The organism is Pseudomonas sp. zfem003, assembly GCF_032621675.1.
In the GTDB taxonomy this organism is placed as follows: domain Bacteria; phylum Pseudomonadota; class Gammaproteobacteria; order Pseudomonadales; family Pseudomonadaceae; genus Metapseudomonas; species Metapseudomonas otitidis.
The window spans coordinates 1-56,182 of record NZ_JAVYJG010000016.1 but is presented as its reverse complement, the minus strand read 5'-3'; the positions used below and the strand labels follow the sequence as shown (position 1 = coordinate 56,182).

Genomic DNA, 56,182 nt, shown 5'->3' with positions numbered 1-56,182 from the left:
GGCACCGACTGATCCGTTCGGCGCCCCTTCACGGGGCGCCATCGCTCCAGCCGGGCTTCTGCTCAGTGGAAGTCCCGGCTGCGCACATCCAGCCCGGTCAACAGTTCTGACAGGTCCCGCAGGCGTCCGGCGATCACGTGGCGCACCCCGTCCGCACACTCGAAGTGACCGTCCACCCGCATCAGCTGCGAACCCAGCAAGGCCTGGCGCTGGCGTTCAGCCAGGTCGCGCCAGACCACCACGTTGATCATGCCGAACTCGTCCTCCAGGGTGACGAAGGTCACTCCGCTGGCGGTTTGCGGGCGCTGCCGGCCGACCACCAGGCCCGCGACGCTGATGGGGCGCCCCGATTCCACCTCGGCCAGCTCCCGCGAACTGCGGCAGCGCTGGGCATGCAGGGCGCCGCGCAGCAGCGTCAGCGGGTGGGGGCCCAGGGTGGTGCCGAGGGTGGCGTAGTCGGCCATCAGGTTCTCGCCGACGCTGGGCAGCGGCAGGGCCACCGGCGCTTCGATCAGAGCGGGCAGGGCGGCGAACAGCGGCAGCTGCGGCTCCACGGCGGCAATGGCCCAGCGCGCGCGGTGACGGTGCCCGGCCAGGGCTCGCAGGGCGCCGGCATCGGCCAGCCGCTCACGGGCGCGGGCATCCAGGCGGGCGCGCAGGCACAGGTCGGTCACGTCCTGGAAGGGGGCTTGCCGGCGTGCCTGTCCGATGGCCTCGGCGTCGTCCTGGCGAAAGCCTTTCACCAGGCGCAGGCCGAGGCGGATGGCCGGCTGCGGCTCGCCTTCGTCCTCCAGGCTGCAGTCCCAGTCGCTGTAGCGCACGTCCACCGGGCGCACGCGGATGCCGTGGCGGCGCGCGTCCTGCAGCACCTGGTCGGGGCTGTAGAAGCCCATCGGCCAGCTGTTCACCAGGGCGCAGGCGTAGGCTGCCGGCTCGTGGCACTTGAGCCAGCAACTGGCGTAGGTGAGCAGGGCGAAGCTGGCCGCGTGGGACTCGGGAAAGCCATAGCTGCCGAAGCCCTTGATCTGCTCGAAGATGCGCGCGGTGAACTCGGGGGTGTAGCCCTTCTTCAGCATCCGCTCGGTCAGCCGGATGCGGTGCGGCTCCAGCCCGCCATGACGTTTCCAGGCAGCCATGGCCCGGCGCAGCTGGTCCGCTTCCCCGGGGGTGTATTCCGCCGCCACCACCGCCAGCTCCATGACCTGCTCCTGGAACAGCGGCACCCCCAGGGTTCGCTCGAAGACCGGGATCAGCTCCTTGGAGGGGTACTCCACCTTTTCCTCGCCGTTACGCCGCCGCAGGTAAGGGTGGACCATGTCGCCCTGGATCGGGCCGGGGCGGACGATGGCCACCTGGATCACCAGGTCGTAGAAGGTCTGCGGCCGCAGGCGCGGCAACATGGCCATCTGCGCGCGTGACTCGATCTGGAAGACCCCGATGGTGTCGGCCTTGCTGATCATCGCGTAGGTGGCCGCGTCTTCCCGAGGCAGGCTGGCCAGGGTCCAGCGCTGGCCCCGGTAGGCGGCCAGCAGGTCGAAGCAGCGGCGCAGGGCGCTGAGCATGCCCAGGGCCAGTACGTCCACCTTGAGCAGGCCGACGGCATCGAGGTCGTCCTTGTCCCACTGGATCACCGTGCGCTCGGCCATGCTGGCGTTCTCCACCGGCACCAGCGTCGGCAGCGGGTGCTCGGAGATGACGAAGCCTCCCGGGTGCTGGGACAGGTGGCGGGGGAAGCCGATCAGCTCGCCGCACAGCACCAGGATGCGGTGCAGCAGCGGGCTGCCCGGGTCGAAGCCCGCCTCGCGCAGGCGCGCCTCGGTGGGCAGGTGGTCGCTCCAGCGGCCACAGCAGGTGGCCAGGGCGTTGATGGCATCGGCCGGCAGCCCGAGGGCCTTGGCCACGTCACGCACCGCACCGGCGGCGTGGTAGGTGTTGACCACGGCGGTCAGCGCTGCCCGGTCGCGGCCGTAGCGGCGGAACACGTACTGGATGACCTCTTCCCGGCGCTCGTGCTCGAAGTCGACGTCGATGTCCGGCGGCTCCTTGCGCTCGCGGGAGAGAAAGCGCTCGAACAGCAGCCGGCTGTGGGCCGGGTCCAGTTCGGTGATGCCGAGCACGAAGCACACCACCGAGTTGGCCGCCGAGCCCCGGCCCTGGCAGAGGATGGCCTGCTCCCGGGCGAAGCGGACGATGTCGTGGACGGTGAGGAAGTAGCTTTCGTAGCCCAGCTCGGTGATCAGGGCCAGCTCATGCTCGACCTGGGTGCGGACCTTCTCGCTGGAACCGCCAGGCCAGCGCCAGCGCGCGCCGTCTTCCACCAGCTGGCGCAGCCAGGTAGCGGGCGTATGACCCTCCGGCACCAGCTCGCGGGGGTAGTGGTACTTCAATTGGCCCAGGTCGAAGCGACAGCGTTCGGCGATGCGCAGGGTCTCGGCCAGCAGCTCGGGCGGGTAGAGCGCGGCCAGCTCCTCGCGGCGGCGCAGGTGCCGCTCCCCGTTGGGAAACAGCCGTGCCCCGGCCTCGGCGACAGGCAGGTGATGGCGGATGGCGGTCATGCAGTCCTGCAGGGCGCGCCGGCCCCGGGCATGCATGTGCACGTCGCCACAGGCTACCGCCGGTATCGCCAGCTGGCGGGCCAGGTGAAGGTGACGTTGCAGCCGGACGTCGTCGTCTGCCCCCCGGTGCAGCTCGACGCCCAGCCACAGCCGGCCGGGGAAGCGCGCCAGCCAGCGCTGGCCGGCCTCGGGGCAACTGGTCGGCGTGGGCAACCAGATCGCCAGCAATCCCTCCAGGGGCACTTCGAAGTCCGCGTCCAGCAGGCGGTAGTCGCCTTTCTGCGCCCGTCGGCGGGCGCGGGTGATCAACTGACACAGCGCCTGGTAGCCGGCGATGTCCTCCACCAGCAGCACCAGGCGCTCGCCGTCGGGCCCTTGCAGCTCGCTGCCGAGGATCAGCGCCACGTCCGTGGCCTTGGCGGCCTGCCAGGCCCGCACGGCACCGGCCAGGGTGCATTCGTCGGTGATCGCCAGGGCGCGGTAGCCCAGTTGCCGGGCGCGCTCGAAGAGTTCCGCTGCGCTGGAGGCACCGCGCTGGAAGCTGAAGTTGGACAGGCAGTGCAGCTCGGCGTAGTCCGGCGCGCTCATGCGAACCAGCCCTGCAACTGCAGCGGGCCTGTTTCACCCAGCGGACGAAAGGCCCAGCCCTGCTGGCCCCGGTGGGTCAGCACGCGGTAGTAGTCGCGGCGGATGTCTTCACCGTCCCACCAGCCGGACTCGATGCGCTCGGGCCCGCCCAGCAGGCGCACCGAGCCCTCCGGCAGGGGCTGGGGCGCGGCCAGCAGCCAGGCCGGGCGTGGCCCCGTGGCCGGCAGCGGGGTCGCCAGGGGCACGAAGCCCGGGCGCCAGGCCCGTTCGGGGCGGTGGTCGGCCTGGGTCATCAGTCCCTGCACGGCGTCGTCGCCCAGGCGCGCGCGCAGGCGCTCGCGCAGTTGCTCCCAACCGAGGTTCTGCTGGGGGCGGTCGTCGAACAGGCTGTAACGGTCCGGCACGAAGGCCGGCAGGTCCTCCGCGTCCAGGCGCAGGGCGATGACCGGGCCGGGCAGCTGCAGGGCCTCCAGGCGGCCGCGGGCGAATTCCAGCAGCAGGGCCGCCTCGCGTTCGGCATTCAGCAGGCCCACCTCGACGAGGGTCGGCGCGCCCGTGCGGTGTTCCAGGTACAGGCTGAAGCGCTGCACCCCCTGATCGCGGCTGGCCAGGTAGGCCGCCAGGTCGGCGGTCATGCGGCGCAGGGGGAAGAGCAGGGCCTGGGTGGACTCCACTTCGAAGTTCAGCTCGATGCGGGTGCTGAAGCGGTCCGCCGGGCGGTAGAAAGCCAGCGCCTGGGGCTGTCGGCCGAGCAGGGTGTCGAGGTGCTGCAGCACCCCGTCCGGGAAGCGTCGTGCCAGTTCGTTGCGCGGCAGGGCCAGCACCTGCGCCACCTGGCGCAGGCCCATGCGGGCCAGGGCGGTGGCCTGCGACGGCTCCAGGCCGATGCGGGCGAGCGGCAGCGCGCCGATGGCCGAGGGCAGGGCCGGGTCGTCCACGGCCAGGCCGTCGTGCACGTTGGCCAGGGCGCGTGCAGCCGCCGGGTTGGGCGCCAGGGTGATGCGGTGGCGAAAGCCCAGGGCTTGCAGCTCGGCCCGCAAGCGGGCCTCGAAGCGTGGCCAGGGGCCGAACAGGCCCAGGCTGCTGTGCACCTCCAGCAGCAGGCAGCGTGGGTAGTGCAGGCTGACCTGGGAGCTGAAGCCGTAGGCCCAGGCGGCGAGGAACAGGCGCCAGCGCTCGATGGACTCGGTGTCGTACTCGGCCTGCTCGAAGCCGGAGGCCAGGGCCTGGGCGGCGCTCAGGGCCATCCCTGGGCGCAGCCCCAGGGCCCGCGCCGGCTCGTTGACCGCCTGCAAGATGCGCCGCTGGGCGGGACCGGTGAGCAGCGCCAGCGGCGTCTGGCGGTCATCCCGGCCGCGCAGCACGCCGTCCAGCGCCAACTGGGGCAAGAGGATGCAGGCCCAGCGCACGGTCAGGGTCCCACCCGCGCATCCAGCGGGATCGGTCGGGCACTGGGCTGGCCGCCCCGGCACTTGATCACCCGCAGGCGCGCCGGGTTGGCTTCGATGGCCAGGCGCAGGGCGGCGGGCGAGGGGTTCTGGGCTTCCCCCAGGGAGCGGTAGGCGAAGGCCAGGGTCTGGCCGCTTTCGGCTGCCACCTGCAGGCGACGCAGGGCGCGGTCGTCGGCCCGGTCCGGCCAGGCCAGCACGGCGCCGCAGCTGCCGGAGCGCAGGCACTGCTCGGCGGCCCACAGGGCATCCCGACCCTGGGCCTGGACCAGGCTGAGCTGACCCAGGTCCACCCCGGCGGCCTGCCAGGCGGGCGGGTAGGGCAGGTGGGGTGGCCCCACCAGCACGATGCGCTCACCGGCTTGGCTGAGGCGGGCAAGGGTGGGCAGCAGCAGACTCAGTTCGCCGACACCGGGCAGGCCCACCAGCAGCTCGCTCAGGGCCGCTTCCGGCCAGCCGCCGCCAGGCAGTACGGCGTCCAGCGCGGCGTGCCCACTGGGGTAGCGGCTGGCAGGTGCAGCGGGCGTGGCCTGGCCGCGCCAGAGGCGGCGCTCGTTGAACAGGCGGTCGAGGGCGACGACGGTGGGCATGGGAGGGTGTGTCGGAAATTACTGTATATAAATACAGTAATTTCACTCCCCGAAGGCGGTCAAGCTGCCGTGCGGCGTCCGGACGGATGGTGCGTCAGTGCACCTCGATGCGGTTGCGGCCTTCCGCCTTGGCCCGGTACAGGGCCATGTCGCTGCGGGACAGGGCGCCGGCGGCGGTGATGTCGTCGGCGCCCAGGGTGGTGATGCCGATGCTCACCGTCAGGGGGATGCGTTCGCCCTGGTACAGCAGCGGCACGTCTTCCAGGCGCTGCTGCAGGCGCTGGGCGAAGACCATGGCGCTGCGGTGGTCGGCATCGTTGAGCACCACGGCGAACTCTTCGCCGCCCATGCGCCCGGCGAAGTCGACCCGGCGCATCTGCTCGCTGAGCAGGGTGGCGAAGTGGCGCAGGGCCTCGTCGCCGGCGCTGTGCCCCCAGCGGTCGTTGATGCCCTTGAAGTGGTCCAGGTCGAACATCAGCAGTGCTGCGCCGCTGTTGCCGGGCCGTTGCAGGCGGGCCAGCTGCTCTTCCAGGCGGGTCATGAAGTGCCGGCGGTTGGGCAGTTGGGTGAGGAAGTCGGTGATGGCCAGGGCCTGCAGCTCGGCCTCGATGCGCTTCTGTTCGCTGATGTCGGTGATGAAGCCGTGCCAGAGCACGCTGCCATCGCCCAGGCGCTTGGGGTGGGCATTGCCCAGGCGCCAGCCCACTTCGCCGCTGGCCAGGCACACGCGGTATTCCCGGTGCCAGGGGGTGAGGGCCATGGCGGAGGTTTCCAGGGCGTTGAGGTAGCCCGGCAGGTCGTCGGGGTGGATCAGCGCGAGGATGCGTTCGCGCCCGACCTTCACCTGCTCGGGGGAGAGGCCGTAGATGTCCAGGCTGCCGGCGCTGACGTAGCGGTATTCGCCGCTGCCGTCGGGGTGGCGCAGGTACTGGAAGACCATGCCGGGGATCTCGTTGGTGAGGTCCGTCAGCAGTTCGATGTTCTGTTCCAGCCGGCGGGCCATGCGCTTCATCTCGGTGATGTCGGTGGTGGTGCCGATCATCCGCAGGGCACGGCCCTGTTCGTCGCGCTCGACCACCTTGCCGCGGCTGCTGACCCAGATGTAGCTGCCGTCCTTGCGTTGCAGGCGGTGTTCCACCTGGTAGTCGGGGGTGCGCTGCTCGAAGTGGTCGAGCATGGTGCGGCGCACATAGTCCAGGTCATCAGGATGGATGCGGCCGTAGCTGTCCTCGATGCGGTCGCTGATTTCCCCGACGGCGTAGCCGAGCATGGACTTCCAGCCCGGCGAGTAGTGGATGCGTCCGTTGACCACGTCGCGGTCCCAGATGCCGGTGCCGCTGCCGGCCACGGCCAGGGCCAGGCGTTGCTCGTTTTCCTTCAGCACCCGCAGGCATTCACTCATATCCGACACTTCGCGGTGCCGGTTGAGCAATTCGCTCGCCAGGTTGGCGAATTCGGCCAGTGCGTCCGGGTTCACCTCGCGGGGTTGGTCGTCGAACAGCAGCAGTTCGCCGCCATCGGCGATGGGGCAGCGGCCTACCAGTTGCGGGGTACCGGAAACCAGCGCGCGCGTGGCCTTTTGCTGGTCGATACCGTCGCAGGCGAGCGGACCGTCGGGCTCGATGAGCACAACGGCGCCAACGCCGAAGTGCAGGCGCACCAGATGCAGCAGGGAAGAGAATCGGTCAGCCGTGGTGCTCACATCGGTACCTCTAGAACGGCTATCTGAACTGGATGAAGTGGAGGCTCAGCGTTCCGTCCATGGCCCATTGACGACAGTGCGATCCCTGTCGCGCAGCGGCCTGCCATCGGCCTTGCAACAAATGTATCAGGATGTGACTTCAATCAAGGGACTCCCTTGAAGCTGGATGCTAGCCTAGTGCTACTGACTTTCCATGGAAGGATGGGTCCGTGCTGCAGCGCGTGCGTGCTGCTTGCTCCGGTGCCGTGCATCTTTCCATGGTTACCTCGGGTGGATAAGTCCATTGGTCACTCCATCCGTTGCATGCCAGGACACTGCAACCAACCGGAAGGAACACCATGATCAGCTTCAAGATTTCGCCCGAAACCCACCGTGGCCTCAGCAAGGTCTCGATGGTCCTGCTGAGCCTCGCCGCCTTGATTGGCGCCGGCTACCTCATCGTTACCGCGATCCTCAACTACTTCGATGCCAACGCCATTCTCAAGGACCATTCCGAGGTGATGGCGCCGGTGAATCTGGAGACCGTGACCGAGGAGCATCATCGTCGCGGTCGTACCAGCGAGACCTACCACTTCCACTATGTCTTCGAGGTGGCCGGCAAGGCCTATGACGGCATCTTCGAGACCTCAGCCTCCAATGCCACGCCTTACCTCAAGGAGGGGGCCTCGGTGAAGGTTGCCTACGCCAATGCCGAACCGTCCCGTTTCGGTCGCCTTGAGGTGTTACAGAAACAGGCCGATTTGGGCTCCAGTATCACCCGCGCGCTGATGGCGATCCCGCTGGCCGCGTTGATTGCCTTCATCCTCCACCTGATGCTGACTCGTCGCCTGTTCGTGCCGCGGGAAACCTCGGCCTGATGTGCAGAACACCGCGCAAGCGGGGTTCTTTCCTTGCGGGGCTGGGCATCTCAGGCGCCGCAGTCGCTCTGCAGGCTGGCCTGGGTGATGTTGCTGTCGGCCGGCACGCTGCGGGTCAGCCAGACGTTGCCGCCGATGACTGAACCCTTGCCGATGGTGATGCGCCCGAGGATGGTGGCGCCGGCGTAGATCACCACGTCGTCCTCGACGATGGGGTGGCGGGGCTGGCCCTTCTGCAGGTTGCCCGACTCGTCCGCGGGGAAGCGCTTGGCGCCCAGGGTCACCGCCTGGTAGATGCGCACGCGCTCGCCGATGATCGCCGTTTCGCCGATCACCACGCCGGTGCCGTGGTCGATGAAGAAGCTCTTGCCGATGGTGGCGCCGGGGTGGATGTCGATGCCGGTGGCCGAGTGGGCGATCTCGGCGATGATGCGTGCCACCAGCGGCAGGCCGTTTTTGTAGAAGTAGTGCGCCAGGCGGTGGTGGATGACCGCGTGGATGCCGGGGTAGCACAGCAGCACTTCGTCGACGCTGCGGGCGGCCGGGTCGCCCTGGAAGGCGGCCAGCACGTCGCTGTCCAGCAGGCGGCGCAGTTGCGGCAGGGCGGCGGCGAAACCCTGGACGATGGTGATGGCCTCGCACTCGATGTCGGCGGCGCTGGTGCTGTTCTGCCGGGCGGTGTAGCCCAGCTCGCGGCGTACCTCGCCGGCCAGGGCGTTTAGCGCCACGTCCAGGGTGTGGCCGACGTAGAAGTCTTCGCTTTCCTCGCGCAGGTCCGCCGGGCCGAGGCGCATGGGGAAGAGCGCGCCGCTGATGGCTTCGATGATCTGGCCGATGGTGGTGCGCGAGGGCAGCTCGCGTCCGCCGCGATCCTGGCCGCGACCGTTGCGGCTGCGCCACTCTTCGCGGGCGCTGCGCAACTCGCTGACGATCTGGTCCAGCTGCCAGTTGACCGGGCGGCAGCCGGTGGAAACGTAGGGGAACTTGTTCATGGACGATCCTGTGGGGGCGCAAGGCAGGGCGATAGCCTTGCGCAGGAGGGCTTCGCTCGGCAAGGGGTTTGCGCTCAGTCGGCGGGAATCAGTCCCTGCACTTCTTCCTTGCGCTTCATGCTCGCGGTGGTGCCCACCGAGGCGAGAATGATGGCGCCGATGGCGGCCCACTGCAGCAGCGTCAGCTTTTCACCGAGGAACAGCAGCCCGGAGAGCGCCCCCAGGGCCGGCTCGATGCTCATCAGGGTGCCGAATGTCCGCGCCGGCATGCGTTGCAGGGCGTACATCTCCAGGGTGTAGGGGATGGCCGTGGAGAGCAGCGCCACCCCCAGCGCGGTGGGGATCAGGGCCAGGTTGAGCAGGTCGGTGCCGGCATGGACCACGCCGAAGGGGGCGGCGGCGAAGGCGGCAACGATCACCCCCAGGCAGGCGCTCTGCATGCCGTGGTCCGCCCCGGCGCGCTGGCCGAAGATGATGTACAGCCCCCAGCACACGCCGGCGCCGAGCGCGTAGGCAGCGCCCAGCGGGTCGATGCCGCTGGCGTTGGCGCCCACCGGCAGGAGCAGCAACAGGCCGGCCACCGCCAGGGCGATCCAGACGAAGTCCAGCAGGCGCCGCGAGGAGAAGATCGCCACCGCCAGCGGTCCGGTGAACTCCAGTGCCACTGCCACGCCCAGGGGCACCGTGCGCAGGGACATGTAGAACAGCAGGTTCATGAAGCCCAGGGCCACGCCATAGGCCACCACGCTGCCCAGGGCGCTGGTGTTGATGCGGGCGCGCCACGGGCGCAGCACCAGGATCAGGAAGATCGCGGCGAACACCAGGCGCAGGGTGGTGGTGCCTTCGGCGCCGATGAGGGGGAACAGGCTCTTGGCCAGGGACGCGCCGCTCTGCACGGAGGTCATGGCGATGATCAGCACGCCGACGGGCAGGAGCGTCGCGGCCAGGTTGCGGGACTGGGTCATGGTTTTCCGGATCAGGCAGGGAGGGGCGCGTGCTTGTGGTGCGCCGGGATGTGCAACATAATGCGCAAATTCATCCCAGTGAGCAATATATTGCCCAAGCCCATGGACCGACCCAACGTACTGGAACACGTCTCCGAGAACGTTCGCCGTCTGCGCAAGGCGCTGGGCATGAGCCAGGATGCGCTCGCTTCGGAATCCGGGGTGAGCCGGCGAATGATCGTCGGCATCGAGGCCGGGGACGTGAACGTCAGCCTGGCGACCCTGGACCGCATTGCCGAGGCCCTGGGGGTGCTGTTCCCCGACCTGGTGCAGGCGCCGAGCCGCCCGGATCGCTCGCGCATCGAAGCAGTGGCCTGGGTCGGCCAGGACCCGCGCAGCCGCGCCGTGCTGCTGGCCAGCGCCCCGGCGCGGCGCGAGGTGGAGCTGTGGTCCTGGGCCCTGGAGCCGGGCGAGCGCTACGCCTCGGAGGCGGATGCCGAGGGCTGGCGGGAGATGGTCTACGTCATCGAGGGGGAGCTGACGCTGGAACTGCCGGAGGGGCCGGTGACGGTCCGCGCCGGGGACTTCCATGTGTTCGCCAGCAGCCAGCCCTATGCCTACTCGAACCTGGGCACGGTGCCCCTGCGCTACCTGCGCAACGTGGTGAGCTGAGCCTGTTCAGGCCTGTTCAGGCCTGTTCAGGCCTGCTCGGGCGCTTCGTCCTCGTCCTCGTCCTCGTCTTCTTCATCGTCGTCATTGCTGCCGCTGAAGGCCTCCATGCACACCAGGTGGTGCTCGCCCTGGTCGCTGTCTATCCGCCAGCTGCCATCGGCTTCGGCGCGGGCCTGCTGCACCTGCTCGGCACTGAATTGCCAGACGCGACGGTCGCGGCCGTCGATGCATTCGATGCGCAGGGCTCCGTCGACCAGGTCGAATTGCCAGGCATGCAGGCCGTCGATCTCCAGCATGTCGCTGTTGCCGAGGGTGTCGAGGAGGGTGGTCGGTTCGCTCATGGTGCGGCTCGGGTGCTGTGAAAAGGCCGCGATGATAGAGCACGCCCGTCGCCAGGGCGACCCTGGGCTCAGGGCGTGCCGCTGCCCACCAGGCGATCGGCTTCGCTGATGTAGGCGTTGCCGGTCTTGCGGGCGTACAGGCACAGCTCGTTGCCGCTGCGCCCTTTCATGTGCGGCTGGGGGTAGCGCCCGGTGATCATCAGCGCGGTGAGGCCGAGGCGATCGTCGAACACCACGGTCTGGCCGGCGGGCTTTGCATCCTTGAGTTTGCTGACGGCGGTGCAGGCCGCCAGCACGCGGCGGTCGTGCTGTTTCCAGGCATCGTCGCTGGACGCCAGGGCGTTGCCGGCGCAGCACAGCAGGGTGATCAGAAGGCAGGGGGTGCGGCTCACGGAGGTTCTCCAGGGTGAAGGCCAGGCACCGCCCATTCCGTGACAGGCCGCTTGTCGGCCTGCCGCGTCGGGAATGGAGGGTGCGTACAGCTCCTAGACCACGGCCGTCTGGATTGGTTTGGGCCGGATCACGCCGTTCAGCGGCCCCCGAGCATGCTGCCGAGCACGCCGTCGCGACGGACCAGGCCGTGGAACAGCGCGGCGCCCAGGTGCGCCAGGACGCAGGCCAGCAACAGGTAGGCGAGCCAGCGGTGGGCGCTGCGCAGCACCGCGTAGAGCTGGGCGTCGTGCGGGGCGATGGCCGGCAACTGCAGGGCGCTGCCCAGCTGCACCGGGTAGCCGCCGGCGGAGAGCATGCCCCAGCCCACCAGGGGCATGGCCAGCATCAGGCCGTAGAGCAGCACATGGGAGGCATGGGCCAGGCGTTGCTGCCAGGCCGGCATGTCGGTCGGCAGTGGCGGCGCCGGCCGGCGCAGGCGTACGCCCAGCCTCAGCACGGCGAGCACCAGCAGGGCGACACCCAGCGGTTTGTGCACGGCCACCAGGGTGGTGTGCCAGGGGCTGAGCTCCACCACCATGCCGGCACCGATGAACAGCATGGCCAGGATCAGGATCGCCATCAGCCAGTGCAGCAGGCGGGCGAGCGGGGTGAAGACGGGGCGGGTGGAATTCATGGCTGGGCTCCGGGGCGAGGGGCGGGGGCGCCTTCGTGGGTGCGGCGGTTGAAGGACACGGCGTAGGCGGCCGAGCGGGCGGCGAGGATCGGGTCGGCCGAGGGCTCGATGCCGTCGGGCAGCACCAGCGGGTCGAAGTTGATGTCGCGGCAGTCTCCTCGGTCCTCGGGCTGGGCGCGGTCGATCACCAGGGTGCCGGCCTCCACCTGCTGGCGCTCGGCGGGCCAGGCGCGGGACGGGTCGTCCACCGGGTCGCCGTCCTCGGCCAGGGTCAGCACCAGATGCCAGCGCAGCGGGCCCTGGGCCAGGCGGCGGTGGAGGTCGTGGGCGAGGAAGTCCGGGTCGTCCACCTGGGCGTCCAGGGGGTCGTAGGGCGCTTCCGGCACCATCGCCCAGCGCACGTAGCGGGCCTGGCCGTCGGCGTTCACCAGGCGGAAGGCATTGAGACCGTGGTAGCGGGCGTTGGCGAAGCTGTTGGACGGCTTGTTGGCCTGGGCCCACTGGCGGAAGGCCGCGCTCTCCGGGTGGGCGTCGAAGAAGGCCTGCACCTTCGCCGGGTTGGGCTTGCCGGTGGCCGGATCGGGGGCCGAGGCGAGTACCTGCTCGAAGAAGGCCTCCACCGTGCCCACCGCCAGCACCGCCGGTGTGTTCATGCCGGTGCGCCACTCCTGGCCGTCGGCGCTGCGCAGGCGCAGGGCCAGGCTGCGCACCGGCACGCTGGCATCGGCGGCGAAGGGGTTGCTGCCGCCGATGGCCAGGCGCCCGGTCACCGGGATGTCGCCCGGGGCGAAGACCTGGGCACGGGAATAGGCGGCGGCCGCGCCGCTGGACTGGAACTGGCCGCTGATGCACAGGCCCTTCGCGTGGTTCTTGCGGTAGCCGGGGTAGTGGCCGGCGTTGGCTTCGAAAGTGTCGATGATGCGTTGCGGCGTGAGGCGCTGCGGGCCGATCCAGCCGGCGGTCCAGGCGAAGGCACCGGCCAGCCCGGCGACCGCCAGGCCGATCAGCGAGAGCCGGCCGGCGAGCTGGGCGCGGCTGAGGGGGGAAGGGGTCATGGATGGCTCCTCTGGCCAGGTCATTGAGCCGGTGGGACGTACGAACGGAGGATTTATTCCCGCTGGCTGGAATAAAGTTGCGGCTGGGGCGTCTTCCTCCACAGCATCCTTGCCCCGAGTCCCGTTCCCCATGCATGACATCGATGACGACGAACTTCGCGAACTGCTGCAGCGCCTGCGCCGTTTCGCCCTCTGGCTGACCCGCGAGCCCGCCAGTGCCGATGACCTGGTGCAGGCCACGGTGGAGCGCGCCCTGGGCGATCGCCAGGGGCCGCGCCAGGCCGAGAGCCTGCGTGCCTGGCTGTTCGCCATCCTCTACCGCAAGTTCCTCGACGGGCAGCGGCGCGCTCGGCGCTACGCCAAGGTGCTGGGCTTCTTCGGCCTGGCCGGTGCCGACGAGACCCCGTCGCTGGAGGCGCAGGTGGAGGCACGCTCGACCCTCGACGCCTTCGCCCGCCTGCCGGCCGAGCAGCGCGCGCTGCTGGTGCTGGTGGGGGTGGAGGGGCTCAGCTACAAGGAGGCCGCCGAGGCCCTGGACCTGCCCATCGGCACCGTCATGTCCCGTCTCTCCCGTGCGCGCAAGGCCCTGCGCGCGCTGGCCGAGGGCGAAATCGCATCCCCTTCGTTGCGGATACTCAAATGACTTCCTTCGAACCCAGCGAACACGATCTTCACGCCTACCTGGACGGCCAGCTCGACCCCGCGCAGGCCCGCCTGGTGGAGGCCTGGCTGGCCCGCCACCCCGAGGCTGCCGCTCAGGTGGAGGGCTGGCGCCAGGATATGCAGCACCTGCGTGCCGGCCTTGCCGACCTGCAGGGGCTGCCGCCCAACCCGGCGCTGGACCCGCGTGCCATCCGCCGTGCGCGGCTGGCCCGCCAACGGCGCCAATGGGCGACGGCGGCCGCCTTGCTGCTGGCCCTGGGGCTGGGGGGTGTGGGCGGCTGGCAGGCCCGTGAGCAGACCCTGCTGGCGGACATCCCGCCCATGCAGGACGCCCTGGAGGCGCACCGCCTGTTCGCCCTGGGCAGCGTCGCGGTGGATGTGCAGGGTGATGCCGGCAACCTCCAGGCCTGGCTGGACCGGCGTTTCACCCACGCGTCGCGTATTCCCGACCTGTCGCCCTACGGCTTGCGTCCGGTGGGTGGGCGGCTGCTGACCAACGAGCAGGGGGCGGCGGCGATCCTGCTGTTCGAGGACGCCAACGGTCAGCGCGTCAGCCTGTACCTGCGCTCGCCCGGCGCGCTCTATGCCGAGATGCCCAGCGGCAGCCGCCAGGACGGTGACCTGGAGGCGCGCTACTGGTCGCGCAATGGCTACAACTACGCGCTGGTGGGCCCCAGCGGTGATCCGCGCGGTGCGGTGGTGCAGCGGGCGCTTTCGCTGTAAGGGGCGGGCGCTGTGAGGGACGGCCCCGCGCAGTGTGGCGGGGCCGGCGCGCTTACATGCCGTTGGTGAAGGCGGGGTTGCTGAAGTCGATGCTGGCGCGCACCGGCTGCAGGGCGGTGGCGTACTTGGCGAGGATGTCCAGGTCGTAGTCCAGGCGGTCGCGGATGCGCTGGTCGTCTTCGCTGGCCACCTCGGCGCCGTTGAGCACCTTCTCCACGCCGCGGACGATCAGGTGTTCGGGCAGGTAGCAGAGGCGGCAGTTCTTGTAGCTGGAGGCGCGCAGCTCGCTGATCGGGTAGCCGCCGCCGATGCCGGAGGAGACGCCCACCAGCAGCCCCGGCTTGTGGGCCAGTTCGGCCTTGCTGGCATAGATGAAGAAGTTCTTGATGGCCGGGCAGGCCATGCCGTTCCACTCGGGGGCGATGATCACCACCGCGTCGGCGGCCTTCAGCTGTTGCTGGAAGCCGGCCCAGGGGCCGGTGTCTTCGGCGGGCCACAGTGGCAGCGGCTGCTGGCCGAGGTCGATGACCGAGGTGCCGGCCTCATCGGCCAGCTTCAGGTCGACCAGGCGTTGGCGGATGAAGCGGGCGACCTTGCCGGACTGGCTGTTGGCGCGGCTGGAGCCGGCCACGATGGCGTAGTTGAGCATTGTGTTGTCCTTGCAGGAACGAGGAAGGGGGAGGGGCAGGCTAGCGAGCGGCACGCCGGCGAACAAGCGCCGGCGTGCCAGGGCGTGGAGCCGATGGCGTCAGACCTTGAACTGGTCCATCAGGCCCTGCTGGTGGTTGGCCAGGCGGTTGAGGTTCTGGCTGACCTCGGCCGACTCCCGCGCCCGCACCGAGAGGGATTCGGTGACATCGCGGATGGCGGCGACGTTGCGGTTGATCTCCTCGGCCACGGCGCTCTGCTCCTCGGCGGCGCTGGCGATCTGCAGGTTCATGTCGGTGATCACGGTGACGGCATCGCCGATCTTGCGCAGCGAGGTCACCGTCTGGCCGACCTGCTGGACGCTGTTCTGGGCCTGGCGGTGGCTGCTGTGCATGGAGCCGACCACTTCGCGGGTGCCGTGTTGCAGGCCCTCGATGACCTGGCGGATCTCTTCCACCGAATCCTGGGTGCGCTTGGCCAGGCTGCGCACCTCGTCGGCGACCACGGCGAAGCCGCGGCCGGCTTCCCCCGCGCGGGCGGCTTCGATGGCGGCGTTGAGGGCCAGCAGGTTGGTCTGCTCTGCGATGGCGCGGATCACTTCCAGCACCGAGCCGATCTGCTCGCTGCTGCTGGAGAGGCCTTGCACCTCTTCCATGGCGGCGCTCATCTCGCTGGCCAGCTGCTCGATGGCGCTGGTGGTGCGGTCGATCATCGCCAGGCCTTCCTGGGTGGCCAGGTCGGCGCCCCGTGCGGCTTCGGCGGCCTGGGCGGCGCTGTGGGCCACGTCGTGGGCGGTGGCGCTCATCTCGTTGGAGGCGGTGGCCACCTGGTCGACTTCCTTGTACTGCTGCTGCATGCCGGCGCTGGTCTGCTCGGCGATGGAGGAGGCCTGGTCGGCAGTGCCCCGGGCATCCTGAACCGAGCGCTTCACGTCGGCGATGATCGGCTGCAGCTTGTCGAGGAAGCGGTTGAACCAGCCGGCCAGCTCGCCCAGTTCATCCTGGCGGGCGTACTCCAGGCGGCGGGTGAGGTCGCCTTCGCCGCTGGCGATGTTCTTCAGCATGGCGGCCACGCCGAGGATCGGCCGGGTGACGCCGAGGGCGGTGAGCCACATCAGGCCGAGGCCGAGTACGGCGGCGGCGAGGCCGATGAGGGCCGAAACCAGGCTGCTGGCGTCGCGCTGGGCGTCCAGCTCCTTCTGCAGCTTGATGGCGGGGGCGAGCAGCACCTTGTCCGGCACTTCCAGCAGCACGCTCCAGGGCGAGGCGGTGGGGATCGGCTTGAAGGGCTCCATCACCCGCAGCATGCCGTCCTTGTCGACGTTGCTGGGCTTGCCGCTCTGGAGGGCAGTGGTGAGGGCGGCGGCGTCGGCACCGAAGACGGCGTCGAGCTTCTGGCTGAGCTTGCCGATGTCCTGGCTGTGGCCGGCGAGCAGGCCGGCGGGGCTGAGGATGCTGATGTGGGCCTTGCCGTCGTACAGCTCCTGGCTGCCTTGCTGGCTGAGCTGCTGGAGGCTGTCGAGGCTGATGTCCAGGCCCATGACGCCGACGACCTTGTCGTTCTGAATCAGCGGGAAGGCGATGCTGGTCATGAGGATCTTGCGGTCGCCGACATCGTCGAAGTAGGGCTCCAGCACGCAGGAGTCGCGGGTCTGGATGGGGCAGGTGTACCAGGCGTTGTAGGGCGAGCCGCTGGGGCCGGTGCTGTTGTCCGCGAGCATCTTCTCGTCCATGGTTTCCGACAGCAGCTTGCCGGGCGTGGCCTGGGACCAGTAGAGGGCGAAGCGGCCCTTTTCGTTGCTGCCCAGCTCGCCCTGTTCGGTGAACAGTTCGTCCTTGCCGTCCAGGGCGTTGGGCTCGAACACCACGTAGAGGCCCAGCAGGCTGGGGTTGGCCTCCAGGCTGGTGCGCACCTGGCGGGTCAGGTCCTCGCGCAGGTCGAAGGCGTCGAGGAAGCGCTTCTCGGCCTGTTCCTTGAGGAACAGTATCTGGCGGGAAAAACCCTTGCCGTACTGGTAGGCGTCCATGAAGTAGCGCTGGATGCGGATGGCCTGCAGCTCACCACGGGCCTGCATGCGCTGGCGGGCGCTGTGGTCGAGCATCTGGGCGCTGGAGGCCTTCACCAGTTCGGCGCTGCGCTTGGATTGGTAGAGGGAGGCGCCCACCAGGAGGGTCACGATGGCCAGCAGGCAGAGGCCGGCGAGCAGGGTGATCTTCCACTGGATGGAAAGGCGACTGAACGGCATGGTCTTTTCCTTCTTCTCGTCAGACTACAAGGCGGCTATCGGCCAGTTGGCCACTTACTTGATCAGGCCGGTCCTGGCGATGGGGCTTCCAACTCGAAACGACTGCTGCGGGCGCAGCATGCAAGGATTATGCACGCATCGTTCAGCATTCTGAACATGTATCCGTTTTGACAGTATCGTTCGCTTTCGGCAGAGTACGCCGCTTTTTTTGCCGCTCTCCTTGAACAGGGCGGCCTTCGGGAGAGTGGAATGAATGCGGTGATCGTGGCAGTCGGCGTGATGCTGGTGCTGAGCCTGCTGCGCGTGCACGTGGTGCTGGCGCTGATCCTGGGTGCGCTGGTGGGCGGCCTGCTGGGTGGGCTTGGCGTGGACGGCACGCTGGAGGCCTTCAACAAGGGGCTGGGCGGTGGTGCGACCGTTGCGCTGTCCTACGCGATGCTGGGGGCCTTTGCCGTGGCGATCTCCCGCTCCGGGCTGGCCCATGCGCTGGCCGACCGGGTGCTGGCGCTGGTGGGGCGCCAGGATGGCAACGGCGGCGGTGCCCTGAAATGGGGCCTGGTGGCGCTGTTGCTGGGCGTTGCGATCGCTTCGCAGAACATCCTGCCGATCCACATCGCCTTCATCCCGCTGCTGGTGCCGCCGCTGCTGTACGTACTGACCCGCCTGCAGATCGACCGCCGGCTGGTGGCCTGCGTCATCACCTTCGGCCTGATCACGCCGTACATGTTCCTGCCGGTGGGCTTCGGCAACATCTTCCTCAACGAGATCCTGCTGGCCAACGTGGCCCGCAGCGGGGCGGACATCAGTGGCGTCAGCGTCACCCAGGCGATGGCCATCCCGGCGCTGGGCATGGTCGCGGGCCTGCTGATCGCGGTGCTGTTCAGCTATCGGCGCAAGCGTGTCTACGACCTGGAGCGCATCGCCGCTGCCGAGCAGGTGGAGGTGGCCTACGACCGCCGCAGCCTGCTGGCGGCCGGGGCGGCCATTGTCGCCGCCTTCGTGGTGCAGCTGTGGCTGGACTCGATGATCGTCGGCGCACTGGTGGGCTTCCTGTTGTTCTCCGCCAGCGGCGTGGTGCGCTGGCGCCAGGTGGACGACCTGTTCACCGAGGGCATGAAGATGATGGCGATGATCGGCTTCATCATGATCGCCGCCGCCGGCTTCGCCGAGGTGATGCGCGCCACTGGCCAGGTGGCCACCCTGGTGGAGACCTCCGCCGGGCTGATCGGCAACAGCAAGGCGCTTGGCGCGCTGCTGATGCTACTGGTGGGGCTGCTGGTGACCATGGGCATCGGCTCGTCGTTCTCCACGGTGCCGATCATCGCGGCGATCTTCGTGCCGCTGTGCCTGCAGCTGGGCTTCAGCCCGCTGGCCATCGTCTCCATCGTCGGCACGGCCGGCGCACTGGGCGACGCGGGTTCGCCGGCCTCCGACTCGACGCTGGGCCCTACCTCCGGCCTGAACGTGGACGGCCAGCACAACCACATCTGGGACACCGTGGTGCCCACCTTCCTGCATTACAACCTGCCCCTGCTGGCCTTCGGCTGGCTGGCGGCCATGGTGTTGTGACGGAGCGCTCGTTCCGCCGCGTTTTCCCCACGATTCGCTATAGCTAATGAAGGGACAGCCGATACCTCGGCTGTCCCCCTTTCGTTTTCCCGGTCTGCCGCCCTGAGGAATGGATACATGCGCCTGACACTCAAAACCAAGGTCCTGCTGCTGGCGCTCGCGCCGGTGATACTGTTCGCCGTCGTGCTCAGCGGCGCAGCAGCCAAGGTCCTGCTGAGCCTCGCCGAGGGCGAGGTGAAGGAAACCCGCGAGCGGCTGATCGATGAGAACCGCCGTGAACTGCAGCATTACATGCAGATCGCCCTGGGCTCGGTGCAGATGCTGTATGACGCGTCGGCCGCCAATGACATGGCGAGCCGCGAAAAAGCCATCGAGATCCTGAAGAAGATCAAGTACGGCAAGGACAGCTACTTCTTCGCCTACGACTCCCAGGTGATCCGCCTGTTCCGTGGCGACAGCCCAGTGGACGTGGGCAAGAGCTTCTCCGGCCGCAAGGACGTCAACGGCGTGGCCGTGAACGACGAACTGGTCCGGGTCGCCAAGGATGACAGCCGATACGTCTTCTACAGCTCGCCCTTGCCGGGCAACGAGAGCGTGCAGGTGCCCAAGCTCGCCTACAGCTATTACCTGCCCAAGTGGGACATGGCCCTGGGCACGGCGGTGAACCTGGACGGCGTCGAGGCCCAGGTGGCCGAGGTGCAGGAGGCGATCGACGCGCGCATCAGCACCATCCTCACCAGCATCGTGGTGATTGCGGCGATTTTGCTGGTGGTGTTCGGCATCGTCGGCACGACCCTGGCCAACGCCTTCCTGCGTCCGTTGCAGCAGATCAAGGCCAACCTTGACGACATCGCCGCCGGTGACGGTGACCTGACCCACCGCCTGCCGATCAACAGCCAGGACGAGCTGGGCGAGCTGGCCGGCTCCTTCAACCGCTTCGTCGAGAAGATCCACGGCCTGGTGCGCCAGATCGTCGAGATGACCGTGCAGCTCACCGGGCTGGTGGACCAGGTGTCCGCCCAGGCCCACCGCTCCGAGCAGGCCATGGAGCGCCAGCGCCACGAGACCGACCAGGTGGCCACGGCCATCAACGAGATGAGCGCCGCTGCCCACGAGGTGGCCCAGAGCGCCCAGGGGGCCGCCGAGGCCGCACAGAAGACCGACCAGGAAGGCCAGGCCGCCAAGCGCGTGGTGGACGGCAGCATCACTCGTATCCACTCGCTGGTGGGCGACATCCGCGAGAGCGGTGTGTCCCTGGACAGCCTGCAGCAGGACGTGCAGTCCATCGTCAGCGTGCTGGGGGTGATCCGCTCCATTGCCGAGCAGACCAACCTGCTGGCCCTCAACGCCGCCATCGAGGCCGCCCGTGCGGGCGAGGCCGGTCGCGGCTTCGCCGTGGTGGCCGACGAGGTGCGTGCCCTGGCCAGCCGCACTCAGCAGAGCACCCAGGAAATCCAGGGCATGATCGACCGCCTGCAACAGGGCACCCAGGACGCTGTGACCGCCATGCGCCGCTCCAGCGATGCCGGCGAGGTCACCAGCGAGCAGGCCAACCAGGCCGGCGCCTCGCTGGATGCCATCGCCGGGCTGATCGGCACCATCAACGCCATGAACGCGCAGATCGCCAGCGCCGCCGAGGAGCAGACGGCGGTGGCCGAGGAGATCAACCGCAGCGTGCACCAGATCGCCGTGGCCGTGGACAGCGTCGCCGACGACACCCGCCAGGGTGCCGAGACCGCCCGCTCCCTGGCCGCCCTGGGCGACCGCCTGGGTGCACTGGTGCGTCAGTTCCGCATCTGATCGCCGGCCCGTTCGGCTCGGGGCGCGAGGCCATTCGCGTTCCGGGCTGAAGCCCGGGCCAAGGCGACTCCACCCCTGGCGCTTTCGGGCGTTGCACCTGCAAAGTCTTCGCACTTTGTGCGGGCACTGGCGGACTAAACCGGTAACCCCACTGGATACCGCCCGCCCATGTCCGCCTCTCGCTATCCCCTCGAACTTCGCTCGCTGATCCTGCTGCTGGTACTGGTCTCCCTGGCCTTCATCTGGATCCTGCTGCCGTTCTATGGCGCCGCCTTCTGGGCGGTGGTGCTGGCGGTGGTGTTCGCACCACTGCAACGCCGCCTGGCCCTGCGCCTGGGTGGGCGCGGCAACCTGTCGGCACTGCTGACCCTGGGGGTATGCCTGCTGGTGGCGATCATCCCGGTGTGCCTGATCGGCCTGCTGCTGGTGCAGCAGGGGGCCGATCTGTACAGCCGGCTGGAGTCCGGCGAGCTGGACCTGGGCATGTACCTGGAACGCTTCATCGACCTGCTCCCGCAGGCGCTACAGCATCAGCTGGGGCGCTTCGGCCTGGACAACCTGAACGGCCTGCGTGACCGCCTGGTGGGCGCCGCCACCCAGGGCAGCCAGTTCCTTGCGACCCAGGCGTTCTCCATCGGGCAGGACACCTTCCAGGTGGTGATCGGCTTCTTCCTGATGCTCTACCTGCTGTTCTTCTTCCTCCGCGACGGCCCGGAAATCGTGCGACACATCCGCACGGCGGTGCCCCTGGCGGATCACCACAAGCGTCGCCTGCAGCTGAAGTTCACCCGTGTGGTGCGGGCGACGGTCAAGGGCAACGTGGTGGTGGCGGTGATCCAGGGCGGGTTGGGTGGCGTGGTGTTCTGGCTGCTGGACATCCCCAGTGCATTGCTCTGGGGCGTGCTGATGGCCTTCCTGTCCCTGCTGCCGGCAGTGGGCTCGGGGCTGATCTGGGCGCCGGTGGCGGCCTGGCTGATGCTCAGCGGTGACCTCTGGCAGGGCGTGGTGCTGGTGCTGGTGGGCGTGCTGGTGATCGGCATGGTGGACAACCTGCTGCGGCCGATCCTGGTGGGCAAGGACACGCGCATGCCGGACTACCTGGTGCTGCTCTCCACCCTGGGCGGGATTTCGCTGTTCGGCCTCAATGGCTTCGTCATCGGCCCGCTGGTGGCGGCGCTGTTCATGGCCAGCTGGGGGTTGTTCGTCAGCACCCGTCGGCGGGTCCGCCTGCCTTAAGGCGCTGCCCGCAGGCGGCGGAAGGTGAGGCTGATGCGCGGGCCGGCGGCTTCGGTCCGGGGAATGGCGTGCAGCCAGTGGGCCTGGACGGCCTGGTCCATGTAGAGCAGCGAGCCGGACGGTAGCGTCCAGGCCACTTCGTGCTCGCGGTCGGCCTTGCTGCGAAAGCGGATCTCGCGGGAGTCCCCGAGGGAGAGGATGGCCACCCCGGTGCCGGATTCCAGCACCTCGCACTCATCGGAATGAAAGCCCATGGATGACTTGCCGTCTTCGTAGAGGTTGAGCAGGCAGTTGTTGGCAGAGAAGCCAATGACCGGCTGCAGGCGCTCGCCAAGCCGTTGGGCCCAGGCCGGTAGTGGCGTGGCGGGGTAGTGGATCTGCGAGTAGTTGTAGGCGACCCCGTAGCTGGAGGTGTGCCGCGCGCGCATGCGGGTGTCCCAGGTGACCGTTTCGAGCAGTTGGCGCAAGTGCCTGTCCGGCTCGTTGAGGAAATCGGGGATGAACAGCAGGTCGGGTCTTGGGTGCACGGCTTCGTCCTTGATGGGGTGCGGCGGCGGGGCGCCCGCTGGAGCAGGCTGCCGATGATGCCGGGACTTGCCGGCTGGCGCCATGGTCTTGCTGGTTTCACCTGCCTGGAGGCGGAAGGGGAGGGGACCCCGAAGTGAACGGCCATGAAAAAGCCCGGCATTCGCCGGGCTTTTTCGTTGCTGCCGTGAGGTACTCAGTGGCCGAGTGCGACCAGGCTGGAGTGCTGGACCAGGTCCAGCAGCGGCTGCGGGTAGACGCCGAGCACGAAGGTGAGCAGGGCGACGATCAGCAGCATGATGCCGCCGGCGCGCTGGGCCCAGTGCAGGTCGGCGTCGTGACGACGCAGGTTCGGCTCCACCAGGAACAGCGTGACCATGACCCGCAGGTAATAGAACACGCCGATGGCGCTGCCCAGGATCATCACGCCCAGCAGCAGCCAGAGGTGGGATTCGACACCGGCGGCGATGACGAAGAACTTGCCGATGAAGCCCGCGGTGAGCGGAATGCCGGCGAGCGACAGCATCATCACGGTGAGTACGGCGGTCAGGTACGGACGGCGCCAGAACAGGCCGCGGTATTCGTACAGGGCGTCACAGTCACGGCCGTTGTAGGGCGTGGACATCAGGGTCACCACACCGAACGCACCCAGGCTGGTCAGCACGTAGGTGGCCAGGTAGACGCCGATGGCCTCCACGGCCATGCCCTTGGTGGCGATCAGGGCGATCAGCAGGTAGCCGAAGTGGGCGATGGAGGAGTAGCCCAGCAGGCGCTTGATGTTGCTTTGCAGCAGGGCCAGCAGGTTGCCGAACAGGATCGAGGCGACGGCGATGGCGGCCAGCAGGTCGTTCAGCCAGCCACCGGCAGTGGCCGGGGAGATCTGGTACAGGCGAACCAGCACGGCGAACACGGCGACCTTGCTGGCAGTGGCCAGGAAGGCCGACACCGGTGCCGGGGAGCCTTCGTAGACGTCCGGCGTCCAGAGGTGGAAGGGCACCAGGGACAGCTTGAACGCCAGGCCGACCAGCATCATGCCGATGCCCAGTTGCACCAGGCCACCGGGTACGCCCTGGCCGGAGAACTTGGCGCCGATGCCGGCGAAGCTCAGGGTGCCGGCGTCGGCGTAGAGCAGGGCCATGCCGAACAGCAGGAAGGCGGAACCGGCGGCCGAAAGCACCATGTACTTGATGCCGGCTTCCAGCGAACGCTTGTTGAAGAAGGCGTACGCCACCATGCCGTAGACCGGCACCGACAGCAGCTCCAGGCCGATGAACAGGCCGGCCATGTGCTGCGCGGTGACCAGCACCAGGCCACCGCAGGCGGACAGGAGGATCAGCAGGTACATCTCCTCGCGGTTGCCCGGGTAGCCCTGGCCCGTGTTGCCGCCCAGGTAGGCGTGGATCAGGGTGACGCACGCCAGGGTGGAGGCCAGTACCAGCGCCATGTAGTAGCAGCCGAAGGTGTCGACCTTCAGCAGCGGGGTCACCTCGATGGGGGTGACGCCCAGCGCCGGGATGATGGCCAGCAGGGCGGCGTTGAGGCCGACCACCGACAGGCCGAAGGTGAGGGTGTGGTTACGCTTCCAGGCCACGGCCAGCATCACTGCGACGACAGTGGCGCAGGCAACCAGCAGCGGCAGCAGGGCGATCAGGTGTTGAGTCGTGAATTCCACAGCGTGATGTTCCATGACAGCTACCGGGCCGAGGCGAGTTGGGTGAAGGCTGCATCCAGCCACTGATGCACGCCGTGCATGCTGGCAGCGGAGGTGTCCAGCACCGGTTGCGGGTAGACGCCCAGGAGGATCAGCAGCACGGCGAGGCCGAGCACCATGATCAGTTCGCGCGGCTTGAGGCCCTGCAGCGGAGCGTCGGACTTGGCGGCACCGAAGTGGGCGCGGTGGATCATGATCAGCGAGTAGACCGAGCCGAACACCAGGCCGGTGGCGGCGATGATGGTCACCCACATGGCCTTCTCGAAGGAGCCCAGGAGGATCAGGAACTCACCCACGAAGTTGCCGGTGCCGGGCAGGCCGAGGGCTGCGGCAGCGAAGAACAGGCTGATGGCCGGCAGGTAGGGCATGCGGCTCCAGATGCCACCCATCTGGCGCATGTCGCGGGTGTGCAGGCGCTCGTACAACTGGCCACAGAGAATGAACAGCGCGGCGGCCGACAGGCCGTGGGCCATCATCTGCACCACTGCACCTTGCAGCGCGATCTGGCTGCCGGAGTAGATGGCGATCAGCACGAAGCCCATGTGCGAGACGCTGGAGAAGGCCACCAAGCGCTTGATGTCGGTCTGTGCGAAGGAGAGCAGGGCGCCGTAGACGATGGCGAACACGCCGAGCCAGTGGGCGATGGGTGCGAACTCGGCCGAGGCGTTGGGGAACAGCGGCAGGGCGAAGCGCATCAGGCCGTAGGCAGCGGTCTTCAGCAGGATGCCGGCCAGGTCCACGGAGCCTGCGGTGGGCGCCTGGGCGTGGGCATCCGGCAGCCAGGAGTGGAACGGCACCACCGGGAATTTCACCGCGAAGGCGATGAAGAAGCCCAGCATCAGCAGGTACTCGGCGGTGGGCGTGAGCGGCGTCTTTAGCAGGTCGGCGTAGTTGAAGGTCAGCACGCCGGTGGCGTTGTAGTGCACCAGCACCAGGCCGAGGATCGCCACCAGCATCACCAGGCCGCTGGCCTGGGTGAAGATGAAGAACTTGGTGGCGGCGTAGATGCGGGTCTTGCCCTTGCTGCCGCTATGACCCCAGAGCGCGATGAGGAAGTACATCGGCACCAGCATCATTTCCCAGAAGAAGAAGAACAGGAACAGGTCGACGGCCAGGAACACGCCGACCACGCCGCCGAGGATCCACATCAGGTTGAGGTGGAAGAAGCCGACGCGGTTCTGGATCTCGTTCCAGGAGCACAGCACGGACAGCACGCCGAGCAGGCCGGTGAGGGTCACCATCAGCACCGACAGGCCATCCATCGCGAGGTGGATGGTGATGCCGAAGCGCTCGATCCAGTTGACCTTGAACTCGTGCGCCCAGACCGGATCGGCACCCGGGGCAGGGGCCAGGGTGAAGTTGCCGGTGGCCCACAGCCAGAGGCCGAGGCCGAACAGCAGGGACATGGTCAGCAGCGCAATCCAGCGAGGCAGGGTGGTGCCGAAGCGCTCACCTTGCCAGCACAGCAGGCCGCCGATGAAGGGAATCAGGATTAGCCAGGGCAGAATCATGACGGGCTCAATTCCTTAAGAAGATTCAGGTCAGCAGCACGGCGCCGAGCACCAGCACGGCACCACCCACCAGGGAGACCGCGTACCAGCGCAGCTGGCCGGTCTGGCTGCTGCTCAGCATGCCGTTGCCGCCACGAACGAGGCGCGGGATCAGGCCGATGCTGGAGTCGATCGGGTCGTTGCCCAGCAGGCGGGTGGCCAGCAGGTAGGGCTTGACGAACAGCTTGTCGTAGAGCCAGTCGAAGCCCCAGGCGGCGTACCACCAGGCCCCGAGGAAGCGGCCCGGTGCACTCTGGGCGACGGCGCTGACGAAGCGACGCTTGCCGAGGAAGAGCAGGGCGGCCAGCAGGATGCCCGCCAGGGCGATGGCACCCGAGGCGATTTCCAGGCTGTGCTTGGCTTCGCCACCGGCATGGCCGACGCTCTGCGGCAGCACGCCGGCCAGCGGCGGGGTGATCAGGGCACCGATGAAGGTGGACAGCACGATCAGCACCGACAGCGGCAGCCAGTGGGCCACACCGTGGCCGGCATGGGCCTCGGTCTTCGCTTCGCCGTGGAAGGCGATGAAGATCAGGCGGAAGGTGTAGATCGAGGTCAGGAAGGCACCGGCCAGGCCTGCGTAGAGCAGCCACTGGTGACCACTGGCGAAGGCTTCCCAGAGGATCTCGTCCTTGGAGTAGAAGCCCGCGGTGATCAGGGGCAGGGCCGCCAGGGCCGCACCGCCGACGATGAAGCTGGCGTAGGCGAGGGGAAGCTTCTTCCACAGGCCGCCCATCTTGAAGATGTTCTGCTCGTGGTGGCAGGCGTTGATCACCGCACCGGAGGCGAGGAACAGCAGGGCCTTGAAGAAGGCGTGGGTCATCAGATGGAAGATCGCCGCGTCCCATGCCCCCACGCCCAGGGCGAGGAACATGTAGCCGATCTGGCTCATGGTGGAGTAGGCGAGGATGCGCTTGATGTCGGTCTGCACCAGCGCGGCGAAGCCGGCCAGCACCAGGGTGACGCCACCGACGATGCCCACCAGTTCGAGGATCTCGGGGGTGAGCAGGAACAGGCCGTGGGTCCGGGCGATCAGGTAGACGCCCGCGGTGACCATGGTGGCCGCGTGGATCAGTGCGGAAACCGGGGTCGGGCCGGCCATGGCGTCGGCCAGCCAGGTCTGCAGCGGCAGCTGGGCGGATTTGCCCACGGCGCCGCCGAGCAGCATCAGGGTGGCGAACCACAGCCAGCTGTCACCGGCCACGTACTTCTCGGGTGCCAGCTTCATCAGCTCCTGGATGTTCAGGGTGCCGAGGTGCATGAACAGGATGAACAGGCCGATGGCCATGAACACGTCGCCGATGCGGGTGACGATGAAGGCCTTGAGCGCGGCGTTACCGTTGTTCGGGTTGCTGTAGTAGAAGCCGATCAGCAGGTAGGAGCAGAGGCCCACGCCTTCCCAGCCGAAGTACAGGAACAGCAGGTTATCGCCCAGCACCAGGAACAGCATGCTGGTGATGAACAGGTTGGTGTACGAGAAGAAGCGCGAGTAGCCCTCTTCACCGCGCATGTACCAGGAGGCGAACAGGTGGATCAGGAAGCCGACGCCGGTGACCACGCCGAGCATGGTGACCGAAAGGCCGTCCAGGTAGAGCGTGAAGCTGGGCGCGAAGTTGTTCACGCTCATCCACTGCCAGAGCACCTGGGTGTAGACACCGCCTTCCGGCGGTGACACGTGGAACTGCCAGATGACCCAGGCCGCCGTGAGGGCGGAGAGGCCGACGGAGCCGACGCCGATCACGGCGGAGGCGTTTTCGGAGAGACGCCCGCGGGAGAACGACAGGACGAACCAGCCGAGCAGCGGGAACAGGAAGGTCAGGAATAGAAGGTTCATCCGCGCATCTCGCTGGCAGCGTCGATATCGAGGGTGTGGAAGCGGCGATACAGCTGCAGCAGGATCGCCAGGCCGATGCTGGCCTCGGCGGCTGCGAGGGTGATCACCAGAATGAACATGATCTGGCCGTCGGCCTGGGCCCAGCGGGCACCGGCGACCACGAAGGCCAGGGCGGCCGAGTTCATCATGACTTCCAGGCTCATCAGGACGAAGAGGATGTTACGGCGCACCATCAGGCCGGCGAGCCCGAGGGCGAAGAGGATGCCGGCGACGGCGAGCCCGTGTTCCAGTGGGATTGCACTCATGGCATTACTCCTTCGCTTCGTAGCGGCCGAGGTGGTAGGCCGCGACCAGTGCCGCCAGCAGCAGCATGGAGGCGAGCTCCACGGCCAGCAGATAGGGGCCGAACAGGCTGATGCCGACGGCTTTCGCGTCCACGGTGGTCTGGCCGATGGCTGCGCCGCTCTGCTGGCTGAACAGCACGTACAGCAGCTCGGCCAGCAGGGCGAAGGAGAGGGCGGCAGGGCTGACCCAGATACCGGGCGTGAGCCACTTGCGCTCCTGCTCCACCACGGCCGGGCCGAGGTTGAGCATCATCACCACGAAGACGAACAGCACCATGATGGCGCCCGCGTAGACGATGATCTCCAGGGCGCCGGCGAAGGGCGCACCCAGGGCGAAGAAGCACATCGACACCGACAGCAGCGAGACGATGAGGTAGAGCAGGGCATGCACCGGATTGGTGTTGGTGATCACCCGCAGGGTGGACACCACGGCGACGCCGGCAGCGAAATAGAAAGCGAATTCCACGCAACGTCTCCTTAGGGCAGCAGGCTCTTCACGTTGATCGGCTCGGCCTCGTTCTGCGCGGCACCTTTCGGTTTGCCGGCAATGGCCATGCCTGCCACGCGATAGAAGTTGTAGTCCGGATTCTTGCCGGGGCCGGAGATCAGCAGGTCTTCCTTCTCGTAGACCAGGTCCTGGCGCTTGTACTCGCCCATTTCGAAATCCGGCGTCAGCTGGATCGCGGTGGTGGGGCAGGCTTCTTCGCACAGGCCGCAGAAGATGCAGCGGGAGAAGTTGATGCGGAAGAACTCGGGGTACCAGCGGCCGTCTTCGGTCTCGGCCTTCTGCAGCGAGATGCAGCCGACCGGGCAGGCCACGGCGCACAGGTTGCAGGCCACGCAGCGTTCCTCGCCGTCGGGGTCGCGGGTCAGCACGATGCGGCCACGGTAGCGCGGCGGCAGGTACACGGGCTCTTCGGGGTATTGCAGGGTGTCACGCTTGCGGAAGCCGTGGGAGAACACCATCACCAGGCTGCGAAGCTGGGTGAAGGTGCCGGCTACCACGTCATAGATGTACTTGATCATGGGCTTCTCCTTACTGGGCCGCGAGCACGACGGCGCCGGTCACCAGCAGGTTGATCAGGGTCAGCGGGAGGCAGAACTTCCAGCTGAAGGCCATCACCTGGTCATAGCGCGGACGCGGGATCGACGCGCGGAGCAGGATGAACAGCATGATGAAGAAGGCGGTCTTCAGAGCGAACCAGATGAACGGGATCTGCGGCAGGATGCCGAACGGACCGTGCCAGCCGCCGAAGAACAGGGTCACCAGCAGCGCGGACACCAGCACGATGCCGATGTACTCGCCGACGAAGAACATGCCCCATTTCATGCCGGCGTACTCGATGTGGTAGCCGTCGGCCAGTTCCTGCTCCGCTTCCGGCTGGTCGAAGGGGTGACGGTGGGTCACGGCGACGCCGGCGATGAAGAAGGTACAGAAGCCGAAGAACTGCGGAATGATGAACCACAGGTGTTGGGCCTGGTATTCGACGATGTCGCGCAGGTTGAACGAGCCGGCCTGGGCGACGATGCCCATCAGCGACAGCGCCAGGAACACCTCGTAGGAGACGGTCTGGGCCGAGGCGCGCAGGCTGCCGAGCAGGGCGAACTTGTTGTTGCTCGACCAGCCGGCGAAGAGCACCGCGTAGACGGTGATGCCGGCCATGGCGAAGAAGAACAGGATGCCGATGTTCAGGTCGGCGACGCCCCAGGTGGGGGTGATCGGCACCACGGCGAAGGCGATGAGCAGGGCGCTCATGGCAATCACCGGGGCGAGGGTGAAGATCATCTTGTCGGCGAACGGCGGGGTCCAGTCTTCCTTGAAGAACATCTTCAGCATGTCGGCGGCGATCTGGAACATGCCGAACGGGCCGACGCGGTTTGGACCGTAGCGGTCCTGCCACCAGCCCAGCAGGCGCCGCTCGATGAAGCTGAGCAGGGCGCCGCAGATGACCACGGCAAGCAGGATCACCACGGCCTTGACCACCGCGATGACGATGTCGATCAGCTCGGGAGTGAGCCAGCTCATTGCGCGGCCTCCTGCAGCAGGGTGACGGTGGCGCCAGTCAGCGCGGCCGGCATGCCCGGCAGACCGGCGGGCAGACCCACCAGGCCGACGGCTAGCTCTTCGCGTACTTGCAGCGGCAGGCGCAGGGCCTGGCCGTTGACCCGTACGGTCAGTTGCGCGCCATCGTTCACGCCGAGGCGGTCCGCCTCATCCTTGGCCAGGGCCACGTAGGCCTCGGGAATGCGTGCCTGGATCGGCGCGGCGCGGGAGGAGTTCTCCTCGCTGCCGAACAGGTGATGCAGCGGAACGACCTGCCAGGTGCCTTGCGCCGGGTTGAACGGCGCGGCGACGGCGAACCAGGGCAGGGCATTGCCCTTGGCTTCGATCAGGCGTACGCCCGGATCACCGGCACGCAGGTGGCCGCCCACTTCGTCCTGGAACTTGTTCCAGGCCTGGGGCGAGTTCCAGCCCGGGGACCAGGCGAACGGGATCTGCTGACGGGGCTCGGCGCTGCCGGCGTAGCCTTCCATGGAGAAGGCGAACGGGGAGTCCTGGTCCTGCGGTTGGCGGGGCTCGTGCACGCTGATGTTGGCGCGCATGGCGGTGCGGCCGCTGTAACGGTGAGGTTCGCGTGCGAGCTTGAGGCCCTTGATGCGGAACGAGGCGCTCGGGGCGGCATCGCGGATGCCGGCGAGCAGCGGGGAGGTCTCGGCGCAGGCGCTGGTGACCTGGTCCAGCTGGGTCCAGTCGACCGGCTTGCCTTGCAGGGTGCTGTGCAGGGCGTGCATCCAGCGCCAGCCCTCGCGAACGAGGATGTTGGCGTCGTAGTAGCTCGGCTCGAACACCTGGAAGAAGCGCTGGGCACGACCTTCCTGGCTGACCAGGGTGCCGTCGCCTTCGGCAAAGGAGGCGGCCGGCAGCACGAGGTGGGCGCGCTCGGTGGTGGCGGTCTGCTGGTGATCGGCGACGATCACGGCCTTGGCTGCGGTCAGGGCAGCGTCCACCTTGGCGGTGTCGGCGCGGCGGTAGAGGTCGTTCTCGAGGATGACGACCGCGTCGGCCTGGCCGGAGGTCAGGGCTTCCAGGGCGGCGTCCACGGATTTCCCACCGAGCTCTTCACCCAGGAGCAGGGCCAGGCCCATGCTGTTGGCTTCCGGTACAACCAGGCTGATGGAGCCATTCTTCTCGCGGTTCTTCAGGGCGCTGGCGATGTTCGCGGCGGCTTCGATGAGGGCTTTTTCGCCCAGGGAAGCACCGGAGACGATCAGCGGGCGCTTGGCGGCCAGCAGGGCGTCGGCAATGCGCTGGACCAGCTCGCGGGCCTCGGCCTCCAGCCCGTCCACGGCGGGAGCGCTCGGGTCGATGGCGTGGGCCACGGCGAAACCGATGCGGGCCAGGTCAGCCGGGGCGGCATGCACGCTTTCGGTGGCGACGTCGTCGAGGCGGGTCTCGGTGACGCTGGCGATGAACAGCGGGTTCAGGGCGTGCTGGGCGACGTTCTGCACGGCCGCCATGTGCCAGTCCTGGATCTTCATCGAGGCGGCGATTTCGGTGGCCTTGCCCTTCACTGCCTGGCGCAGGGCGAGTGCCACGCGTGCAGCGGTCTGGGTGAGGTCTTCACCGAGGACAAAGACGGCGTCGTGATCTTCGATCTCGCGCAGGGTCGGCACCGGCAGCGGGCCGTTCTGCAGCACGTCGCGGATCAGGCGGATGTTGGCCAGCTCACCGGCGGCGATGCCTGAGTAGTAGTTGGCCTCGCCCACCAGCTCACGCAATGCGAAGTTGCTTTCCAGGCTGGCGCGGGGCGAACCGATGCCGATGACGCGCTTGCCCTTGAGCAGTTCGGCGGCCTTGTCCAGCGCTGCGTCGATGCTCAGCGGAGCACCTGCCAGCAGCGGCTGGCGAGGACGGTCTTCGCGGTTGACGTAGCCGTAGCCGAAGCGGCCGCGGTCGCAGAGGAAGTAGTGGTTCACCGAGCCGTTGAAGCGGTTCTCGATGCGGCGGATCTCGCCGTAGCGCTCACCGGGGCTGATGTTGCAGCCGCTGGAGCAGCCGTGGCAGATGCTCGGGGCGAACTGCATGTCCCACTTGCGGTTGTAGCGCTCGGAGTGGGTCTTGTCGGTGAACACACCGGTGGGGCAGACCTCGACGAGGTTGCCGGAGAATTCGCTTTCCAGCGTGCCGTTCTCGACGCGGCCGAAGTAGACGTTGTCGTGGGCGCCGTAGACGCCCAGGTCGGTGCCGCCGGCGTAGTCCTTGTAGTAGCGCACGCAGCGGTAGCAGGCGATGCAGCGGTTCATCTCGTGGGCGATGAACGGGCCGAGTTCCTGGTTCTGGTGGGTGCGCTTGGTGAAGCGGTAGCGACGGGCGTTGTGGCCGGTCATCACCGTCATGTCCTGCAGGTGGCAGTGACCGCCTTCCTCGCACACGGGGCAGTCGTGCGGGTGGTTGGTCATCAGCCATTCGACGACGCTGGCGCGGAACTGCTTCGCCTCTTCGTCTTCGATGGAGATCCAGGTGTTGTCAGTGGCAGGGGTCATGCAGGACATGACGAGGCGACCGCGTTTGTCGTTCTCGTCGGTGTACTGCTTGACCGCGCACTGGCGGCAGGCGCCGACGCTACCGAGCGCCGGGTGCCAGCAGAAGTAGGGGATGTCGAGTCCGAGTGACAGACAGGCCTGCAGGAGGTTGTCTGCACCATCGACTTCGAGCGTCTTGCCGTCTACGTGGATAGTGGCCATGGTTCAGTCTTCATCTGCCCGTTACCGGGCTTGGCTAATGGAATCTGGTTGCGATCGGGGCCGCTTGTGGCGGCCGCCAACCGTCGGAACTGGCTCTTATGCGCCGACCACTTCGGGTCGGTTCGCCGGTGCGTTGCGGGCAATGCCTGCCTCGAACTCCGGTCGGAAATACTTCAGTGCGCTACCCAGCGGCTCGACGGCACCCGGTGCGTGGGCGCAGAAGGTCTTGCCTGGGCCGAGGAAGTTCACCAGGCCCTCGAGGGTCTCGAGGTCGCCGGCCTGTCCTTCGCCACGCTCGAGGGCGCGCAGGACCTTGACGCTCCAGGGCAGGCCATCCCGGCAAGGGGTGCACCAGCCGCAGGACTCGCGGGCGAAGAACTCTTCCATGTTGCGCAGCAGCGAGACCATGTTGATGCTGTCGTCCACGGCGAGTGCCAGGCCAGTGCCCATGCGGGTGCCGACCTTGGCGATGCCGGCGGCGTACATGGAGGCATCCAGGTGCTCGGGCAGCAGGAAACCGGTGCCGGCGCCGCCGGGCTGCCAGGCTTTCAGCTTGAAGCCGTCGCGCATGCCGCCAGCGTAGTCCTCGAACAGCTCGCGGGCGCTGACGCCGAAGGGCAGCTCCCAGAGGCCGGGGTTCTTCACCTTGCCGGAGAAGCCCATGAGCTTGGTGCCCATGTCTTCGCTGCCCGGGCGGGCGAGGGATTTGTACCAGTCCACGCCGTTGGCAACGATCGCCGGGACGTTGCACAGGGTCTCGACGTTGTTGACGCAGGTGGGCTTGCCCCAGACGCCGACGGCGGCGGGGAAGGGCGGCTTGGCACGCGGGTTGGCGCGGCGCCCTTCGAGGGAGTTGATCAGCGCGGTTTCTTCACCGCAGATGTAGCGGCCGGCGCCCGTGTGGACGAACAGCTCGAAGTCGAAGCCCGACCCGAGGATGTTCTTGCCCAGCAGGCCGGCGGCCTTGGCTTCGTCGATGGCGCGGTTGAGGTTGCGCGCCGCGTCGACGTACTCGCCACGCAGGAAGATGTAGCCACGGTAGGCCTTGAGCGCGCGGGCGCTGATCAGCATGCCTTCCACCAGCAGGTGGGGCAGTTGCTCCATCAGCAGGCGGTCCTTCCAGGTGTTGGGCTCCATTTCATCCGCGTTGCACAGCAGGTAGCGGATGTTCATGGATTCGTCGGCGGGCATCAGGCCCCACTTCACGCCGGTGGGGAAGCCTGCGCCGCCACGGCCCTTGAGGCCGGAGTCCTTGACCTGCTGGACGATGTCGGCCTGGGCCATCTCGCCCAGTGCCTTGCGCGCGGCGGCATAGCCGTTCTTCTGCTGGTACTCCTCCAGCCAGACGGGCTGGGCGTCGTCACGCAGGCGCCAGGTCAGCGGATGGGTTTCCGCGCTGCGCTGGATGCGGTTCGACGGACCGATGGAGGTGAGGGTCTTCATTGATAGGCCTCCAGCAGTTGCGAGACGCCATCGGCGCTGACGTTGCCGTAGGTGTCGTCATCGATCATCAGGGCCGGTGCCTTGTCGCAGTTGCCGAGGCAGCACACCGGCAGCAGGGTGAAGCGGTTGTCGGCGGTGGTCTGGCCAAGGCCGATGCCGAGCTGTTCCTGGATACGGCCCAGCACGGATTCATGGCCACCGATGAAGCAGGTCATGCTGTCGCACACACGGATCACGTGGCGGCCGACCGGCTGGCGGAAGATCTGGCTGTAGAAGGTGGCAACGCCTTCGACGTCGCTGGCAGGGATGCCGAGGATCTCGCCGATGGCGTCGGCAGCGCCGTCCGGCACCCAGCCGCGCTCCTTCTGGACGATCTTGAGGGCTTCGATGGACGCCGCGCGCGGGTCCTCGTAGTGGTGCATCTCGTGCTCGATGGCCGAGCGTTCGGTTTCGCTGAGGACGAAACGGTCGGTCTGGATAATGCTCATGTCAGCGGTCCACGTCAGCCATAACGAAGTCGATACTGCCCAGGTAGGCGATCAGGTCGGCCACCATGCTGCCGCGGATCACCGAGGGGATCTGCTGCAGGTGGGCGAAGCTGGGCGTCCGGATCCGGGTGCGGTAGCTCATGGTGCTGCCATCGCTCGTCAGGTAGTAGCTGTTGATGCCCTTGGTCGCCTCGATCATCTGGAAGGCTTCGTTGGCCGGCATGACCGGGCCCCAGGAAACCTGCAGGAAGTGGGTGATCAGGGTTTCGATGTGCTGCAGCGTGCGCTCTTTCGGTGGCGGCGTGGTCAGCGGGTGGTCGGCCTTGTACGGGCCTTCCGGCATGTTCTTCAGGCACTGGTCGATGATGCGGATGCTCTGGCGCATCTCTTCCACGCGGACCATGCAGCGGTCGTAGGCGTCGCCGTTGTGGGCCAGCGGGACTTCGAACTCGAAGTTCTCGTAGCCGGAGTAGGGGCGGGCCTTGCGCAGGTCGAAGTCACAGCCGGTGGCACGCAGGCCGGCACCGGTGGTGCCCCATTCCAGGGCTTCCTTGGTGTTGTACTGCGCAACGCCGATGGTGCGGCCTTTGAGGATGCTGTTCTGCAGCGCGGCCTTGGTGTACTCGTCCAGGCGCTTGGGCAGCCAGTCGACGAATTCCTTGACCAGCTTGTCCCAGCCGCGCGGCAGGTCATGGGCGACACCGCCGATGCGGTACCAGGCCGGGTGCAGGCGGAAGCCGGTGATGGCTTCGATGACCTTGTAGGCGCGTTGGCGGTCGGTGAAGGTGAAGAACACCGGGGTCATGGCGCCCACGTCCTGGATGTAGGTGCCCAGGAACAGCAGGTGGCTGGTGATGCGGAAGAACTCCGCCAGCATGATGCGGATGGTGTCGACCTTCTGCGGTACCTGAATGCCGGCGAGCTTCTCGACGGCCAGTACGTACGGCAGGTTGTTCATCACCCCGCCGAGGTAGTCGATGCGGTCGGTGTAGGGGATGAAGCTGTGCCAGGACTGGCGCTCGGCCATCTTCTCGGCGCCACGGTGGTGGTAGCCGATGTCCGGGACGCAGTCGACGATCTCTTCACCGTCCAGCTGCAGCACGATGCGGAAGGCACCGTGGGCGGAGGGGTGGTTGGGGCCGAGGTTGAGGAACATGTAGTCCTCGTTCTCGCCTTGGCGCTTCATGCCCCAGTCCTCGGGGTTGAAACGGGCGGCTTCTTCCTCGAGCTGCTGTTTGGCCAGCGTGAGGCTGAAGGGGTCGAATTCGGTGGCGCGCGCCGGGTAGTCCTTGCGCAGCGGGTGACCCTGCCAGGTCGGCGGCATCATGATGCGGGTCAGGTGCGGGTGCCCGGTGAAGGTGATGCCGTAGAGGTCCCAGACCTCGCGTTCGTACCAGTTGGCGTTGGGCCAGATCCGGGTGACGCTGGGCAGGTTGAGGTCGCCCTCGGACAAGGCGACCTTGATCATCACGTCACTATTACGTTCCAGCGAGATCAGGTGGTAGAACACCGTGAAGTCGGCGCCCGGCAGGCCGCGGCGCTGGGTGCGCAGACGCTCGTCGACGCCATGCAGGTCGTACAGCATGACGAAGGGGCGGGGGGCGTTGCGCAGGAAGGTCAGTACTTCGACAAGTTTTTCGCGGGGGACCCAGATCACCGGCATGCCGGTGCGGGTTGCCTGGATGGTGAAGCTCTCGGCGCCGAAGCGGGAGTTCAGCTCAACGACGACATCTTGGTCGTCAGCCTTGTAAGGCGGAATAGACAGAACGGTGTCTGCAGTCATGGTCTCGGTCGCTTTCGGTCAACGTACAGAGTGAAACGGGCCTTCTCGTGGAAAGACCCGTATCAGACTTCGTCGGGGCTGCGCAGGTTGGTGACCTGAATACGCTGTTCGCGGCGCTGTTCCTTCTGCGACGGCATTTCGGCACGGTAGATGCCTTGGTCGCCGACGACCCAGGAAAGCGGGCGGCGCTCCTGGCCGATGGATTCCTGCAGCAGCATGAGGCCTTGCAGGAATGCCTCCGGGCGGGGAGGGCAGCCAGGGATGTACACGTCCACGGGGAGGAATTTGTCCACACCCTGGACCACCGAGTAGATGTCGTACATGCCACCGGAATTGGCGCACGAGCCCATCGAGATCACCCACTTGGGCTCCAGCATCTGCTCGTAGAGGCGCTGGATGATCGGCGCCATCTTGATGAAGCAGGTGCCGGCGATGACCATGAAGTCAGCCTGGCGGGGTGATGCACGAATGACTTCGGCACCGAAGCGGGCGATGTCGTGGGGCGCGGTGAAGGCGGTGGTCATCTCCACGTAGCAGCACGACAGACCGAAGTTGTACGGCCACAGGGAGTTCTTGCGGCCCCAGTTGACCGCGTTGCTCAGAACATCCTCGAGCTTGCCCATGAAGATGTTCTTGTGGACCTGATCTTCTAGCAGAGGGTCAGTGACGACCTCCCGCTCGCCGATCGGGTACTGCTCGTTGGGAGCAGTCGGATCGATCCGAGTAAGTTTGTATTGCATTGCCAAAGCCTCATTGTTTTAGCTTCGCCTGCCGATTACGACGACCTTCGGGGGCCCAGTCGAGGGCTCCGATGCGCCAGAGATAGGCAAGACCTGCCAACAGAATTGCTATGAAAATGGTGGCCTCGATGAGCCCGGCCCATCCGCTTTCGCGAACAGATACGGCCCATGCGAAGAGAAAGAGGGCTTCGACGTCGAAGATCACGAAGAGCATCGCGACCAGATAGAACTTGGCGGAGAGGCGGAGGCGGGCGCTGCCGGTGGGGAGCATCCCGGATTCGAAGGGGTCGTTCTTGGCGCGGCCGAAGGCGCGGCTACCGAGGAGGGCTGAGACGCCGAGCATGAATGCGATCAGGCCGAAGACGCCCAGCAGGAAAACAGCGAAACCCCAGTTATGGGACAGGATGGCAGTGGCTTCCGACATGCCCGAACTCCTTCTACAAGGAACGGCGTTCACTCGTGTTATTAGGGTTATGCCGGAGCAGAAGCACCCGGCAATCTATTCGAACAATTTTATGCCCGTAAGGGGGAACAAGTAAATTTTTCAGGTCGAAAAATTAACTCCGAGGGCAGTAAAAGGACCTTGTACTGCTATGAAAGCCAGATGGGTCGCGGGTTTCAGTTTTTTGTTAGGCCTTGGTCGGATTGCGTCGCTATGCCGCAGCGGCAAGTTAGATGGTCTGTAGTTGATATTCATTCTCGTTTGACTGGAGAATATTTAATCACTACCTAATTAATCCTACAGAGGCGACTAAAAGTTACCGGTGCATTAGCGCCAACTACTACAAAGGTAGCGGTTTCTATCCCGAATAATTCTGGCAGCGGCTTATTGAGGCACCCTGAATGCTGTACTAGCGTACCAGCTGCGCTTTTTCAGAGCGTTTCCCCTGTTTCCCGGCGGTACTCAGGGGGTCAATCGGACCCCCATGTCCTCGGCCTTTCCGGGCTTGGTGGTCCTACCAAAACATCAAGAAAAGAGGGAACTGCCCATGAGGCTCGCTACGCGCCTGCGCTGCAGCATCATCTTGTTGTCCTGCCTGTTGCCAACCTTCCAAGCCCACGCCGAACTCGGTGACTACGGTGCCTGGAAAACACTTCTCAACCTGACCTCTCCGCCCAAGGCTGATAACCCCGTGCGGGCCGAGCAGCGCGTTGGCCCCTACCCGATGCTGGCCAACCCGGCCGGTTTCAAGTCCGGCTTCACGCCGACGGCCTACTTCGCCTGGCAAACCGTCCAGCTCGCACCGGAGACCGGGGCGGTATGCGGTGACGGCTCACCCTACAAGTTCTTCGTCAACCGGATGCCGAACACCAGTAACACCCTGATCTACATGGAAGGCGGCGGCGCCTGCTGGGACTACGCCAGCTGTTCCGGCCAGGCCGGCATCCGCGGCGCGCGCAACCCCAATGGCATTCCGGATGACTACATGAAGCTGATGAACCCCCAGGCCAGCCTGGTCAGCCCCTTCGTCGTGCGCCTTCATCCTTACTCCCGGGTTAAGACCCAGGGTTGGAACATCGTCTACATCCCCTATTGCACCGGTGACCTGTATGCCGGCGACAAGGTGGCGGTCTATGACGATCCGAGCGGGAAGAAGCCTCCCCTGGTCTGGCACCACAACGGCTTGCGCAACGGTCGGGCAGTGCTCGGCTGGCTGAAGGACAACCTGGAGCGTCCCGGCCAGATGCTGTCCACCGGCTGCAGTGCCGGCGGTGCGGGCAGCCTGATCAGTCACTCGGTGCTTCGCCAGGACCTCGCGCCGGATCGCGGCTTCCTGATCGACGACTCCGGGCCGGTCTTCAGCGCTGCAGTGGGCGGCGACAGCCAGACCTACCCCTCGCTGCCGCTGCAGAACCTCATCCGCAGCGCCTGGGGGCTTGACCAGGGGCCGCTGCAGTTCCTGCAGTCGCGCCTGCCGGGCGTGAGTCTCTCCAACCTGGGCAGCCTCTACCCGGCCCTGGCAGCCAACTTCCCAGGGGACCGCCTGGGTCACACGCACTTCTGGCAGGACCTGAACTACTCGTCCTATTCCTATGAGCGGTTCTACCCGGAAATCGCCAATGCTCCGGACAAGGCCGCCAAGGAGGCGCTGATCAAGGCCAAGTGGCAGGTGGACACCGCGCGCCTGCGCGACACCCTGGCCAACCTGCCGAACTTCGGGGGCTATTTCCCGCAGTACCGGGCTCTTAACGAGAGCCACTGCACCACCATCGTCGACTTCGCCAACGGCGATATCCAGGAGCAGGGTCTGGAGCTCAGCCACTTCATCGACAACGTGCTGAATGGCCAAGGTCCGGTGCTGGACGCCTCCGAGCTCAGCGATTCGGCGGACCGAGCCAAGCCCAACAACCCGATCTACGACGCCATCAACAAACTGCTCTGAACCTGCCGGGGCGCCTTGCGCGCCCCGGTCACCTCACTGATAGGCCTGCTCCCGGGCTTCCTGCAGCCGTTGGCGCAGGTACTCGTTGCGAGACAGGCCATCCGGTATTGCCTCCAACGCCATCACTTCCTCGACGATGCGTTTCTCATCCTGCTTGTAGCGCTTGAACTGCGGTGAAGGCTGCTGCGCCAGTGCTTTCTCGCGGGCCTCGCTGGCCTCCTGGTAGCGGCGGAGCAGGGCGTTTGCACGGCTCTTCTGCTCCTCCGGATCGCTCTCGGTCGCCTGGATCAGCGCAATCTGCAGCATCAGCGATTCGCTCGCCGCCAGCTCGCCTCGCGCCTCGCGCTCCTCCAGCCCCTTGCGCAACCGCTCGGCTTCCGCCTCCCGTTCCGCCTCTGGCAACTGGGAGGCCTTGTCGAAGAAGCCCCGGTACTCGCTGTCGAACGCCAAGCGTTTGGAGTAGGCATCCACCAGTGCCGGATCCACGGCTGGCTTGGTCTCTGTCTCTGCTTTCGGTGGTTGCTCGCCAGGCTGTTCGGAGCGGGCTGTTGCGGGGGCGCTGGCGGTTGGTGCCGCTGCAACGGGGCCGACTGCTTCGGTATCCGCTTGCAGGCGCCAATAGAGGGTGGCGCTGGCCGTCGTAATCGCGAGCGCGATGGCGCTCAGCAGCAGTGTCTTGTTGGGCATCGTGCCTCCTGCATGGTGTGAAATGCCGGGAAGCTTAGTCGACGCGATCCTTCCTACGCGGCACCCAGGCCCAGACCATCTGGCAGCGGATCGGCTCGGCACCGCTCTCGTCGGTCACGCGCACCTCCACGGTCACCTCGCCCTTTTCCTCGTCTTCGATCTGGCGCAATTGCTCGGGTGAAAGCCGCGCCTCGGCCCTGAGGCCGCCACTTGCCCGCCGCAGGTAGTCCACGTGCAGGGTGCGGATCAGCGGAATGCGGGTGTCCGGCACGCTCATGCCCACCAGGATGCCCGTCGCCGACTCCGCCAGCAGCGCCATGGCAGCGGCGTGCACCCCGCCGATGTGGTTCTGCACGCGCTTGCGATTGGCCAGGCTCATCACCGCCCGGTCGCGGCCCAGGTGGTGGACGCGGATGCGCCCGGTGCCGGCGAACTTCACCTGGCTGCCGATCAGCAGGCTCAGCAAGGGTGTGTGCAGTGCAGCAGGGAGGCGGGTGATCAGCCTGGTGGCTTTGGCGAGGCGGTTGGTCGGCATGGCGAGGCTCGTGGTGAGTGAGCCGCCAGTCTCCCAGTGTCAAAAGGGACCGGCCATTGCTGGCCGGTCGGAGTGCCCTGGCAGTTCGGCCAGTGGCGGAGGGGTCAGAGGATGCGCCGACGGTCTTCCCGGGTGATCACCACCGTCGCCGAGCGCGGCCGGCGGCCCGGGCCGTCCGGCCAGGTGCTGGTCAGGTTGGTCGGGGTCGAGCCCTCGCCCGGGTGCTGGATGTTGACGAACAGCGTGCGGAAGTCCGGCGTCGCCGTGATCCCGGTGATCTCCGCGCCCAGCGGTCCCACCAGGAAGCGCTTCATCTCCCCGGTGCGCGGGTCCGCCACCAGCATCTGGTTGTTGCCGAACGGGCCGGACGCCAGCTGGCTGCCGCTCATGTCGGTCTGGATCCACAGGCGGCTGTCCTCGTCGAACCACAGCCCGTCCGGGCTGGCGAGGATGGTGCCGGCGTCTAGCGGCTGGCCGTTCGGGCCACGGCTGTCGCTCTGCGGGCCGGCCAGCAGGAACAGGTTCCAGTTGAAGCGTGCGCCCGCGTAGTCACGGCTCTGCTCGCGCCAGCGGATGATGTGACCGTAGGCATTGTTCGGGCGCGGGTTGGGTGCGTCCGGCGTGGTGCGCGCGGTGTTGTTGGTCAGGGTGAAGTACACCTCGCCGTTGTCCGGGTTCACCGCGCCCCATTCCGGGCGGTCCATCTTGGTCGCGCCCACGGTGTCGGCAGCCAGGCGGGTGTTCACCAGCACATCGCCCTGGTCGGCGAAGGTCACGCCGGCCTTCTGGCAGGCCTGCTGGAAGGCCGGGTCGTTGATGTCCAGGGCCAGCCACTGGCCGCTGCCATCGGCGTTGAAGCGCGCCACGTAGAGCGTGCCGTCGTCCAGCAGGCGATGGTTGCGCTTGCCCGGGCGGAAGGTGTCGCGGCTGACGTACTTGTAGATGTACTCGTTCTGCGAATCGTCGCCGGAGTAGCAGACCACCCGGCGCCCTGGCTTCACCGGCGCGAAGATCAGGCCTTCGTGGGCGAAGCGGCCCAGGGCCGTGCGCTTGATTGGCGTGGAGGTGGGGTCGAACGGGTCGATCTCCACGATCCAGCCGAACTGGTTCGGCTCGTTGCGGTAGTCGCCCTTGGCATCGGCGGCCTTGCGGGTCGCGTCGAAGCGCTCGAACTCATCGCCCGCCAGCGTTTCCCAGCCGAAGCGGCTGGTGTTGCGCAGGCCATAGCGCTTCAGTTCGCGGGGCAGGTCGGCGTCGCGGGTGGCGAAGTAGCCGGCCCAGTTCTCCTCGCAGGTCAGGTAGGTGCCCCAGGGGGTGAAACCGTTGGAGCAGTTGTTCTGGGTGCCGCGCGACTGGGTGCCGTCCGGGCTGTAGCGGGTCTGCATCAGCGCGTGGCCGCGTGCCGGGCCGCTGATGCGCATCGGCGTCGCCGCGGTGATGCGGCGGTTGCGCGGGCTGGGCACTACATTCCACTCGCCGCGCACGTCACGGCGGATCTCCACCACCGACACGCCATGGGCGTTGATCTCCTTGCGGACCTCCTCGGCGCTGGTGCGCTTGCCGTTCACCACGGTCGGGCCGTTCGGGTGCAGCAGCGGCGCGTCGATGTACTCGTGGTTCAGCACCAGCAGGCCGTGGTCCGAACGTATCCCGAAGCCGTGGCGGGCATCGATGGGGAAGAAGTGCATGCCGTCGTGGTGCATGCCGGTCTGCTCGGCCTGGTCCTGGGCGCTGTTGCTGGCGTCATCGGCGAAGGCCGGGTAGCGGCCGGTGATGGGCGTACCCCAGGGAATGAACGCGGTGGCCTTGTAGCCCGGCGGCACCGTCACGGTGTCGGCGCGGCCGGTGGGAATGCCCTCGAAGCCCAGGCGCTTGCGCGGGCGGAAGGGGAAGCCCAGGCCGCGTGCCTCGGCCTCGATCTCGGTGGCCTGGGCCTGGCCGGGCAGGCTCACGCCAAGGAAGGCGAGGGCGCCCAGGGTGGCGCCACCGGCCAGCACCTCACGGCGCTTAAGGCCGGCGATCAGGTCATTGATGTGCAGGTTGTCCGAGCCGTTGCTGGGCAGCTCGTCGCCGTTGCCGAACAGCACGGCGGTGTCGTTGTTTTCGTGGTTCAAGGCATGTCTCCATACGGGCGAATCGACGGAGACCTGACGCTAAAGCCCAAAAGCGACCGGAAAATGACAGCGCCATCCAGCAGCGTGAGCCGGTACGCAGAATCGTCAGCGCGGACCGATGGCGAAGATCAGCGCACCGCCCTGCAACTGGCGGATCACCCGGTCACGGTCGGCGCTGGCCAGCACCAGGCAGCCATTGCTGCGTCCCGCCACACCGTGGGCCTCGATGAAGTCGCGCTCCATGTAGTCCCGCGCATGCACCACGATGGCCCGCGCCATAGCATTGCGGTTGCTGCGGCTCAGCCCCTCCAGGCGCATGGAGAGGCCGTGGCCCGGGGCCTCGCTCTGGAACACCTCGGCCGTGCGGAACACCCCGAGTGAAGACGCCAGGCTGCCTGGACGATCGGAAAAACGCTCCGCGTAGCCATCGTGGTCCGCGTCCGAGCCGCGCCCGTGGGCCACGCGAAACCGCCCCAGCAGCGCGTGGCTGCGCCGCTCGAACAGCAGGAAGCGTGGCTCGCTGGAGCGCTGGCCGTAATCGACGACGGCGAAGTGCGGGTGGTGATCGCGGCGAAGCCGCTCTAGGATTCCAGGCAGTTCGCGCGCCGGCACCCACTGGCGCAAGTCGTCGGCCAGGGCGGCAACAGGCGAGAGCAACAGCAGGAGGACGGCGAGGGATCGGCGCATGGGGTGGTCTCGTTGGAGCAGCCGCCACTAAACCCCGGAGTCACGGAGGACGCAAGATGAGGGACAGGTATCGACGCGGCCAGTCAGGGATCGAAGGCCGCATCCTGGCGACCCGCAAGGGGTCGCCGGTGGGGCACGGAGTGTCAGCGCTTGCCCATGGAGCGGCGCGAGCCGCGCGGCGGCATGCCGGGGCGCTGGCCACGGTCGTGGCCTTTCAGGGTCTGGTACCAGGGCAGGTTCTGCTTCGGCTTTTTCTCGGTCGCCTCGGTGCTGGTCTCGGGGGCGGCCGGGGCGTCGGTGTCTTGAAGGGTGTCGTTCATACAAGGTCCATGGCGCCTTGGCGCCGGTCACTGGAAAGTCTGGCCGATCAGGCCGGGCGCCATCATATCGCAAGTCGCTGGAAGCGCCCTCATCCTCGACGGAGGCACCCTGACCTGTATCAAGGTGATTTCCGTGGAGTTATCGGATGATCCCCACCATCACAAGGAAATGGACTGAAAAATGAAGCAGCCAAGCAAACAGGTTCGAGGCTGGATCGTCACCGCGCTCGTGGTCGCCGCGCTCGGCGCCGGCGCCTGGTGGGTGCTGCGCCCGGTCGGCCTGGGAGAGGGCTTCGCCAGCGGCAATGGCCGCATCGAGGCCACCGAAGTGGACGTGGCCACCAAGCTGGCCGGCCGCGTGGCCGAAATCCTCGTGGACGAGGGCGACTTCGTGAAGACCGGCCAGGTGGTCGCGCGCATGGACACCCAGGTGCTCCAGGCCCAGCTCGCCCAGGCCGAAGCCCAGGTGCGCCAGACCGAGAACGCCCGCCTCACCGCTCAGGCCCTGGTGGCCCAGCGGCAGAGCGAGCAGGCCACCGCCGAAGCCGTGGTCGGCCAGCGCGAGGCCGAGCTGACCGCCGCCAGCAAGCGCTTCACCCGTACCGAGGCCCTGGTCAAGCGCAATGCCTTGCCCCAACAGCAACTGGACGATGACCGCGCCGTGATGCAGAGCGCCCAGGCCGCCCTGGCCGCCTCGCGCTCCCAGGTGGTCTCGGCCAAGGCCGGCATCGAAGCCGCCCGTTCCCAGGTGATCGAGGCCGAATCCGCCATCGAAGCCGCACGCGCCTCCGTCACCCGCCTGGCGGCCGACATCGAGGACAGCCTGCTCAAGGCCCCGCGCGACGGCCGCGTGCAGTACCGCGTCGCCCAGCCCGGCGAAGTGCTGGGGGCCGGTGGCAAGCTGCTCAACCTGGTGGACCTGGGCGACGTCTACATGACCTTCTTCCTCCCCGCGCCCCAGGCCGGCCGCGTCACCCTCGGCTCCGAAGCGCGGCTGGTGATCGACGCCGTGCCGCAGTACGTCATCCCCGCCAAGGTCTCCTACGTCGCCAGCGTCGCCCAGTTCACTCCCAAGACGGTGGAAACCGCCAGCGAGCGCGAAAAGCTGGTGTTCCGCGTCAAGGCCCGCATCGACCCGGCGCTGCTCAAGCAGCACATCACTGCCGTGAAGACCGGCGTACCCGGCATGGCCTACCTCAAGCTGGATGAAGCGGCCACCTGGCCCGAGCACCTCGAAATCAAGGTGCCCTGATGGAGGCCGTCAGCCACGTGGCGCAGCTGAGCGGGGTCTCGCTGCGCTACGGCGACACCTTCGCCCTGAACGATGTCGACCTGGCCATCCCCGCCAACTGCATGGTCGGGCTGATCGGCCCCGACGGCGTCGGCAAGTCCAGCCTCCTGGCGCTGCTCTCCGGCGCCCGGCGCATGCAGGACGGCAGCATCCGCGTGCTCGACGGCGACATGCGCTCGGCCCGCCACCGCCGCGCCATCTGCCAGCGGGTCGCCTACATGCCCCAGGGGCTGGGCAAGAACCTCTACCCGACGCTCACCGTGTTCGAGAACGTCGACTTCTTCGGACGCCTGTTCGGCCATGACCGCGCCGAACGCGAACGGCGCATCGACGACCTGCTGCGCAGCACCGGGCTCGACCCCTTCCGCGAACGGCCCGCCGGCAAGCTCTCCGGTGGCATGAAGCAGAAGCTCGGCCTGTGCTGCGCGCTGATCCACGACCCCGACCTGCTGATCCTCGACGAGCCCACCACCGGCGTCGACCCGCTGTCGCGCAACCAGTTCTGGGAACTGATCGGGCGCATCCGCCAGGGCCGCGAAGGCATGAGCGTGCTGGTGGCCACCGCCTACATGGAAGAGGCGGACCGCTTCGACAGCCTGGTGGCCATGGACGCCGGCCGGGTACTCGCCACCGGCACCCCGGCCGAGATCCGCCAGCGCACCGGCTGCGACACCCTCGAAGAAGCCTTCATCGCCCTGCTGCCCGAAGAGAAGCGCAGCGGCCACCACCGCCTGAGCATCCCGCCCCGCGAGCGCGGCAACGGCGAGATCGCCATCGAAGCCGAAGGGCTCACCTGCCGCTTCGGTGATTTCGTCGCCGTGGACCGCGTGAGCTTCCGCATCGAGCGCGGCGAGATCTTCGGCTTCCTCGGCTCCAACGGCTGCGGCAAGTCCACCACCATGAAGATGCTCACCGGCCTGCTGCCGGCCAGCGAAGGGCGCTGCGCCCTGTTCGGGCAGGATGTCGACGCCAGCGACCTGGCCACCCGCCGGCGGGTCGGCTACATGTCCCAGGCCTTCTCCCTCTACGGCGAACTGACGGTGCGGCAGAACCTCGAACTGCACGCCCGGCTGTTCCACCTCCCGCCCGAGCGCATCGGCCCGCGGGTGGACGAAATGCTCCAGCGCTTCGACCTCGACGGCGTGCAGGACGAGCTGCCCGAAGGCCTGCCACTGGGCATCCGCCAGCGCCTGTCGCTGGCCGTGGCGGTGATCCACGGCCCCGAGCTGCTGATCCTCGACGAACCCACCTCCGGCGTGGACCCGGTGGCCCGCGACGGCTTCTGGGAGCTGATGATCGACCTCTCGCGCAACGACGGCGTCACCATCTTCATCTCCACCCACTTCATGAACGAAGCCGAGCGCTGCGACCGCATCTCCCTCATGCACGCCGGGCGCGTGCTGGACAGCGACACCCCCGCCGGCCTCATGGCCAAACGCAACCTGCCCACCCTCGAAGCCACCTTCATCGCCTACCTCGAAGAGGCCGCCGGCATCAGCGGCCAGCCGCCCCAGGCCGCACCGGTGCTGGCAAAGGGCGGGGAGGGCGCGAGCAAGGACCGTGGCTTCAGCTTCGCCCGCCTGTTCAGCTACGCCCGGCGCGAAAGCATGGAGCTGCGCCGCGACCCGATCCGCCTGACCCTCGCGCTGCTGGGCACCGTGCTGCTGATGTTCATCATCGGCTACGGCATCAGCATGGATGTCGAAGACCTCTCCTATGCCGTGCTCGACCGTGACCAGACCACCACCAGCGAGGCCTATGCCCTCAACCTGGCCGGCTCGCGCTATTTCATCGAGCGCGCACCGATCCACGACTACGCCGAACTGGACCGGCGCATGCGCAGTGGCGAGCTGAGCCTGGCGGTGGAGATCCCGCCGGGTTTCGGCCGCGACCTCAAGCGCGGCGCCCGGCCCACCGTCGGCGTGTGGATCGACGGTGCCATGCCCACCCGCGCCAACACCGTCAAGGGCTACGTCCAGGGCCTGCACCTGGAGTACCTCGCCGAGCTGGCGCGGCGCTCGCCCTCCGGCGGCTACACCACGGCAGTCACCACCGAAGTGCGCTACCGCTACAACCCCGACGTGGAGAGCCTGGAAGCCATGGTGCCGGCGGTGATCCCGCTGCTGCTGATCATGATCCCGGCCATGCTCACCGCCCTCGGCGTGGTGCGCGAGAAGGAGCTGGGTTCCATCACCAACCTCTACGTCACGCCGGTCACCCGCCTGGAGTTCCTCCTTGGCAAGCAGCTGCCCTACGTCGCCATGGGCATGATCAACTTCCTGCTCATGGTGGCCCTGGCCGTGGTGGTGTTCGGGGTGTCCCTCAAGGGCAGCTTCGTCACCCTGGTGCTGGCCGCGCTGTGCTACGTCATCACCGCCACCGGGCTCGGCCTGCTGCTGTCCACCTTCATGCGCAGCCAGATCGCCGCCGTGTTCGGCGTGGCCATCGCCACCATGGTCCCGGCGATCCAGTTCTCCGGGCTGATCCACCCGGTGTCGTCCCTGGAGGGGGCGGCCGCCCTGGTCGGGCAGGCCTATCCGGCCACCCACTTCCTCATCATCAGCCGCGGGGTGTTTTCCAAGGCCCTGGGGTTCAGCGACCTGGCCGGCTACTTCGTGCCCCTGCTGATCACCATCCCCGTGCTGCTTGGCCTCAGCGTCCTGTCGCTGAAGAAGCAGGAGGTCTGACATGGGCAGCCTGAGCAACATCCTGCAACTGGGGCTCAAGGAGTTCCGCAGTCTGCAGCGTGACTACGCGATGCTGGCGCTGATCCTCTGGGCCTTCAGCATGGGCGTCTACAGCTCCGCCACCGGCCTGCCGGAAACCCTCCACCACGCGCCCATCGCCGTGGTCGACGAGGACCGCTCGCAGCTCTCCAACCGCTTGGTCAATGCCTTCCAGCCGCCGTACTTCCGCACGCCCGAGCTGATCGACCAGGCCGGCATGGACCGTGGCATGGACACCGGCCGCTACACCTTCACCCTCGACATCCCGCCGGACTTCCAGCGCGACGTGCTCGCCGGGCGCAACCCGGTGGTGCAGCTCAACGTCGACGCCACGCAGATCGGCCAGGCCTTCAGCGGCGCCGGCTACGTGCAGAACATCATCTCCACCGAGGTCAACGAATTCGTCGCCCGGCACCGGGGCCAGCAGGCCATGCCGGTGGAACTGGAGATGCGCACCCTGTTCAACCCCAACCTCACCCAGGCCTGGTTCGGCGGGGTGATGGAGGTGATCAACCAGATCACCATGCTCTCCATCATCCTCACCGGCGCCGCGCTGATCCGCGAGCGCGAACACGGCACCGTCGAGCACCTGCTGGTGATGCCGCTCACCGCCTTCGAAATCATGCTGGCCAAGGTCTGGTCCATGGGGCTGGTGGTGCTGGTAGCCACCGCGCTGAGCCTGGTGTTCGTGGTACGCGGCTGGCTGGCCGTGCCCATCAGCGGCTCGCTGTCGCTGTTCCTGGTAGGGGCCGCGCTGCACCTGTTCGCCACTACTTCCATGGGGATCTTCCTCGGCACCGTCGCCCGCTCCATGCCGCAGCTCGGGTTGCTCACCATCCTGGTGCTGATGCCGCTGCAGATCCTCTCCGGTGCCACCACCCCGCGCGAGAGCATGCCGGAGCTGGTGCAGCACGTGATGCTGATCGCCCCCACCACCCACTTCGTCGCCCTGGCCCAGGGCATTCTCTATCGCGGCGCCGGCCTCGACATCGTCTGGCCGCAGTTCCTCGCCATCCTCGCCATCGGCAGCGCCTTCTTCCTCGCCGCCCTGCGGCGCTTCCGCGCCACCATCACGCAGATGGCCTGATGCAGGTTGAGGCCTCAATTGGCCGAGCATTCTCTGTAGGCATGCGTGATAAGGGGCTTCAATGCCGGCAGCCAACATAGCTCCGGCGGAAAGCACTAGTCCTTAAAAACGCCGAAGGCGCCGGTCAGGGCGCCTTCAAGCGTGGGATGTTTCAGGCATCGATCTGGCCTCGCGACAGCATTGACTCAGGCGGGATGCGCTCCGGTCCGTGTGGCTTCAGGCAACACGGAAACCGGGGGTGCGGTCGGAGCCGTCTTCAGCGACGCGGATGCCAGGGGTGCGGTCGGAGCCGTCTTCGGCAACGCGGATGCCGGGGGTGCGGTCGGAGCCGTCTTCAGCAACGCGGATGCCAGGGGTGCGGTCGGAACCGTCTTCGGCAACGCGGATGCCGGGGGTGCGGTCGGAGCCATCTTCGGCAACGCGGATGCCGGGGGTGCGGTCGGAGCCRTCTTCGGCAACGCGGATGCCGGGGGTGCGGTCGGAGCCGTCTTCGGCAACGCGGATGCCGGGGGTGCGGTCGGAGCCGTCTTCGGCGACGCGGATGCCGGGGGTGCGGTCGGAGCCGTCTTCAGCAACGCGGATGCCAGGGGTGCGGTCGGAACCGTCTTCGGCAACGCGGATGCCGGGGGTGCGGTCGGAGCCATCTTCGGCAACGCGGATGCCGGGAGTGCGGTCGGAGCCGTCTTCGGCCACGCGGAAGCCCAGGGTGCGGTCGGAGCCGTTCTCGGCAACCGGCGGGTTCACGGCACGTTCGGCACCGGCGGTCAGGAGCGAGTCCTGCTGGGTTTCTTGGGGCAGGGCGAAGGCACTGGCGGTAGCGGTCAGGCTGACGGCGAACAGGCTGGCAAGGATGCGCATTTTCATGATGGGTTCCTCGTGGAAGTGGGGTTGAAAGTGAACACGAGGGCAATGTTATAGAAATAAAATCGATAAAAAAGTGGAGATGGTCAATGGTGACCATCGATTTCATTGATAGTGCTTAATTTATTCAATAAAAACAGTTAGTTATGTGTATTTTTCGGCTCTTTAAGAGCGCCTGAAACCTTATGTAAAACACTCTTGCGTGAAATCATAACAATCGAATAATTCGATTAAATGGCCAGAAATATCCTGAAAAACGCCATCGATAGCAGGCTCATGTTCGGATCATTGAACGTCTGGCGCCGCCCGCAAGCACGCGGCATCCAGCGGGTAGCGACGGGGAGGCTGGCCGGGCCGGGCCAGAGCGCTGCGCGCATGCAGGCAGCCGCCGGGCGTCCTGCTAGGCTATGGGCCTTTTCCTACCAATGGATGGCCCCATGTCCAGCGAGATCGAAACGCCCTTCACCCACGAGCCCCTGAGCGCCGTCGAAGTCCGCCTGCTCGGCAGCCTGATCGAGAAGCAGGCCACCACCCCCGAGTCCTACCCGCTGACCCTCAACGCCCTGGTGCTGGCCAGCAACCAGAAGACCAGCCGCGAACCGGTGATGAACCTCACCGCCGGTCAGGTGGGGCAGGGCATGCGCACCCTCGAAGGGCGTGGCCTGGCCCGCCTGGTGATGGGCAGCCGCGCCGACCGCTGGGAGCAGCGCGCCGACAAGACCCTGGAGCTGGTCCAGCCGCAGCTCATCCTGCTCGGCCTGTTGCTGCTGCGCGGCCCGCAGACCCTCGGCGAACTGCTCACCCGCAGCGGCCGCATGCACGAGTTCGACGACCTGGACCAGGTCCGCCACCACCTCGACCGCCTCGCCGCCCGTGGCCTGGCCACCGTACTGCCGCGCCAGAGCGGCCAGCGTGAGGAGCGCTTCATGCACCTGCTGGGCGAAGCGGCCGACCTCGAAGCGCTGCTCGCCACCCGGCAGGACGCCCCCGAGCGCAGCGAATCCCGCGCCGGCCTGGAGAGCCGCGTCGAGCAGCTGGAAGCCCGCATCGCCGAACTGGAAGAGCGCCTCGCCCGGCTCGAAGGCCACTGATCCGTCCCCATCACGCAAGCCTTTGTCGCCTGGTGCATATGCCCGCACCGGGCGACCTGCCATTCTTGCGCGCACCCCTGACAAAGCCCGAGGTAGCCATGAAGATCAGCGCCGATTTCGACAGCGGCAACATCGAAGTCAAGGACGCCAGCAACCCCCGCCACGTCCTTCTCGCCATGCGCCCCGACCTGCGCAGCCACCACTTCCAGTGGTTCCACTTCAAGGTCGACGGCATGACCCCCGGCAGCCGCCACGACTTCAGCCTGGTCAACGCCGGCCAGTCCGCCTACGCCCACGCCTGGACCGGCTACAACGCCGCCGCCTCCTATGACCAGGTCAACTGGTTCCGCGTGCCCAGCCGCTTCGACGAGAACGGCCTGCACTTCGGCCTGGAGCCCACCCAGTCGCACATCTGGTTCGCCTATTTCGAGCCCTACAGCCGCGCGCGCCACGACGCCCTCATCCGCCAGGCCGTCGAAGCGGCCGGCGCCGAGATCGTCGCCACCGGCAAGAGCCTCGAAGGGCGCGGCATCCCCCTGCTCAAGGTCAGCCGCAATCCCCAGGCCCAGCGCCGCGTCTGGATCATCGCCCAGCAGCACCCCGGCGAGCACATGGCCGAATGGTTCATGGAAGGCATCATCGAGCGCCTCAAGCAGCGCCAGGACCCGGAGCTGGAGCGCCTGCTCGACGCCGCCGACCTCTACCTCGTCCCCAACATGAACCCCGACGGCGCCTACCGTGGCCACCTGCGCACCAACGCCGCCGGCAAGGACCTCAACCGCGCCTGGCAATCGGCCAGCGAAGCGGAGACCCCCGAAGTCCACTTCGTCCAGCAGCAGATGCGCCGCATCGGCGTCGACCTGTTCCTCGACATCCACGGCGACGAGGAAATCCCCCACGTCTTCACCGCCGGCTGCGAGGGCAACCCCGGCTACACCCCGCGCCTCGCCGCCCTGGAAGAAGAGTTCCGCCGCCGCCTCGTCGACATGGGCGCCGAGTTCCAGACCCGCTACGGTTACCCCCGCGACGAGCCGGGCCAGGCCAACATCACCCTGGCCTGCAACGCCGTCGGCCTGGAGTTCGACTGCCTGTCCTTCACCATCGAAATGCCCTTCAAGGACCACGACGACAACCCCGCCCCGGAAACCGGCTGGAACGGCAAGCGTTCCATGAAGCTCGGCCAGGACGTGCTCAGCGTCGCCGCCGCCATGGTCCACGGCCTGCGCTGACCCCAAGGCCCTCCCCGGCAACCGGGGAGGGCGTACCAGGCGGAGCCCCGCCGCGTTCAGCCCCGCGCTAGCTCATCTGCACTATTTCGCCCCGCCCCCGGTCGACGCAACATGCCCGGTCCACCCCCATCAAGGAACGATGCATGAGACTGCCTCGCCTGCTCTCCGCCCTGCCGGCCGCCGTGCTGCTCGCCCTGTCCCTTTCCGGCTGCGTGCCCGAGCCCTACGTCGGCAGCCCCGGCACCATGGACGACCCGCGCTACGCGCAACTGCTGGACGAGATCGACGCCGCCCTCAAGGCCAACAAGGCCGTGGTGCTGGTGGCCGACGTGAACCCCCACAAGACCCTGAACGACGGGTTGGACATGATCCAATGGACGCCCACGGTGATCTGGCAGAACGAGCAGGACCCGACGATCACCTTCGGCCGCAGGTTCCAGACCAACGAACTGCAGCGGGATCGCAACGCCACCTACCTGTTCAAGGCCTTCGAAGTGCACATCCTGCCGCCCGGCAAGTACCTGCTCACCGGCGGCGACGACTACCAGATCCGTGGCGTGCTCGACGAAATCGGCGCCCGCAGCGGCCCACCCGGCTCCGGCAGCGGCCCCAACGGCACCGCGTACCTGTCCACCGAGCTGTACCGCGAGTACTACCGCGAAGACGTATGGAAGGACGCCACCTACGGCACCGAAACCAGGAGCCAGGCCGTCTGCACCGCCGTGCACATGGCCTCGGGCGCCTGTGTCGCCTGGGGCGAACAGCAATACAGCGAGACCACCCAGCGCTCGGGGGCCGGCTACTACCAGCAGACCGACTCCCGCGACGTCCCCTCCATCAAGGTCCAGTCGCGCCTGCCAGCCGACAAGGCCCTCGCCAGCTTCACCGTCCAGGGCGGTCAACTGCTGCTGGCCCCACGCATGCACCTGCGCACCCCGGGCTATCGATACCAGGCGTCCAAATGCCGGGCCACCGCCCCGGAAAAGGTCGAATGCCCGCTGGAGAACCTCACCGTCTACACCTGGCCCGCGCCCATGGACTTCACCACCTCCCTCATCGCCCAGCGCATCCTCAGTGACAGGCACCAGGCACTGCTGTCGCGGATCCAGCCCCTGCAGATCACCCCGCTGCGCCAGCAGGGCAAGCAGGACCCCATCTGGGGTGTACCGCTGTCGCTCACCCCGTAGGCACGGCGGGCGCAACGCGAGCGGCCCCTGTAGTCGCTCGCGGGCTCCAGGCGGGCGAGGGGCCTGGTTGCCCCATAGCCGCTCCGAAAGCGCACGGGTGACCGAGTAGCACGCCGCCGAGAAAGCCGCAGGATCGTACAAGCGCATCGCAGCGGCCCTCGCTACCCTCGCAGTTCACCCATCAGCCAGGAGCCGCGTCGTGCACCAGCCGACCCACCCGAGCATCAACCTGCAGCACAAGCTCTCCCTGTTCAGCGAACAGTGGACCCCGAAAGTCATCGCCGAAATGAACGACTACCAGTTCAAGGTCGTGCGCATCGAAGGCGACTTCATCTGGCATTCCCACGCCGACACCGACGAAGCCTTCCTGGTGATCGAAGGCCAGTTGCGCATCGACCTCCGCGACGGCGCCGTCCTGCTCGGCCCCGGCGAGCTGTACGTCGTGCCCAAGGGCGTCGAACACAAGCCCTATGCCGAACGCGAAGTGAAGATGCTGCTCATCGAGCCCCGTGGCGTAATCAACACCGGCGAAGAAGGCGGCGAACGCACCGCCCAGAACGACGTCTGGATCTGACCGCCTGCCAGCCCGTCCCGGGCTGAAGCCCGGGCTACCCCCACCACCCAGCGCGCGCAAACGCCCCAATACCGGCCGAGGAGGGGCCTTACCGAAGCGAAGCGGCACGCCTACACTCCAAGCCCAATTCCACGCGGCAAGGAGGCCCGGCATGGGCGACCTCACCTTCACCGGCGGCTGCCTCTGCGGGGCCATCCGTTTCAGCGCGCGCCTTCCCGAGCACGATGTAAGCGTGCACACCTGCTCCTGCCTCACCTGTCAGCGTCATTCCGGCAGCGTCACCCTGTGCTGGATGGAACTGCCCAAGGCCGCCATCACCTGGACCGGCCCCGACGGCGAGCCCGCCCGCTACCGCTCCTCTGCCCAGTCTTCCCGCGCGTTCTGCCGGCACTGCGGCAGCACCCTCGGCGCCCTGGACCACGGCGACACCCTCGGCCTGCTGCTCGGCAGCCTCGACGACAACCACCACCCCGCGCTTGCACCGACCGCTCACGCCTTCGTCGACCGCCGGCCAGCCTGGTGGCACCTGTCGGCTAGCGACACCTGAGGCTCAAAGGCAAGGCTCACCCCACCCACATACTGCGAAGGATTTCCAGCCCATGCAGAGATACAACAAGGAATTTCGGGATGACGTGCTCGGCTTCCTGCTGCGCTACCCCCTGCAGATCGGTACCAAGGGTGAGTGGGGTACGGACATGTTTCTGTTGCGGCTTGATGAACACAAGGTGGCCGAATTTGATATCCGCGCTGGCAGTTCAGGTGTCGAACTGGTGCGTCATCTAAAGCAAGGTACTGAGCCCCAGTCGGGGGCTGAAGCACCTTTGAGAGGGTATTGGGTGGACTACGCCCCTGGTGCTGTTGCGGTCACCAGCATCGCTGAGCGAAGGGCCGACTTCGTCTTCACTTCGATGCTCACAGGGTGCTACATCGCGGTTGGCGCACAACAGGTCGCTCATGTCGCAGCTGATCTGAAGAATGGCAACGGCCTATTCGCAAAGCGCGCTGCATCGGTCGTCAAACTGGACAGTTCCATCGAGGTGGGTTTCGACTCCAGGCTGTCGCTGGATTGGGATGCGGAGAACAACCAATACAAGCAGGATTACCTCGAATACACCTTCGTGGGTGCATTCGTGGGGGTGTCTGGAGGTGGTACGTCCAGTGCCATACGCGCTTCGGATTCGGAAATGTGAAGCTCTGCAATATCCACTCCGACAGGCCTGCTCCGGCCATGCAACTGGTCGACATGCACTTCGGCTGAAACACCTCGCTCACCTAGTGGCAGCGAACCCATTCGCGATGCGCTCGTAGCCCGGGCTTCAGCCCGGGAGCGAACCTGCACGCACCAACGCCCCACAACCCAAACGGCCTGGCACCCGTAGGATGCGGTGAGCTCAGCGAACCGCATCAACCCCAAGCCGCGCCGACCGTCCCGCCGCCATGCCTAGCTCACACCAAACGGTGGACCGATAAAGCGCGGTCCCCCCTACGCCCCGCCCACCCGCGTCACCCCGCAACCGCCCGCACTCATCCCACCACCCCAAACGAAAACGGGCCCCGAAGGGCCCGTCTGTCAGCGATTTACCAGGGCGCTTGCCGCCAACTGGCGTCGGTGCGCAATGCCGGTTCGTCGAGGCTGGCGAGGAAGACCGGCAGGTCCTGCCGGTTGATCCAGACATCCCCCTGCCAGCTCAGCACGTTGATCGGCTGGTTGGCCCAGCACATGTAGGCCCGGCGGGGCGCCGCCTCTGCATCCCGGTGGCGGTCGTGCAGCGTCGGCACCACTTGCTCGCTCAGCCACTGGCTGATGGCCCGGTGCTCCGGGTGGTGGAAGCGGTACAGCGCCTGGTAGGCCCCGGCATCACTGATCACCTCCACCTCCTCGCGGGCGCCGGACTGGTGCAGCAGGAACAGCGCCCTCCGGTGGTGCGGGTCCACCCGCTGGGGCAGGCGATAGGGGCGCAGCGCACCGATCAGCCGCGCGAAATCCTCGGCGACGAACCAGGGGCGGTTGTCGACCATCACGGCGCGGAGTTGGTAGGCGTAGCGCAGAAAAACAACGGGGGTATATGCGTCTTGCATGGTGAAGCTCCTCTGGACGGGTTAGGAGCTGCCACTGTTCGCTGTCAATCGAAAGGTGGCAGACCGCGCGGGGTTGACAGACCGGGTCCAGGAACCGGCAGACCGCAAGGGTCTCCCCGCGCGATCTGCCATAAAGCGGCGCAACTGTAAAAGTTGCATACGTGCATGGGCCTACAAAAAACGTACGCCGTTTTTCGTATGCACCAGTGGCGCAATCGCGCCCAGACAACAGGCTGTCAAACCCGGCCGCGGGATTTACCGCGACCGGCGAAGGATAGGGAGGTGGGGCGGGGAGGGCAAGCACGCAGAGGATTCAAGGGGGCGTGTAGATACCGTCTTGATTGCTAGTGAGCAAGGGCTAGTTTTGCGTCAAACGGCTGGCCCGATTTCAGGACGCCATAGGCGATGTTCAGCAGCTTGCGCATGGCGGCGCAGACGATCTGCTTGCCGGTCTTGCCCCGCTCTCTTAGCC

Annotated in this window: 50 protein-coding genes and 4 pseudogenes (1 of these 54 cut by a window edge); 19 read left to right on the top strand and 35 right to left on the bottom strand. The window is 67.1% G+C overall.

The window, feature by feature from the left end; genetic code table 11:
* Positions 1-12: the final stretch of a DUF799 domain-containing protein gene (locus tag RTK35_RS29815; RefSeq protein ID WP_044404210.1), read on the top strand. It extends 657 nt beyond the left edge of the window; only the last 12 of its 669 coding nucleotides appear in the window; its start codon lies beyond the left edge, outside the window; the stop codon is at positions 10-12.
* Positions 13-62: 50 nt separating this feature from the next.
* Here RTK35_RS29815 and RTK35_RS29810 read toward each other — a convergent pair whose 3' ends face one another.
* From RTK35_RS29810 to RTK35_RS29795, 4 genes are all read right to left on the bottom strand, one after another.
* Complete coding sequence (locus tag RTK35_RS29810) at positions 63-3,143, bottom strand: error-prone DNA polymerase (protein ID WP_316909665.1); 3,081 nt, start codon at positions 3,141-3,143, stop codon at positions 63-65.
* On the bottom strand, positions 3,140-4,552 hold the full coding sequence (locus tag RTK35_RS29805) for a DNA polymerase Y family protein (protein ID WP_316909664.1): 1,413 nt from the start codon (positions 4,550-4,552) through the stop codon (positions 3,140-3,142). The genes RTK35_RS29810 and RTK35_RS29805 overlap by 4 nt, the downstream gene beginning before the upstream one ends.
* Positions 4,553-4,554: 2 nt before the next feature.
* On the bottom strand, positions 4,555-5,181 hold the full coding sequence (gene imuA, locus RTK35_RS29800) for a translesion DNA synthesis-associated protein ImuA (RefSeq protein ID WP_107330784.1): 627 nt from the start codon (positions 5,179-5,181) through the stop codon (positions 4,555-4,557).
* 94 nt (positions 5,182-5,275) lie between these two features.
* On the bottom strand, positions 5,276-6,883 hold the full coding sequence (locus RTK35_RS29795) for a diguanylate cyclase (protein ID WP_316909663.1): 1,608 nt from the start codon (positions 6,881-6,883) through the stop codon (positions 5,276-5,278).
* Positions 6,884-7,221: 338 nt separating this feature from the next.
* Here RTK35_RS29795 and RTK35_RS29790 point away from each other — a divergent pair, with 338 nt between their 5' ends.
* Positions 7,222-7,740, top strand: coding sequence for a DUF3592 domain-containing protein (locus RTK35_RS29790; RefSeq protein ID WP_316909662.1), 519 nt, complete (start codon positions 7,222-7,224; stop codon positions 7,738-7,740).
* 50 nt (positions 7,741-7,790) lie between these two features.
* On the opposite strand, the gene epsC is transcribed toward RTK35_RS29790, so the two are convergent.
* Positions 7,791-8,732 (bottom strand): serine O-acetyltransferase EpsC, encoded by a 942-nt coding sequence (gene epsC, locus RTK35_RS29785; RefSeq protein ID WP_074969541.1) that lies wholly within the window; start codon positions 8,730-8,732, stop codon positions 7,791-7,793.
* 74 nt (positions 8,733-8,806) lie between these two features.
* Positions 8,807-9,697 carry a threonine/homoserine exporter RhtA gene (rhtA, locus tag RTK35_RS29780; protein WP_316909661.1) on the bottom strand — a complete coding sequence of 297 codons (891 nt, stop codon included), beginning with the start codon at positions 9,695-9,697 and terminating at the stop codon, positions 8,807-8,809.
* A 60-nt stretch (positions 9,698-9,757) separates the two neighbouring features.
* Here rhtA and RTK35_RS29775 point away from each other — a divergent pair, with 60 nt between their 5' ends.
* A complete protein-coding gene (locus RTK35_RS29775; RefSeq protein ID WP_316909660.1) occupies positions 9,758-10,348 on the top strand; it encodes an XRE family transcriptional regulator in 591 nt (196 codons plus the stop codon).
* A gap of 26 nt (positions 10,349-10,374) precedes the next feature.
* On the opposite strand, the gene RTK35_RS29770 is transcribed toward RTK35_RS29775, so the two are convergent.
* From RTK35_RS29770 to RTK35_RS29755, 4 genes are all read right to left on the bottom strand, one after another.
* The gene (locus RTK35_RS29770; RefSeq protein WP_316909659.1) at positions 10,375-10,689 is read right to left on the bottom strand and encodes a DUF5629 family protein; all 315 of its coding nucleotides are present in this window, start codon (positions 10,687-10,689) and stop codon (positions 10,375-10,377) included.
* Positions 10,690-10,757: 68 nt separating this feature from the next.
* On the bottom strand, positions 10,758-11,081 hold the full coding sequence (locus tag RTK35_RS29765; protein ID WP_044404231.1) for a hypothetical protein: 324 nt from the start codon (positions 11,079-11,081) through the stop codon (positions 10,758-10,760).
* A gap of 137 nt (positions 11,082-11,218) precedes the next feature.
* Positions 11,219-11,755 carry a cytochrome b gene (locus RTK35_RS29760; RefSeq protein WP_074969547.1) on the bottom strand — a complete coding sequence of 179 codons (537 nt, stop codon included), beginning with the start codon at positions 11,753-11,755 and terminating at the stop codon, positions 11,219-11,221.
* Complete coding sequence (locus RTK35_RS29755) at positions 11,752-12,810, bottom strand: catalase family peroxidase (RefSeq protein WP_316909658.1); 1,059 nt, start codon at positions 12,808-12,810, stop codon at positions 11,752-11,754. The genes RTK35_RS29760 and RTK35_RS29755 overlap by 4 nt, the downstream gene beginning before the upstream one ends.
* 130 nt (positions 12,811-12,940) lie before the next feature.
* Between RTK35_RS29755 and RTK35_RS29750 the strand changes: the two genes are divergently transcribed.
* Together RTK35_RS29750 and RTK35_RS29745 are read left to right on the top strand one after the other, a co-directional pair.
* Entirely contained in the window at positions 12,941-13,453 is a 513-nt protein-coding gene (locus RTK35_RS29750; protein ID WP_074969551.1) for a sigma-70 family RNA polymerase sigma factor, read from the top strand.
* Positions 13,450-14,196 carry an anti-sigma factor family protein gene (locus RTK35_RS29745; protein WP_107329208.1) on the top strand — a complete coding sequence of 249 codons (747 nt, stop codon included), beginning with the start codon at positions 13,450-13,452 and terminating at the stop codon, positions 14,194-14,196. The genes RTK35_RS29750 and RTK35_RS29745 overlap by 4 nt, the downstream gene beginning before the upstream one ends.
* A gap of 52 nt (positions 14,197-14,248) precedes the next feature.
* Here the strand turns inward: RTK35_RS29745 and RTK35_RS29740 are convergent, their stop codons facing one another.
* The 3 genes and pseudogenes from RTK35_RS29740 to RTK35_RS30755 form a co-directional block, all read right to left on the bottom strand.
* The gene (locus RTK35_RS29740) at positions 14,249-14,845 is read right to left on the bottom strand and encodes an NADPH-dependent FMN reductase (RefSeq protein ID WP_107329207.1); all 597 of its coding nucleotides are present in this window, start codon (positions 14,843-14,845) and stop codon (positions 14,249-14,251) included.
* Positions 14,846-14,944: 99 nt separating this feature from the next.
* Positions 14,945-15,472: pseudogene (locus RTK35_RS30760) on the bottom strand (methyl-accepting chemotaxis protein); the annotation flags it as partial.
* A 378-nt stretch (positions 15,473-15,850) separates the two neighbouring features.
* Positions 15,851-16,870, bottom strand: a pseudogene (locus RTK35_RS30755) (chemotaxis protein); the annotation flags it as partial.
* 468 nt (positions 16,871-17,338) lie between these two features.
* On the opposite strand from RTK35_RS30755, the gene RTK35_RS29730 reads away from it, so the two are divergent.
* The 4 genes and pseudogenes from RTK35_RS29730 (at position 17,339) to RTK35_RS29720 (ending at position 21,694) form a co-directional block, all read left to right on the top strand.
* Positions 17,339-18,658, top strand: a complete 1,320-nt coding sequence (locus RTK35_RS29730; RefSeq protein WP_316909656.1) for a Na+/H+ antiporter family protein — start codon at positions 17,339-17,341, stop codon at positions 18,656-18,658.
* A gap of 117 nt (positions 18,659-18,775) precedes the next feature.
* A pseudogene (locus RTK35_RS30750) lies at positions 18,776-19,600 on the top strand (cache domain-containing protein); the annotation flags it as partial.
* Positions 19,601-19,636: 36 nt separating this feature from the next.
* Positions 19,637-20,458, top strand: a complete 822-nt coding sequence (locus tag RTK35_RS30745; protein ID WP_371320897.1) for a methyl-accepting chemotaxis protein — start codon at positions 19,637-19,639, stop codon at positions 20,456-20,458.
* A gap of 168 nt (positions 20,459-20,626) precedes the next feature.
* Entirely contained in the window at positions 20,627-21,694 is a 1,068-nt protein-coding gene (locus RTK35_RS29720; protein ID WP_044405834.1) for an AI-2E family transporter, read from the top strand.
* Here RTK35_RS29720 and RTK35_RS29715 read toward each other — a convergent pair.
* The 14 genes from RTK35_RS29715 to RTK35_RS29650 all read right to left on the bottom strand — a co-directional run bounded on the left by RTK35_RS29715 (position 21,691) and on the right by RTK35_RS29650 (position 37,282).
* Entirely contained in the window at positions 21,691-22,221 is a 531-nt protein-coding gene (locus RTK35_RS29715) for an alpha-ketoglutarate-dependent dioxygenase AlkB (protein WP_316909655.1), read from the bottom strand. The two genes, RTK35_RS29720 and RTK35_RS29715, sit on opposite strands and share 4 nt — an antisense overlap.
* A gap of 194 nt (positions 22,222-22,415) precedes the next feature.
* Positions 22,416-23,891 carry an NADH-quinone oxidoreductase subunit NuoN gene (gene nuoN / locus RTK35_RS29710; protein ID WP_107329202.1) on the bottom strand — a complete coding sequence of 492 codons (1,476 nt, stop codon included), beginning with the start codon at positions 23,889-23,891 and terminating at the stop codon, positions 22,416-22,418.
* A gap of 20 nt (positions 23,892-23,911) precedes the next feature.
* Positions 23,912-25,441 (bottom strand): NADH-quinone oxidoreductase subunit M, encoded by a 1,530-nt coding sequence (nuoM, locus tag RTK35_RS29705; protein WP_316909654.1) that lies wholly within the window; start codon positions 25,439-25,441, stop codon positions 23,912-23,914.
* A gap of 25 nt (positions 25,442-25,466) precedes the next feature.
* Complete coding sequence (gene nuoL, locus RTK35_RS29700; RefSeq protein WP_316909653.1) at positions 25,467-27,314, bottom strand: NADH-quinone oxidoreductase subunit L; 1,848 nt, start codon at positions 27,312-27,314, stop codon at positions 25,467-25,469.
* On the bottom strand, positions 27,311-27,619 hold the full coding sequence (gene nuoK, locus RTK35_RS29695) for an NADH-quinone oxidoreductase subunit NuoK (RefSeq protein WP_044405825.1): 309 nt from the start codon (positions 27,617-27,619) through the stop codon (positions 27,311-27,313). The genes nuoL and nuoK overlap by 4 nt, the downstream gene beginning before the upstream one ends.
* 4 nt (positions 27,620-27,623) lie before the next feature.
* Positions 27,624-28,124, bottom strand: coding sequence for an NADH-quinone oxidoreductase subunit J (nuoJ, locus tag RTK35_RS29690; protein WP_316909652.1), 501 nt, complete (start codon positions 28,122-28,124; stop codon positions 27,624-27,626).
* Between the two features lie 11 nt (positions 28,125-28,135).
* Complete coding sequence (gene nuoI, locus RTK35_RS29685) at positions 28,136-28,684, bottom strand: NADH-quinone oxidoreductase subunit NuoI (protein ID WP_044405822.1); 549 nt, start codon at positions 28,682-28,684, stop codon at positions 28,136-28,138.
* 10 nt (positions 28,685-28,694) lie between these two features.
* Positions 28,695-29,684: an NADH-quinone oxidoreductase subunit NuoH gene (nuoH, locus tag RTK35_RS29680; RefSeq protein ID WP_316909651.1), complete on the bottom strand. Its 990-nt coding sequence runs from the start codon at positions 29,682-29,684 to the stop codon at positions 28,695-28,697.
* Positions 29,681-32,404, bottom strand: a complete 2,724-nt coding sequence (nuoG, locus tag RTK35_RS29675; RefSeq protein ID WP_316909650.1) for an NADH-quinone oxidoreductase subunit NuoG — start codon at positions 32,402-32,404, stop codon at positions 29,681-29,683. Before nuoG ends, nuoH begins: the two co-directional genes overlap by 4 nt.
* A 96-nt stretch (positions 32,405-32,500) precedes the next feature.
* Positions 32,501-33,847 (bottom strand): NADH-quinone oxidoreductase subunit NuoF, encoded by a 1,347-nt coding sequence (gene nuoF, locus RTK35_RS29670; RefSeq protein ID WP_044405816.1) that lies wholly within the window; start codon positions 33,845-33,847, stop codon positions 32,501-32,503.
* Positions 33,844-34,335 carry an NADH-quinone oxidoreductase subunit NuoE gene (gene nuoE, locus RTK35_RS29665; RefSeq protein ID WP_044405814.1) on the bottom strand — a complete coding sequence of 164 codons (492 nt, stop codon included), beginning with the start codon at positions 34,333-34,335 and terminating at the stop codon, positions 33,844-33,846. Before nuoE ends, nuoF begins: the two co-directional genes overlap by 4 nt.
* A 1-nt stretch (position 34,336) precedes the next feature.
* Positions 34,337-36,118, bottom strand: coding sequence for an NADH-quinone oxidoreductase subunit C/D (nuoC, locus tag RTK35_RS29660; protein WP_044405812.1), 1,782 nt, complete (start codon positions 36,116-36,118; stop codon positions 34,337-34,339).
* Positions 36,119-36,180: 62 nt separating this feature from the next.
* Complete coding sequence (locus tag RTK35_RS29655) at positions 36,181-36,858, bottom strand: NuoB/complex I 20 kDa subunit family protein (protein WP_044405811.1); 678 nt, start codon at positions 36,856-36,858, stop codon at positions 36,181-36,183.
* A gap of 10 nt (positions 36,859-36,868) precedes the next feature.
* Positions 36,869-37,282 carry an NADH-quinone oxidoreductase subunit A gene (locus tag RTK35_RS29650; RefSeq protein WP_044405810.1) on the bottom strand — a complete coding sequence of 138 codons (414 nt, stop codon included), beginning with the start codon at positions 37,280-37,282 and terminating at the stop codon, positions 36,869-36,871.
* Between the two features lie 565 nt (positions 37,283-37,847).
* Between RTK35_RS29650 and RTK35_RS29645 the strand changes: the two genes are divergently transcribed.
* Complete coding sequence (locus RTK35_RS29645; RefSeq protein WP_316909649.1) at positions 37,848-39,242, top strand: pectin acetylesterase-family hydrolase; 1,395 nt, start codon at positions 37,848-37,850, stop codon at positions 39,240-39,242.
* A gap of 33 nt (positions 39,243-39,275) precedes the next feature.
* On the opposite strand, the gene RTK35_RS29640 is transcribed toward RTK35_RS29645, so the two are convergent.
* The 5 genes from RTK35_RS29640 to RTK35_RS29620 form a co-directional block, all read right to left on the bottom strand.
* Complete coding sequence (locus RTK35_RS29640; protein ID WP_316909648.1) at positions 39,276-39,929, bottom strand: hypothetical protein; 654 nt, start codon at positions 39,927-39,929, stop codon at positions 39,276-39,278.
* 34 nt (positions 39,930-39,963) lie between these two features.
* Positions 39,964-40,464, bottom strand: coding sequence for a DUF4442 domain-containing protein (locus RTK35_RS29635; protein ID WP_316909647.1), 501 nt, complete (start codon positions 40,462-40,464; stop codon positions 39,964-39,966).
* A 104-nt stretch (positions 40,465-40,568) separates the two neighbouring features.
* The gene (locus tag RTK35_RS29630) at positions 40,569-42,578 is read right to left on the bottom strand and encodes a PhoX family phosphatase (protein ID WP_316909646.1); all 2,010 of its coding nucleotides are present in this window, start codon (positions 42,576-42,578) and stop codon (positions 40,569-40,571) included.
* 105 nt (positions 42,579-42,683) lie between these two features.
* Positions 42,684-43,265: a murein L,D-transpeptidase catalytic domain-containing protein gene (locus tag RTK35_RS29625; protein WP_253124723.1), complete on the bottom strand. Its 582-nt coding sequence runs from the start codon at positions 43,263-43,265 to the stop codon at positions 42,684-42,686.
* 143 nt (positions 43,266-43,408) lie between these two features.
* Positions 43,409-43,585 (bottom strand): hypothetical protein, encoded by a 177-nt coding sequence (locus tag RTK35_RS29620; protein WP_164707328.1) that lies wholly within the window; start codon positions 43,583-43,585, stop codon positions 43,409-43,411.
* A 181-nt stretch (positions 43,586-43,766) separates the two neighbouring features.
* On the opposite strand from RTK35_RS29620, the gene RTK35_RS29615 reads away from it, so the two are divergent.
* Genes RTK35_RS29615 through RTK35_RS29605 form a run of 3 tightly spaced genes read left to right on the top strand, consistent with a single transcriptional unit; the run spans position 43,767 to position 48,689 of the window.
* Complete coding sequence (locus tag RTK35_RS29615; protein ID WP_107329192.1) at positions 43,767-44,837, top strand: HlyD family secretion protein; 1,071 nt, start codon at positions 43,767-43,769, stop codon at positions 44,835-44,837.
* The gene (gene rbbA, locus RTK35_RS29610; protein ID WP_316909645.1) at positions 44,837-47,563 is read left to right on the top strand and encodes a ribosome-associated ATPase/putative transporter RbbA; all 2,727 of its coding nucleotides are present in this window, start codon (positions 44,837-44,839) and stop codon (positions 47,561-47,563) included. Before RTK35_RS29615 ends, rbbA begins: the two co-directional genes overlap by 1 nt.
* A 1-nt stretch (position 47,564) precedes the next feature.
* Positions 47,565-48,689: an ABC transporter permease gene (locus RTK35_RS29605; RefSeq protein ID WP_044405802.1), complete on the top strand. Its 1,125-nt coding sequence runs from the start codon at positions 47,565-47,567 to the stop codon at positions 48,687-48,689.
* A 216-nt stretch (positions 48,690-48,905) separates the two neighbouring features.
* Here the strand turns inward: RTK35_RS29605 and RTK35_RS29600 are convergent, their stop codons facing one another.
* Positions 48,906-49,553, bottom strand: a complete 648-nt coding sequence (locus RTK35_RS29600; protein WP_316909644.1) for a hypothetical protein — start codon at positions 49,551-49,553, stop codon at positions 48,906-48,908.
* 434 nt (positions 49,554-49,987) lie between these two features.
* Between RTK35_RS29600 and RTK35_RS29595 the strand changes: the two genes are divergently transcribed.
* The 6 genes from RTK35_RS29595 to RTK35_RS29570 all read left to right on the top strand — a co-directional run bounded on the left by RTK35_RS29595 (position 49,988) and on the right by RTK35_RS29570 (position 54,821).
* Complete coding sequence (locus tag RTK35_RS29595) at positions 49,988-50,641, top strand: YceH family protein (protein ID WP_044403674.1); 654 nt, start codon at positions 49,988-49,990, stop codon at positions 50,639-50,641.
* A 98-nt stretch (positions 50,642-50,739) separates the two neighbouring features.
* Positions 50,740-51,870, top strand: coding sequence for a M14-type cytosolic carboxypeptidase (locus RTK35_RS29590; RefSeq protein WP_316909643.1), 1,131 nt, complete (start codon positions 50,740-50,742; stop codon positions 51,868-51,870).
* A 143-nt stretch (positions 51,871-52,013) separates the two neighbouring features.
* Complete coding sequence (locus tag RTK35_RS29585; RefSeq protein ID WP_236213740.1) at positions 52,014-53,057, top strand: hypothetical protein; 1,044 nt, start codon at positions 52,014-52,016, stop codon at positions 53,055-53,057.
* 199 nt (positions 53,058-53,256) lie between these two features.
* Positions 53,257-53,631 (top strand): cupin domain-containing protein, encoded by a 375-nt coding sequence (locus tag RTK35_RS29580; protein WP_074967896.1) that lies wholly within the window; start codon positions 53,257-53,259, stop codon positions 53,629-53,631.
* Positions 53,632-53,782: 151 nt separating this feature from the next.
* Positions 53,783-54,178, top strand: a complete 396-nt coding sequence (locus RTK35_RS29575) for a GFA family protein (protein WP_316909642.1) — start codon at positions 53,783-53,785, stop codon at positions 54,176-54,178.
* 52 nt (positions 54,179-54,230) lie between these two features.
* On the top strand, positions 54,231-54,821 hold the full coding sequence (locus RTK35_RS29570; protein ID WP_316909641.1) for a hypothetical protein: 591 nt from the start codon (positions 54,231-54,233) through the stop codon (positions 54,819-54,821).
* A gap of 388 nt (positions 54,822-55,209) precedes the next feature.
* On the opposite strand, the gene RTK35_RS29565 is transcribed toward RTK35_RS29570, so the two are convergent.
* Together RTK35_RS29565 and RTK35_RS29560 are read right to left on the bottom strand one after the other, a co-directional pair.
* The gene (locus RTK35_RS29565; RefSeq protein ID WP_044407080.1) at positions 55,210-55,710 is read right to left on the bottom strand and encodes a BRO family protein; all 501 of its coding nucleotides are present in this window, start codon (positions 55,708-55,710) and stop codon (positions 55,210-55,212) included.
* Between the two features lie 344 nt (positions 55,711-56,054).
* A pseudogene (locus RTK35_RS29560) lies at positions 56,055-56,182 on the bottom strand (IS110 family transposase); the annotation flags it as partial.

Bases quoted from the DNA above. Each gene is read 5' to 3' on its own strand.
- RTK35_RS29810 (WP_316909665.1), bottom strand. From the start codon at position 3,143: ATGAGCGCGCCGGACTACGCCGAGCTGCACTGCCTGTCCAACTTCAGC.
- imuA (WP_107330784.1), bottom strand. From the start codon at position 5,181: ATGCCCACCGTCGTCGCCCTCGACCGCCTGTTCAACGAGCGCCGCCTC.
- RTK35_RS29790 (WP_316909662.1), top strand. From the start codon at position 7,222: ATGATCAGCTTCAAGATTTCGCCCGAAACCCACCGTGGCCTCAGCAAG.
- epsC (WP_074969541.1), bottom strand. From the start codon at position 8,732: ATGAACAAGTTCCCCTACGTTTCCACCGGCTGCCGCCCGGTCAACTGG.
- rhtA (WP_316909661.1), bottom strand. From the start codon at position 9,697: ATGACCCAGTCCCGCAACCTGGCCGCGACGCTCCTGCCCGTCGGCGTG.
- RTK35_RS29775 (WP_316909660.1), top strand. From the start codon at position 9,758: ATGCGCAAATTCATCCCAGTGAGCAATATATTGCCCAAGCCCATGGAC.
- RTK35_RS29770 (WP_316909659.1), bottom strand. From the start codon at position 10,689: ATGAGCGAACCGACCACCCTCCTCGACACCCTCGGCAACAGCGACATG.
- RTK35_RS29760 (WP_074969547.1), bottom strand. From the start codon at position 11,755: ATGAATTCCACCCGCCCCGTCTTCACCCCGCTCGCCCGCCTGCTGCAC.
- RTK35_RS29755 (WP_316909658.1), bottom strand. From the start codon at position 12,810: ATGACCCCTTCCCCCCTCAGCCGCGCCCAGCTCGCCGGCCGGCTCTCG.
- RTK35_RS29750 (WP_074969551.1), top strand. From the start codon at position 12,941: ATGCATGACATCGATGACGACGAACTTCGCGAACTGCTGCAGCGCCTG.
- RTK35_RS29745 (WP_107329208.1), top strand. From the start codon at position 13,450: ATGACTTCCTTCGAACCCAGCGAACACGATCTTCACGCCTACCTGGAC.
- RTK35_RS29740 (WP_107329207.1), bottom strand. From the start codon at position 14,845: ATGCTCAACTACGCCATCGTGGCCGGCTCCAGCCGCGCCAACAGCCAG.
- RTK35_RS29730 (WP_316909656.1), top strand. From the start codon at position 17,339: ATGAATGCGGTGATCGTGGCAGTCGGCGTGATGCTGGTGCTGAGCCTG.
- RTK35_RS30745 (WP_371320897.1), top strand. From the start codon at position 19,637: ATGACCGTGCAGCTCACCGGGCTGGTGGACCAGGTGTCCGCCCAGGCC.
- RTK35_RS29720 (WP_044405834.1), top strand. From the start codon at position 20,627: ATGTCCGCCTCTCGCTATCCCCTCGAACTTCGCTCGCTGATCCTGCTG.
- nuoM (WP_316909654.1), bottom strand. From the start codon at position 25,441: ATGATTCTGCCCTGGCTAATCCTGATTCCCTTCATCGGCGGCCTGCTG.
- nuoL (WP_316909653.1), bottom strand. From the start codon at position 27,314: ATGAACCTTCTATTCCTGACCTTCCTGTTCCCGCTGCTCGGCTGGTTC.
- nuoK (WP_044405825.1), bottom strand. From the start codon at position 27,619: ATGAGTGCAATCCCACTGGAACACGGGCTCGCCGTCGCCGGCATCCTC.
- nuoI (WP_044405822.1), bottom strand. From the start codon at position 28,684: ATGATCAAGTACATCTATGACGTGGTAGCCGGCACCTTCACCCAGCTT.
- nuoH (WP_316909651.1), bottom strand. From the start codon at position 29,684: ATGAGCTGGCTCACTCCCGAGCTGATCGACATCGTCATCGCGGTGGTC.
- nuoG (WP_316909650.1), bottom strand. From the start codon at position 32,404: ATGGCCACTATCCACGTAGACGGCAAGACGCTCGAAGTCGATGGTGCA.
- nuoF (WP_044405816.1), bottom strand. From the start codon at position 33,847: ATGAAGACCCTCACCTCCATCGGTCCGTCGAACCGCATCCAGCGCAGC.
- nuoE (WP_044405814.1), bottom strand. From the start codon at position 34,335: ATGAGCATTATCCAGACCGACCGTTTCGTCCTCAGCGAAACCGAACGC.
- nuoC (WP_044405812.1), bottom strand. From the start codon at position 36,118: ATGACTGCAGACACCGTTCTGTCTATTCCGCCTTACAAGGCTGACGAC.
- RTK35_RS29655 (WP_044405811.1), bottom strand. From the start codon at position 36,858: ATGCAATACAAACTTACTCGGATCGATCCGACTGCTCCCAACGAGCAG.
- RTK35_RS29650 (WP_044405810.1), bottom strand. From the start codon at position 37,282: ATGTCGGAAGCCACTGCCATCCTGTCCCATAACTGGGGTTTCGCTGTT.
- RTK35_RS29645 (WP_316909649.1), top strand. From the start codon at position 37,848: ATGAGGCTCGCTACGCGCCTGCGCTGCAGCATCATCTTGTTGTCCTGC.
- RTK35_RS29640 (WP_316909648.1), bottom strand. From the start codon at position 39,929: ATGCCCAACAAGACACTGCTGCTGAGCGCCATCGCGCTCGCGATTACG.
- RTK35_RS29635 (WP_316909647.1), bottom strand. From the start codon at position 40,464: ATGCCGACCAACCGCCTCGCCAAAGCCACCAGGCTGATCACCCGCCTC.
- RTK35_RS29625 (WP_253124723.1), bottom strand. From the start codon at position 43,265: ATGCGCCGATCCCTCGCCGTCCTCCTGCTGTTGCTCTCGCCTGTTGCC.
- RTK35_RS29620 (WP_164707328.1), bottom strand. From the start codon at position 43,585: ATGAACGACACCCTTCAAGACACCGACGCCCCGGCCGCCCCCGAGACC.
- RTK35_RS29615 (WP_107329192.1), top strand. From the start codon at position 43,767: ATGAAGCAGCCAAGCAAACAGGTTCGAGGCTGGATCGTCACCGCGCTC.
- rbbA (WP_316909645.1), top strand. From the start codon at position 44,837: ATGGAGGCCGTCAGCCACGTGGCGCAGCTGAGCGGGGTCTCGCTGCGC.
- RTK35_RS29605 (WP_044405802.1), top strand. From the start codon at position 47,565: ATGGGCAGCCTGAGCAACATCCTGCAACTGGGGCTCAAGGAGTTCCGC.
- RTK35_RS29595 (WP_044403674.1), top strand. From the start codon at position 49,988: ATGTCCAGCGAGATCGAAACGCCCTTCACCCACGAGCCCCTGAGCGCC.
- RTK35_RS29590 (WP_316909643.1), top strand. From the start codon at position 50,740: ATGAAGATCAGCGCCGATTTCGACAGCGGCAACATCGAAGTCAAGGAC.
- RTK35_RS29585 (WP_236213740.1), top strand. From the start codon at position 52,014: ATGAGACTGCCTCGCCTGCTCTCCGCCCTGCCGGCCGCCGTGCTGCTC.
- RTK35_RS29575 (WP_316909642.1), top strand. From the start codon at position 53,783: ATGGGCGACCTCACCTTCACCGGCGGCTGCCTCTGCGGGGCCATCCGT.
- RTK35_RS29570 (WP_316909641.1), top strand. From the start codon at position 54,231: ATGCAGAGATACAACAAGGAATTTCGGGATGACGTGCTCGGCTTCCTG.
- RTK35_RS29565 (WP_044407080.1), bottom strand. From the start codon at position 55,710: ATGCAAGACGCATATACCCCCGTTGTTTTTCTGCGCTACGCCTACCAA.